The 54,191-nt window shown below is 45.4% G+C and carries 64 protein-coding genes (2 of these 64 cut by a window edge); 32 read left to right on the top strand and 32 right to left on the bottom strand.

Annotated elements, in window-relative coordinates; all coding sequences use genetic code 11:
- The 7 genes in view from THERU_RS00915 to atpB are tightly spaced (at most 40 nt apart) and all read right to left on the bottom strand, a layout consistent with a single transcriptional unit that may run on beyond the window.
- A protein-coding gene (locus THERU_RS00915) for a sensor histidine kinase (RefSeq protein WP_038531958.1) crosses the window boundary here: on the bottom strand, nt 1-250 show its beginning. It extends 731 nt beyond the left edge of the window; the window shows 250 of its 981 coding nt (coding positions 1-250); its start codon is at nt 248-250; its stop codon lies off the left edge, out of view.
- Nucleotides 247-1,161, bottom strand: a complete 915-nt coding sequence (gene rfaD / locus THERU_RS00910) for an ADP-glyceromanno-heptose 6-epimerase (protein ID WP_038531955.1) — start codon at nt 1,159-1,161, stop codon at nt 247-249. Before rfaD ends, THERU_RS00915 begins: the two co-directional genes overlap by 4 nt.
- The gene (gene yidC / locus THERU_RS00905; RefSeq protein WP_025305403.1) at nt 1,158-2,663 is read right to left on the bottom strand and encodes a membrane protein insertase YidC; all 1,506 of its coding nucleotides are present in this window, start codon (nt 2,661-2,663) and stop codon (nt 1,158-1,160) included. Before yidC ends, rfaD begins: the two co-directional genes overlap by 4 nt.
- Nucleotides 2,663-2,869, bottom strand: a complete 207-nt coding sequence (yidD, locus tag THERU_RS00900) for a membrane protein insertion efficiency factor YidD (protein WP_025305402.1) — start codon at nt 2,867-2,869, stop codon at nt 2,663-2,665. The genes yidC and yidD overlap by 1 nt, the downstream gene beginning before the upstream one ends.
- A complete protein-coding gene (gene rpmH / locus THERU_RS00895) occupies nt 2,866-3,012 on the bottom strand; it encodes a 50S ribosomal protein L34 (protein WP_025305401.1) in 147 nt (48 codons plus the stop codon). The genes yidD and rpmH overlap by 4 nt, the downstream gene beginning before the upstream one ends.
- Before the next feature lie 40 nt (nt 3,013-3,052).
- Complete coding sequence (atpE, locus tag THERU_RS00890) at nt 3,053-3,346, bottom strand: ATP synthase F0 subunit C (RefSeq protein ID WP_025305400.1); 294 nt, start codon at nt 3,344-3,346, stop codon at nt 3,053-3,055.
- Between the two features lie 26 nt (nt 3,347-3,372).
- Nucleotides 3,373-4,032: a F0F1 ATP synthase subunit A gene (gene atpB / locus THERU_RS00885; protein WP_025305399.1), complete on the bottom strand. Its 660-nt coding sequence runs from the start codon at nt 4,030-4,032 to the stop codon at nt 3,373-3,375.
- Nucleotides 4,033-4,084: 52 nt separating this feature from the next.
- Between atpB and THERU_RS00880 the strand changes: the two genes are divergently transcribed.
- From THERU_RS00880 to THERU_RS00855, 6 genes are read left to right on the top strand one after another with little or no spacing between them, the layout of a single operon-like run.
- Complete coding sequence (locus THERU_RS00880; RefSeq protein ID WP_025305398.1) at nt 4,085-4,294, top strand: hypothetical protein; 210 nt, start codon at nt 4,085-4,087, stop codon at nt 4,292-4,294.
- Nucleotides 4,284-5,681, top strand: a complete 1,398-nt coding sequence (gene lpdA / locus THERU_RS00875) for a dihydrolipoyl dehydrogenase (protein ID WP_025305397.1) — start codon at nt 4,284-4,286, stop codon at nt 5,679-5,681. Before THERU_RS00880 ends, lpdA begins: the two co-directional genes overlap by 11 nt.
- A 33-nt stretch (nt 5,682-5,714) precedes the next feature.
- On the top strand, nt 5,715-6,710 hold the full coding sequence (locus tag THERU_RS00870; RefSeq protein WP_025305396.1) for a DHH family phosphoesterase: 996 nt from the start codon (nt 5,715-5,717) through the stop codon (nt 6,708-6,710).
- A 59-nt stretch (nt 6,711-6,769) separates the two neighbouring features.
- Nucleotides 6,770-7,033 carry a NifU family protein gene (locus THERU_RS00865; RefSeq protein WP_025305395.1) on the top strand — a complete coding sequence of 88 codons (264 nt, stop codon included), beginning with the start codon at nt 6,770-6,772 and terminating at the stop codon, nt 7,031-7,033.
- An 8-nt stretch (nt 7,034-7,041) separates the two neighbouring features.
- The gene (locus THERU_RS00860; RefSeq protein WP_025305394.1) at nt 7,042-7,299 is read left to right on the top strand and encodes a hypothetical protein; all 258 of its coding nucleotides are present in this window, start codon (nt 7,042-7,044) and stop codon (nt 7,297-7,299) included.
- A 40-nt stretch (nt 7,300-7,339) separates the two neighbouring features.
- The gene (locus tag THERU_RS00855) at nt 7,340-7,651 is read left to right on the top strand and encodes a hypothetical protein (RefSeq protein ID WP_245565828.1); all 312 of its coding nucleotides are present in this window, start codon (nt 7,340-7,342) and stop codon (nt 7,649-7,651) included.
- Here the strand turns inward: THERU_RS00855 and THERU_RS00850 are convergent.
- The 5 genes from THERU_RS00850 to THERU_RS00830 are packed head-to-tail and all read right to left on the bottom strand — an operon-like array spanning nt 7,644 to nt 12,665.
- Nucleotides 7,644-8,903: an NfeD family protein gene (locus tag THERU_RS00850; RefSeq protein WP_025305392.1), complete on the bottom strand. Its 1,260-nt coding sequence runs from the start codon at nt 8,901-8,903 to the stop codon at nt 7,644-7,646. The two genes, THERU_RS00855 and THERU_RS00850, sit on opposite strands and share 8 nt — an antisense overlap.
- 12 nt (nt 8,904-8,915) lie before the next feature.
- The gene (locus THERU_RS00845) at nt 8,916-9,536 is read right to left on the bottom strand and encodes a hypothetical protein (protein ID WP_025305391.1); all 621 of its coding nucleotides are present in this window, start codon (nt 9,534-9,536) and stop codon (nt 8,916-8,918) included.
- Nucleotides 9,533-11,269 carry a pilus assembly protein gene (locus THERU_RS00840; protein WP_025305390.1) on the bottom strand — a complete coding sequence of 579 codons (1,737 nt, stop codon included), beginning with the start codon at nt 11,267-11,269 and terminating at the stop codon, nt 9,533-9,535. Before THERU_RS00840 ends, THERU_RS00845 begins: the two co-directional genes overlap by 4 nt.
- Before the next feature lie 21 nt (nt 11,270-11,290).
- A complete protein-coding gene (locus THERU_RS00835; protein WP_038531952.1) occupies nt 11,291-11,992 on the bottom strand; it encodes a phosphatidate cytidylyltransferase in 702 nt (233 codons plus the stop codon).
- Nucleotides 11,979-12,665, bottom strand: a complete 687-nt coding sequence (locus THERU_RS00830) for an undecaprenyl pyrophosphate synthase (protein ID WP_025305388.1) — start codon at nt 12,663-12,665, stop codon at nt 11,979-11,981. The genes THERU_RS00835 and THERU_RS00830 overlap by 14 nt, the downstream gene beginning before the upstream one ends.
- A gap of 394 nt (nt 12,666-13,059) precedes the next feature.
- Between THERU_RS00830 and THERU_RS00825 the strand changes: the two genes are divergently transcribed.
- The 9 genes from THERU_RS00825 (at nt 13,060) to radC (ending at nt 20,140) form a co-directional block, all read left to right on the top strand.
- A complete protein-coding gene (locus THERU_RS00825; RefSeq protein ID WP_025305387.1) occupies nt 13,060-13,836 on the top strand; it encodes a cytochrome c oxidase subunit 3 in 777 nt (258 codons plus the stop codon).
- Between the two features lie 3 nt (nt 13,837-13,839).
- Nucleotides 13,840-14,616, top strand: a complete 777-nt coding sequence (locus tag THERU_RS00820; protein WP_025305386.1) for an SCO family protein — start codon at nt 13,840-13,842, stop codon at nt 14,614-14,616.
- A 2-nt stretch (nt 14,617-14,618) separates the two neighbouring features.
- Nucleotides 14,619-15,362 (top strand): cytochrome c oxidase subunit II, encoded by a 744-nt coding sequence (gene coxB, locus THERU_RS00815; RefSeq protein WP_025305385.1) that lies wholly within the window; start codon nt 14,619-14,621, stop codon nt 15,360-15,362.
- A gap of 14 nt (nt 15,363-15,376) precedes the next feature.
- Entirely contained in the window at nt 15,377-17,023 is a 1,647-nt protein-coding gene (locus THERU_RS00810; RefSeq protein ID WP_025305384.1) for a cytochrome c oxidase subunit I, read from the top strand.
- Between the two features lie 83 nt (nt 17,024-17,106).
- Nucleotides 17,107-17,298 (top strand): hypothetical protein, encoded by a 192-nt coding sequence (locus THERU_RS00805; RefSeq protein WP_245565827.1) that lies wholly within the window; start codon nt 17,107-17,109, stop codon nt 17,296-17,298.
- A complete protein-coding gene (locus THERU_RS00800; RefSeq protein ID WP_025305382.1) occupies nt 17,291-17,821 on the top strand; it encodes a hypothetical protein in 531 nt (176 codons plus the stop codon). The genes THERU_RS00805 and THERU_RS00800 overlap by 8 nt, the downstream gene beginning before the upstream one ends.
- Before the next feature lie 6 nt (nt 17,822-17,827).
- Nucleotides 17,828-19,210 carry a UDP-N-acetylmuramoyl-L-alanyl-D-glutamate--2,6-diaminopimelate ligase gene (locus THERU_RS00795; protein ID WP_025305381.1) on the top strand — a complete coding sequence of 461 codons (1,383 nt, stop codon included), beginning with the start codon at nt 17,828-17,830 and terminating at the stop codon, nt 19,208-19,210.
- Nucleotides 19,203-19,460 (top strand): hypothetical protein, encoded by a 258-nt coding sequence (locus THERU_RS00790; protein WP_025305380.1) that lies wholly within the window; start codon nt 19,203-19,205, stop codon nt 19,458-19,460. Before THERU_RS00795 ends, THERU_RS00790 begins: the two co-directional genes overlap by 8 nt.
- Nucleotides 19,460-20,140 (top strand): RadC family protein, encoded by a 681-nt coding sequence (gene radC / locus THERU_RS00785; protein ID WP_025305379.1) that lies wholly within the window; start codon nt 19,460-19,462, stop codon nt 20,138-20,140. Before THERU_RS00790 ends, radC begins: the two co-directional genes overlap by 1 nt.
- Here the strand turns inward: radC and mtnP are convergent.
- On the bottom strand, nt 20,137-20,970 hold the full coding sequence (gene mtnP, locus THERU_RS00780; protein WP_025305378.1) for an S-methyl-5'-thioadenosine phosphorylase: 834 nt from the start codon (nt 20,968-20,970) through the stop codon (nt 20,137-20,139). The two genes, radC and mtnP, sit on opposite strands and share 4 nt — an antisense overlap.
- A gap of 14 nt (nt 20,971-20,984) precedes the next feature.
- Here mtnP and THERU_RS00775 point away from each other — a divergent pair, with 14 nt between their 5' ends.
- Both THERU_RS00775 and THERU_RS00770 read left to right on the top strand, forming a co-directional pair.
- Nucleotides 20,985-21,563, top strand: a complete 579-nt coding sequence (locus THERU_RS00775) for a class I SAM-dependent methyltransferase (RefSeq protein ID WP_038531947.1) — start codon at nt 20,985-20,987, stop codon at nt 21,561-21,563.
- On the top strand, nt 21,560-21,808 hold the full coding sequence (locus THERU_RS00770) for a hypothetical protein (RefSeq protein WP_038531945.1): 249 nt from the start codon (nt 21,560-21,562) through the stop codon (nt 21,806-21,808). The genes THERU_RS00775 and THERU_RS00770 overlap by 4 nt, the downstream gene beginning before the upstream one ends.
- A 4-nt stretch (nt 21,809-21,812) precedes the next feature.
- On the opposite strand, the gene THERU_RS00765 is transcribed toward THERU_RS00770, so the two are convergent.
- The gene (locus tag THERU_RS00765; RefSeq protein WP_025305376.1) at nt 21,813-22,871 is read right to left on the bottom strand and encodes an AI-2E family transporter; all 1,059 of its coding nucleotides are present in this window, start codon (nt 22,869-22,871) and stop codon (nt 21,813-21,815) included.
- 23 nt (nt 22,872-22,894) lie between these two features.
- On the opposite strand from THERU_RS00765, the gene smpB reads away from it, so the two are divergent.
- The 4 genes from smpB to hfq are packed head-to-tail and all read left to right on the top strand — an operon-like array spanning nt 22,895 to nt 25,491.
- Nucleotides 22,895-23,359, top strand: coding sequence for an SsrA-binding protein SmpB (gene smpB, locus THERU_RS00760; RefSeq protein WP_025305375.1), 465 nt, complete (start codon nt 22,895-22,897; stop codon nt 23,357-23,359).
- A 41-nt stretch (nt 23,360-23,400) separates the two neighbouring features.
- A complete protein-coding gene (gene htpX, locus THERU_RS00755) occupies nt 23,401-24,267 on the top strand; it encodes a zinc metalloprotease HtpX (protein WP_025305374.1) in 867 nt (288 codons plus the stop codon).
- Complete coding sequence (locus THERU_RS00750; RefSeq protein WP_025305373.1) at nt 24,267-25,259, top strand: ADP-ribosylglycohydrolase family protein; 993 nt, start codon at nt 24,267-24,269, stop codon at nt 25,257-25,259. The genes htpX and THERU_RS00750 overlap by 1 nt, the downstream gene beginning before the upstream one ends.
- On the top strand, nt 25,249-25,491 hold the full coding sequence (gene hfq, locus THERU_RS00745; RefSeq protein WP_025305372.1) for an RNA chaperone Hfq: 243 nt from the start codon (nt 25,249-25,251) through the stop codon (nt 25,489-25,491). The genes THERU_RS00750 and hfq overlap by 11 nt, the downstream gene beginning before the upstream one ends.
- Nucleotides 25,492-25,501: 10 nt before the next feature.
- Here hfq and THERU_RS00740 read toward each other — a convergent pair whose 3' ends face one another.
- Nucleotides 25,502-25,834, bottom strand: coding sequence for a (2Fe-2S) ferredoxin domain-containing protein (locus tag THERU_RS00740; protein ID WP_025305371.1), 333 nt, complete (start codon nt 25,832-25,834; stop codon nt 25,502-25,504).
- A gap of 138 nt (nt 25,835-25,972) precedes the next feature.
- On the opposite strand from THERU_RS00740, the gene THERU_RS00735 reads away from it, so the two are divergent.
- Genes THERU_RS00735 through THERU_RS00715 form a run of 5 tightly spaced genes read left to right on the top strand, consistent with a single transcriptional unit; the run spans nt 25,973 to nt 29,962 of the window.
- Nucleotides 25,973-27,610, top strand: a complete 1,638-nt coding sequence (locus THERU_RS00735; protein ID WP_038531942.1) for a flagellin N-terminal helical domain-containing protein — start codon at nt 25,973-25,975, stop codon at nt 27,608-27,610.
- A 46-nt stretch (nt 27,611-27,656) separates the two neighbouring features.
- Complete coding sequence (locus tag THERU_RS00730) at nt 27,657-28,028, top strand: flagellar protein FlaG (protein ID WP_025305369.1); 372 nt, start codon at nt 27,657-27,659, stop codon at nt 28,026-28,028.
- Nucleotides 28,029-28,030: 2 nt separating this feature from the next.
- Entirely contained in the window at nt 28,031-29,362 is a 1,332-nt protein-coding gene (gene fliD, locus THERU_RS00725; RefSeq protein WP_025305368.1) for a flagellar filament capping protein FliD, read from the top strand.
- Complete coding sequence (fliS, locus tag THERU_RS00720) at nt 29,359-29,763, top strand: flagellar export chaperone FliS (protein WP_025305367.1); 405 nt, start codon at nt 29,359-29,361, stop codon at nt 29,761-29,763. Before fliD ends, fliS begins: the two co-directional genes overlap by 4 nt.
- Entirely contained in the window at nt 29,729-29,962 is a 234-nt protein-coding gene (locus THERU_RS00715; RefSeq protein WP_025305366.1) for a hypothetical protein, read from the top strand. Before fliS ends, THERU_RS00715 begins: the two co-directional genes overlap by 35 nt.
- On the opposite strand, the gene THERU_RS00710 is transcribed toward THERU_RS00715, so the two are convergent.
- Genes THERU_RS00710 through THERU_RS00695 form a run of 4 tightly spaced genes read right to left on the bottom strand, consistent with a single transcriptional unit; the run spans nt 29,949 to nt 34,795 of the window.
- Nucleotides 29,949-31,439: a hypothetical protein gene (locus tag THERU_RS00710; RefSeq protein WP_025305365.1), complete on the bottom strand. Its 1,491-nt coding sequence runs from the start codon at nt 31,437-31,439 to the stop codon at nt 29,949-29,951. The genes THERU_RS00715 and THERU_RS00710 overlap by 14 nt on opposite strands.
- Nucleotides 31,424-32,515, bottom strand: coding sequence for a 3-isopropylmalate dehydrogenase (gene leuB / locus THERU_RS00705; RefSeq protein WP_025305364.1), 1,092 nt, complete (start codon nt 32,513-32,515; stop codon nt 31,424-31,426). Before leuB ends, THERU_RS00710 begins: the two co-directional genes overlap by 16 nt.
- 17 nt (nt 32,516-32,532) lie before the next feature.
- Nucleotides 32,533-33,366 (bottom strand): cytochrome c biogenesis CcdA family protein, encoded by an 834-nt coding sequence (locus THERU_RS00700; RefSeq protein ID WP_025305363.1) that lies wholly within the window; start codon nt 33,364-33,366, stop codon nt 32,533-32,535.
- Nucleotides 33,359-34,795 carry an aldehyde dehydrogenase family protein gene (locus tag THERU_RS00695; protein WP_025305362.1) on the bottom strand — a complete coding sequence of 479 codons (1,437 nt, stop codon included), beginning with the start codon at nt 34,793-34,795 and terminating at the stop codon, nt 33,359-33,361. The genes THERU_RS00700 and THERU_RS00695 overlap by 8 nt, the downstream gene beginning before the upstream one ends.
- Nucleotides 34,796-34,845: 50 nt before the next feature.
- On the opposite strand from THERU_RS00695, the gene THERU_RS00690 reads away from it, so the two are divergent.
- Complete coding sequence (locus THERU_RS00690; RefSeq protein WP_025305361.1) at nt 34,846-35,604, top strand: ribonuclease H family protein; 759 nt, start codon at nt 34,846-34,848, stop codon at nt 35,602-35,604.
- Here the strand turns inward: THERU_RS00690 and THERU_RS00685 are convergent.
- Genes THERU_RS00685 through THERU_RS00675 form a run of 3 tightly spaced genes read right to left on the bottom strand, consistent with a single transcriptional unit; the run spans nt 35,581 to nt 41,314 of the window.
- Nucleotides 35,581-38,610, bottom strand: a complete 3,030-nt coding sequence (locus THERU_RS00685) for an efflux RND transporter permease subunit (protein ID WP_025305360.1) — start codon at nt 38,608-38,610, stop codon at nt 35,581-35,583. The genes THERU_RS00690 and THERU_RS00685 overlap by 24 nt on opposite strands.
- A gap of 33 nt (nt 38,611-38,643) precedes the next feature.
- Nucleotides 38,644-39,702, bottom strand: coding sequence for a threonine synthase (thrC, locus tag THERU_RS00680; protein ID WP_025305359.1), 1,059 nt, complete (start codon nt 39,700-39,702; stop codon nt 38,644-38,646).
- Nucleotides 39,703-39,739: 37 nt separating this feature from the next.
- Nucleotides 39,740-41,314, bottom strand: a complete 1,575-nt coding sequence (locus tag THERU_RS00675; RefSeq protein WP_025305358.1) for an IS200/IS605 family accessory protein TnpB-related protein — start codon at nt 41,312-41,314, stop codon at nt 39,740-39,742.
- Nucleotides 41,315-41,377: 63 nt separating this feature from the next.
- On the opposite strand from THERU_RS00675, the gene lipA reads away from it, so the two are divergent.
- From lipA to pheA, 3 genes are read left to right on the top strand one after another with little or no spacing between them, the layout of a single operon-like run.
- Nucleotides 41,378-42,211: a lipoyl synthase gene (lipA, locus tag THERU_RS00670; protein ID WP_025305357.1), complete on the top strand. Its 834-nt coding sequence runs from the start codon at nt 41,378-41,380 to the stop codon at nt 42,209-42,211.
- Nucleotides 42,211-42,636: a hypothetical protein gene (locus tag THERU_RS00665; protein ID WP_025305356.1), complete on the top strand. Its 426-nt coding sequence runs from the start codon at nt 42,211-42,213 to the stop codon at nt 42,634-42,636. The genes lipA and THERU_RS00665 overlap by 1 nt, the downstream gene beginning before the upstream one ends.
- Nucleotides 42,624-43,715 (top strand): prephenate dehydratase, encoded by a 1,092-nt coding sequence (pheA, locus tag THERU_RS00660; protein WP_025305355.1) that lies wholly within the window; start codon nt 42,624-42,626, stop codon nt 43,713-43,715. Before THERU_RS00665 ends, pheA begins: the two co-directional genes overlap by 13 nt.
- Here pheA and THERU_RS00655 read toward each other — a convergent pair.
- The 9 genes from THERU_RS00655 to THERU_RS00615 all read right to left on the bottom strand — a co-directional run bounded on the left by THERU_RS00655 (nt 43,677) and on the right by THERU_RS00615 (nt 52,208).
- Nucleotides 43,677-44,561, bottom strand: coding sequence for a DUF58 domain-containing protein (locus tag THERU_RS00655; RefSeq protein ID WP_025305354.1), 885 nt, complete (start codon nt 44,559-44,561; stop codon nt 43,677-43,679). The two genes, pheA and THERU_RS00655, sit on opposite strands and share 39 nt — an antisense overlap.
- Nucleotides 44,530-45,300: a slipin family protein gene (locus THERU_RS00650; protein WP_156916215.1), complete on the bottom strand. Its 771-nt coding sequence runs from the start codon at nt 45,298-45,300 to the stop codon at nt 44,530-44,532. Before THERU_RS00650 ends, THERU_RS00655 begins: the two co-directional genes overlap by 32 nt.
- A 103-nt stretch (nt 45,301-45,403) precedes the next feature.
- A complete protein-coding gene (locus THERU_RS00645) occupies nt 45,404-46,789 on the bottom strand; it encodes a TldD/PmbA family protein (RefSeq protein ID WP_025305352.1) in 1,386 nt (461 codons plus the stop codon).
- Nucleotides 46,786-47,790 (bottom strand): tRNA (adenosine(37)-N6)-threonylcarbamoyltransferase complex transferase subunit TsaD, encoded by a 1,005-nt coding sequence (gene tsaD, locus THERU_RS00640; protein WP_025305351.1) that lies wholly within the window; start codon nt 47,788-47,790, stop codon nt 46,786-46,788. The genes THERU_RS00645 and tsaD overlap by 4 nt, the downstream gene beginning before the upstream one ends.
- On the bottom strand, nt 47,787-49,028 hold the full coding sequence (locus THERU_RS00635; protein ID WP_038531934.1) for a S41 family peptidase: 1,242 nt from the start codon (nt 49,026-49,028) through the stop codon (nt 47,787-47,789). The genes tsaD and THERU_RS00635 overlap by 4 nt, the downstream gene beginning before the upstream one ends.
- Nucleotides 49,029-49,065: 37 nt before the next feature.
- Nucleotides 49,066-50,997, bottom strand: a complete 1,932-nt coding sequence (locus THERU_RS00630) for a tetratricopeptide repeat protein (RefSeq protein ID WP_025305349.1) — start codon at nt 50,995-50,997, stop codon at nt 49,066-49,068.
- Nucleotides 50,998-51,011: 14 nt separating this feature from the next.
- Complete coding sequence (locus THERU_RS00625; RefSeq protein WP_025305348.1) at nt 51,012-51,572, bottom strand: hypothetical protein; 561 nt, start codon at nt 51,570-51,572, stop codon at nt 51,012-51,014.
- Nucleotides 51,569-51,769, bottom strand: coding sequence for a PLDc N-terminal domain-containing protein (locus tag THERU_RS00620; RefSeq protein ID WP_025305347.1), 201 nt, complete (start codon nt 51,767-51,769; stop codon nt 51,569-51,571). Before THERU_RS00620 ends, THERU_RS00625 begins: the two co-directional genes overlap by 4 nt.
- 85 nt (nt 51,770-51,854) lie before the next feature.
- Nucleotides 51,855-52,208 carry a hypothetical protein gene (locus THERU_RS00615; RefSeq protein ID WP_025305346.1) on the bottom strand — a complete coding sequence of 118 codons (354 nt, stop codon included), beginning with the start codon at nt 52,206-52,208 and terminating at the stop codon, nt 51,855-51,857.
- 106 nt (nt 52,209-52,314) lie between these two features.
- Between THERU_RS00615 and THERU_RS00610 the strand changes: the two genes are divergently transcribed.
- Both THERU_RS00610 and THERU_RS00605 read left to right on the top strand, forming a co-directional pair.
- Complete coding sequence (locus THERU_RS00610; protein ID WP_038532317.1) at nt 52,315-52,887, top strand: TlpA disulfide reductase family protein; 573 nt, start codon at nt 52,315-52,317, stop codon at nt 52,885-52,887.
- Nucleotides 52,884-53,612, top strand: coding sequence for a PP2C family protein-serine/threonine phosphatase (locus tag THERU_RS00605; RefSeq protein ID WP_025305344.1), 729 nt, complete (start codon nt 52,884-52,886; stop codon nt 53,610-53,612). Before THERU_RS00610 ends, THERU_RS00605 begins: the two co-directional genes overlap by 4 nt.
- Here THERU_RS00605 and dnaE read toward each other — a convergent pair.
- Nucleotides 53,601-54,191, bottom strand: partial view of a DNA polymerase III subunit alpha gene (gene dnaE / locus THERU_RS00600; protein WP_025305343.1) — the 3' portion only. The gene runs 2,859 nt beyond the window's last position; only the last 591 of its 3,450 coding nucleotides appear in the window; its start codon lies beyond the right edge, outside the window — the gene reads right to left on this strand; it ends in the stop codon at nt 53,601-53,603. The genes THERU_RS00605 and dnaE overlap by 12 nt on opposite strands.

Raw genomic sequence — 54,191 nt, 5'->3', positions numbered from 1 at the left:
TCCTCTTTGAAACTACTCTGTAGAACCTTTCTAGATATTGAAATTCCTCAGAAAGAGAGTCTTTACCAAGAGCTCTTCCTACGATGGATATAAAGGGTAGGCTTTTTATTGCCTCGTAGTAGTGTTTTCCTTTCCAGTCTTCTCTAACAAGCTGGTTTTCTACCAAAAAACGGTTGACAAAGGTTACCTCTGAACCTTTTAAAACCAAAACCCCCTCTCCAAGGGCGTTGAGGACCTCTTCCCAGTTCACAGATGTTTAAGATAATCCTTTATGCCTTCTTCTAAGCTATATTGAGGTTCGTAGCCCAAAAGCTCCCTTGCCTTGGTTATGTCCGCCTGGGTGTAGTTCTGATAAAAGTCGTAGGGGCAATCAAAGTAATCGGGTTCTAAGTTGGTGCCCAAAAGCTGGTTTAGAATGGAAACTATCTCATTAAAGCTTCTTGCAACGCCAGTAGCTATGTTGAAAATACCAGAAACATCCCTCTCCATTGCCAGCAGGTTTGCCCTTATCACATCCTTTACATAAACAAAATCTCTCCTCTGCTCTCCCCACTTGAAAAGCCTCGGTCTTTTCCCTTCCTTCATCTGTCTGTATAGCTGATAGACCATGCTGGCAGTCTTTCCCTTATAGCTTTCCCCTGGTCCATACACGTTGAAGTATCTCAGACCCACAACTTTTATATGTGGGTTCTCCTCTATGAAGTTCAGGGCTATTCGGTCCATCATCAACTTAGAAAAGCCGTAAGGGTTTTCTGGAAATTCTCCTTCTCCTTCTTTCATGGGTGATGGGCTGTTTCCATAGACGCCGGCGGAGGAGGCATATATGAGCTTTGCATTCCATGCAAGGACCGCATCCAGTATAAACCTCATGCTGTCTGCATTAACCCTTAGCATCTTAAACTGGTCCATTACAGTGGTGTCTGTTATTGCACCCTGATGGAAAACCACATCAAAGTGGAAGTTTCTTTTTAGCCACTCCCAGAGGGATGGCTCCGATAGGTCTGCGGTGATCACCTCCCCTTTAAAGCCCAGCAGGTTTTTAAAGTGCCCAGAGGAAAAATTGTCCAAAACCCAAATCTTTGCCTTGGGATAGGTGTTTTGCAGTTCCTTTGCCAGGTTGGAGCCAATAAAACCCGCACCACCGGTGATAAGAACCCTCATTTTTTCTTGCCCTTTTTCCCTTCCTTTACCTTTGGCTTTGTGGTTAGCTTCTTTATAATGTAGCTCTGAGCCAAGCTTATGATGTTGTTAAAGGTCCAATAGAGTACCAAACCGGAAGGAAAGTTGGCAAAGAGGAAGGTGAACACAACCGACGATATATACATCATAAAGTTTTGAGATTTTTCAGGGGATGGGCTTATGAACTGTTGGGCGATCATGGTTATTCCCATGAGCACGGGTAAGATATAAAAGGGATCCTTTTCTGCCAAGCTACCTATCCATAAAAACTTAGCAAGCTGTAGGTCTGCGGTTATGGTTAGAACCTTATAGAGGGCAAAGAAAACGGGTATTTGTAAGAGTATAGGCAGACAACCCGAAGCAGGGTTGAAGCCCACCTCCGAGTAGAGCTTGATCATTTCCTCCTGAAACTTTACAGGGTCGTCTTTGTATTTTTCTTTAAGCTGTTGCATCTTTGGTGCAAGCTCCGAAAGCTTCATCATAGAAATGGTGCTCTTGTAGGTAAGGGGAAACATCAAAAGTCTGACAATAAGGGTAAGGGCAAGGATGGAAAAGACCCAAGAGTTAAGATGTTCATAGATCCAATACATAAACAGGAAGAGGGGTTTTACCAAAAGCTTGAGGCTACCATAGTCTATAACATCCGAAAGACCCAAGGGCTTTAGACGGCTGTATTCCTTGGCACCCATGTAGAGGTTTAGAGGTTTTTCTGCCCTAACAAGAACTAGGCTATCCTTTTCGCCCACTCTGTACACTGCAGAGGCGGATATATCACCCTGAAAACCCTTAAAGTAGTATCTACTTTCCACACCCGCAAACTTTATATCTCCAACTATAAGCTCTTTAGATTGGATGTCCTTTATCTCCAACCTTAAAACCCTCTCTCCCACCTTTAGTACAGGACCCGAGTGGGTGTAGAAGTCCTCTTCCCTTACCTGAAGACCGGAGGATACAAACAGAGGTGGGAGGTTTTTGCCAACCACAGAGAGCACAAAGTAATTTCCCTTGTCCTCCAAAATCTTTTCTATGCTCCAGTTTTCTTTTTTGAGGCTTAGCCTTATTCTGTTGCCCTCTACCTTTACCTCATAGCCCTCTGAGTTCAGCGCAAGGTCAATGTTTGGATCCCCAGTGAATACCTCAAGGGGAAACAGGTTTAGCCTTTTTTCTTCCTCTGTAATAAGCTCTCTGTTGTATTTTAGGTCCCTGAATCCAACCAGTCTTCCACCTTCTTGGGCAAAGACAAGCTCAAAGTTCTCAGATTTGTAGCTCACAAGGTTTGTGGGCTTTAACTTTTCCCTTGTAGTTCCCAGCAAGAGCTGAGGTACCTCTTGGGGCGCCTTCTCTTCTTTTATGGTCTGGTTTCCTTGACTTTTGGTACTCTGCGGAGGGAAAAGGATAAGGTAAGCCTGGTAAGCAAATATGAAAAGAGTTGCCAAAACAACGATCGCAAACAGCTTTTTAGGGTCAATATCCTGCCTTTGCATCAGGGATAATCAACGCCTCCTTTGGAAAAGGGATTGCACCTCACTATGCGCCATAGGGCTTTAGCGATCCCTTTTATCACACCGTATTTCTCTACCGCCATTATAGCATATTCAGAGCACGTGGGGTAATACCGGCAAGAGGGCGGATACAGAGGAGAGATAAACCTCTGCCAAAGCCTTATAAGAAGGATGGCAAGCCTCTTCACCTAGGTGCAAGCACCTTTCTGCCTTTCTTGCGCCTTCTTGCTATTATCTTTCTCCCGCTTTTGGAGGACATCCGTGCCAAAAATCCGCTTTTACGCCTCCTCTTCCTGTTTGAAAGGTGTGTAATATTCCTTTTAGTCGCCATGTTCTTTTACCTCCAAAAGGGGGGAGCAAGCCCCCACCTCTTATTTCACAAACAGGAGTATTATAGCTACCAGCAGACCATAAAGGGCGAGAGTTTCTATGAAAGCCAATCCTATGAACATTGTAGTTTGAAGCCTACCACCTATGGTGGGGTTCCTTGCCAACCCTTCTTGAGTCCCCCTAAGCAAGTGACCCATACCTATCCCAGCCCCAAAAGCTGCCAAGCCTATTGCAAGGCCTGCTCCCAAATACATGAGTCCTTGCTTTAGGGGTTCTCCCTCAGCTGCCAATGCCAGCGCAGGGATTAGCATGCTCATAAGAAGCGCCTTTCTCATTGCATTACCTCCTTATTATGAAATTTTCAATGTTCTTCATGGGCTACCGCACCAGCCAAATAAACGGTGGAAAGGATCATAAATATGTATGCCTGTATGAAAACCGCCAAAAACTTTATAGCGATTATAAACAGCAGGGCTATAGGAGAGAGGGCCATTATAAGGTAGTTTTGCACCACAAGGCCCACCAAAACTGCCAGAATCATAGCTCCTCCCTTCATGTTGGCAAAAAGCCTGAGTGTTAGGGTTATGGGTCTTGCCAAATGGGAAATGACCTCTATGGGAAAGAAAACGGGAGCCAAGTAAGGACTGGGTCCCATAAAGTGCTTTAGATATCCCACACCGTGTAGTCTAAAGCCTTCTATGTTGTAGAAGAGAAACACAATTAGGGCAAGGGCTAAGTTGGTGTTTACGTTAGCGGTGGGTGCCTCCAGCCCAGGCACCATTCCCAAAAGGTTGGAAAAAAACACAAAAAGACCAATAGCGGATATTAGAGGCACATACCTTAAACCCTCATGTCCCATGTTTTCTATAACCATACCCCTAACAAACCTTATGTATCCCTCCCAAAGGGCTTGGAATTTGGTAGGTCTTATGGAGGGTTTGCCTGCAAGTAAAACTAAAACCACAGAAATCGCCATCGCCAAAAGTCCCGTATATACATGACTTACGCTCAAACCTTCCATGTTGATAATCATTATAACACAAACTTAGGTTTGGTATATACTTAATTCCCAGATGAAAGAGACTCGTATAGTTAAATACATAAAGGGGCTAATAAGGAACCATAAATACTTGACCACCGAAGACATTATGCTACTTCTGGAAAAGTATTACAAGCTACCCATCAAAGAGCCATCTGTGTATTACAAATACAGAACCATAATAAGGCAGTGTAGGCAGGCGGTCTATAAGGAAAGAAGGAGGAACAAAAAGAATGGAGTTTGACTTGGTTATAGTGGGTGCAGGCAGTGGTGGTTATGAGGCGGGACTTTACGCCTACCGCCGGGGTATGAAGGTTGCCTTTGTGGAACTTTCTCCAGAGACGGTGGGAGGTTCTTGTCTGAACAGGGGCTGTATTCCATCCAAGTATATGAGACACGGCGCTTACTTGTTGGAAAAGTTATCAAAGGCACAGAACTATGGCATAAAGGTAGAAAAGCTAAGCCTTGACCTTCGAACGTTGGCAGAGGGTAGAGACCAAGTGGTGCTTACCATAAGAGAGAACTTCAAAAAGTTTGCCCAAAAGCTGGGTATTCCCATATTCTACGGAAGGGGTATTCTCAAGGACAAAAACACTGTCTACGTGGAAGGTTCGGACATTACCTTAAAGACCCGCTACATTCTTTTGGCTACCGGTTCATCCTGTGCAGACTTGAAGGATTTACCCGCAGACGGCAAAAGGATTTTCAACACAGACCAAATTTGGAGTTTGAGAGAATTTCCAAGGCGTATGCTGATAGTGGGTGGTGGTGCGGTGGGTGTGGAGTTTGCCTACATATTCAGAATGTACGGTGTGGATGTGGTTTTAGTGGAGCTTTTAGACAGGCTCTTGCCCTCTCCAGACATACCCGAGGAATCCTCCAGATATCTTGCAAGGAAGCTAAAAAGGCTTGGAGTAGATGTTAGGTTGAAAGCTAAGGTAACTGGGTACTCTGAAGAAGACGGTAGATTAAAGGTCAGCATCTCGGATGGTTCCGTTGTAGAGGTAGATTGTATCTTGTTGGGCGTTGGTAGAAAGCCAAACACGGAGGGCATAGGTTTGGAGGAAGTTGGTGTGGAAAAGGATAGCAGGGGCTTTGTAAAAGTTAATGAATACTGCCAAACTTCCGTAGAGAACATATACGCCTGTGGGGATATTACATCACCCTTGATGCTTGCCCACAAGTCTATGTATGAGGGCAAGGTAGCTGTTAGCCACATGCTCGAAGATAGGGATAACGTCAGAAACGACAAACTCATGCCCAAGATCATATACAGCGCCTACGAGGTTGCCTCTGTAGGGCTAACGGAGGATCAGGCAGAAGACGAAGGTTATGACTGTGCGGTGGGTGTGGTTTCCTTTATGTCTAACCCAAAGGCTATGGATGACGGAGAGGATGAGGGCTTTGTTAGGCTCGTGGTGGATAAACAGACAGGAAATATACTCGGGTGCCACATAGTTGGTCCCCATGCAGGAGAGTTGATCCACCAAGTGGTGCATCTTATGAAGGCAAATATTAGGGTAGACTTCCTTGCCAGCTCAATATTTTCCCATCCTTCCCTTTCTGAGTCTATAGTTCAATGTGCTATGGAAGTCCATTACGGACCAATAAGCTGGGTAAAAAGGGGTTGAACGATTTATATTTAAATAACTTGGAGGTGCATTATGAAGGTGGAGACGATACCACTGATTGAACTTCTAAAAGAAGAAAAAGGTTCTATACTCATAGCAAGCCACGAAAGCCCCGATGCGGACACCCTTGGCTCAGCCCTTGCCTTATATCTATTTTTGAAAAAGAAGGGCAAAAGGGTCAGTGTGGGTTGTAGAGACAAGGTGCCCCACTTTCTTGACTTCCTTCCCCATGTGGAAGAGGTGATAAAGCTTCCCACCCAAGAGGTTTATGACCTTGCCATCGTGGTGGACGCTTCCGGTTTTTACCGAATAGGTGCGGAAGTAAAGGCTATTAAAAGGGCACGCATAGACCACCACATAGGTGGTGAATTTTACGGGGAGTGGGATTACATAGACTACTCTGAACCGGCAACCGCAAGCATAGTATACAAGCTCTTAAAGAGCTGGGACAAAGATTGCATAGACCAAGATATAGCCCAATGCTTGTATTCCGGTTTGGCAACGGATACGGGCTTTTTCAGATACTCCAACACCACCGCGGAAGTCTTTGAGATGGCAAAGGAATTGGTCCAGCTTGGAGCTGACCCTTACAAGACTTATGTGATGTTTAGCGAAAGGGAATCTTTGAATAAAATGAAGCTCATTTCCAAGGTTCTTGAAACTCTAGCTTGCTATGAAGATGGTCTTATTGCTGGTGTAGTCATCCTTGATAGGTTCTTTAAGGAAACAGGTACAGAATACTCAGACAGCGAGGGTTTGGTAAATTATCCGAGGTCCATAGAGGGCGTGGAGGTTGCCTTTGCTCTAATAGAAAAACCCGATGAGGGAGTTTTTAAAGTTTCCCTTAGATCTAAAGGAAAGGTGGACGTAGCAAAAATTGCGGAAAGGCTCGGTGGAGGCGGGCACAAGTATGCAAGCGGTTGCAAAATAAAAGCCCAAGATTATCAATCTGCCCTTGAAATGCTCTTATCCGCCATAAAGGAGGAGCTGTATTCCACACCTGGATTGGAAAGAACTGCTAAAGTATGATCTTTGTTATTGAAGATAAGCCTTTGGTTGATTATATTCTTTTCTAAAGGAGGTTAAACATGGCTATGCCAACAAGGGAAGAGATAGAGGCAGTTTTGGATGAGATCAGGCCAGCCCTCAGGTTTGACGGTGGAGATGTAGAGCTTGTGGATGTGCAGGAAGATGGCGTAGTCTTGGTTAGAATGTTGGGAGCCTGTTCAGGCTGTGGAATGTCTGTGCTTACCCTAAAGGCAGGCATTGAAAGGGCTCTAAAGAGTAGATTCCCCGAGATAAAAGAAGTAAGAGACGTCAACTTGGATATACCAACCACCTTTGGCTTTTAAAGGCTTGAATGCTTGAATTTTTCGTGGGGGATGGTCTGGGTGCCCTCTATGTGGAGGTACTTTATAGACTTTTTAAAAAAGGTACGTCTTTAGCACTTTTTACTTATCCGCTAAGGATTTTCATTTTTGCTATAATAATAGCAGTGTTCCTTATGGAAGGAAGTTTGATCAAAACTATCCCTTTAATGGGCGGTTTTCTTATTGGTTTTTTACTGAATACCTTCCTGAGGGGGTTTGGAAAGCTTGGAGCTTCTAAACTTTCTTGAACCTCTTTTCCGCAATCCACTTTTTCAGTTTTTTGTTTACATGGCACTAATTCAAATCCTCGTTCAGGTATTTTTAGATAGAAAGCCCGCCTTTTGGATAGCGTCTATAGCCACCACATACTTTTGGGTCAAAAGCTTTGAACCGATTACTCCCTTAAAAGGTTGGACTATAATCTTTGGCTTTTTAATAGTTTACTTCCTGATAAAGCAAATCTTTCATATAAATCTGTTTTTGCTTTTGAAAGGCAAAAAGAGATGTTCAGTGTGCTATTCAGAAGTGCATAGAAAGGCTCTGGTATGTCCATTTTGCCATCATAGATTTACAAAAGAAGAGCTGGAAGAGACTACTTAGCCTTTTTAACATACAGAGTAAGCCCCTTCACTTGTTCCACTATCACAATATCATCCTTCTTAATATCATCCTCACTTACTGCGTTCCATATTTCACCTTTAATAAAAACTTTGCCTTTACCTTTCTCAAAATCTACCATGGCTACCCCCTCTTCTCCTATCAGTTCCTCATAACCGGTCATTTTCTTTCTCTTTTGGGCTTTTAGGCCCAGCCTACCTACCACTAAAAAGAAGAAAACAGTGGTAAGCACCATAGTGGCTATTATGGATATGGGTATATCTCCGTAAGGAGAGTCTGGGCTTATGAGCACCAAGGAACCTATGGCCAACGCTATAGCACCGGCTATCGCTAATCCACCAAAGGTTGGCGTAACAAGCTCCAAAGCCAAAAGTAGTATGCCCGCCAATATCAGCAAAAGTCCCAACCAATTTATACCTATGATCCCAAGACCATAAAGACCCAGCAATAAGCTAACAACACCCACCGCTCCGGGCACCACCGCACCCGGATTGTAAAGCTCAAAGAATATGCCATAAAAACCTATAAGCAGTAGCATATAGGCTATGGTGGGATTAGTTATAACCTTCAGAAAGGATTCCCTCAAGCTCTCCTCTACCTCGACCACAGGCACACCCAGAGTTTTTATGGTTATTTCTTTTCCGTGTTTCTTTACCTTTCTACCGTTTAGCTTTTCTAAAAGTTCTTGTCTATTACTTGCGATAAAGTCTATTACACCCTCTTTTAGGGCTTCGTCAGGTGTTAAGGATATGCTTTCCTTTACCATCTTTTCAAGAATGCTTGGATTTCTACCCTTCTCCTTTGCTATAGACCTAACAAAGGCAAGCATATCTTGTACAACCTTTTCTTTCATTGTTTCCTCCATCCTCTCCCCAGTAGCCTGTACCGGATGCGCCGCACCTATGTTGGTACCCGGAGCCATCACTGCAATGTCTGCGGAGGCAGTAATTATAGCACCCGCAGAAGCTGCCCTTCCTCCCGGTGGATACACATAAACCACAACGGGAATAGGAGTTCTTTGAAACTCCTGAACCACCTGCCTCATGGAGGTTTCCAAACCGCCAGGTGTGTTCAGTTCAAGGATAAAAACACCAGCCCCTTCTTTTTCTGCCTTTGCTAAGCTCCTTTTTATGTATTCCACCATTATAGGGCTTACCGCATCCTCCCACTTGGCATAATAGACCTTGGCAAAGGAGAGGGTGAGAAAGGTAAGCAAAATAAGCAGGACGACCATAACAATGAAATTTTAACCCCTAACGGAGTCCTTTAGGTAGAAGGGCATTACCACACATAAACTCAAAGCAAAGAGCCCTAAGATTTTTATAAAGGTTTGATTAAACTGAAGAAGGTAAAAGGCAATCAATGGTAAGCTGAAGAGAACTACTGCGTAAACATGGTCCCTTTCTATCTTCAAACCAAAGAACTTACCTACTGGTGTGGTCCCTCTGGCAAAAATAAATCCCAAATAATAAACTAAGATAGCCAAAAGGCTAACCAAACCCTTCACAAAAGCCACCAGTTTGTTTGAGCCAAAGATTTGGCTTAAAAAGTAGTTGAAATCTTCAGAGAGAAAAGATAGCTTTAAGAGAACATAAAGAAGGGCACTGTCTAGCCAAAGAGTTCCAAGCAAAAGAAAGGGAATCCATTTGTTCTCTTGCACTTCATAAACAACTTCAAATTGGCAAAACTCCTTTATAGCAGAGCTTACCGCTTGAACCTTGTCCTTTTCTACGTAGAATTCTATATTCTTTTCTTTCTCCTCCGCAAGCTGGCGGTATATATCGGCCACGCTCACACCGACCTCGGAAAGCTTGTAGATTAACCCCTCTAAATCCTTTACATCTGAAAGCCTGAACTTAGCCCTCATTGTCTCACAAGCAATGGAGTTATGAATATGAGTAGTTCGCTATTCCGGGTATTTACCCTCTCTTGCCCGAAAAGATATTTAAGAAGGGGCACTCTAACCAACCTGGGAATTCCCTCATTGGTTGTGTTGTTCTGTTCATCTATAACTCCGCCTATAACGATAGTTTGTCCGTCTTCCACGATAACTTTAGTCTTAACCTCCTTTGTGTTTATGGCAGGTCCAACAGGAGTTTGTATGCCAAGCGTATCTCTCTTTAGCTCAATTTCCATCATTATCCTTCCATCTGGAGAGACTATAGGAGTTACATCAAGCTGTAATACTACGTCTTTAAATTGAATGTTTGGAACAGCAGTTCCACCCGCACCCACCGCTGCAGTTTGATAAGGCACCTGGATGCCTTGCTTTATAGTAGCCTTCTGTCCGTTGATGGTTAAAACTGAGGGCTTTGCAATGTTTTTTATGGCTGCTATTCTCTCTAGGGCGGATATCCTTAAATTGAGGGCGTTTAGCATACCTTTATGATAAGTAAATATGGCTATTCCGCCCGGCTCAGGAGAAAGACCAGGGATCGGCCACCATGGTGGTGGAGGAGATTCCGCTCTTACGTTTGAACCTACCCCACCAAACCAAGCCTGTGGAACTGGTGCATTAGAAAACAAAGCGTTCCAATTTATTCCCAACTCCCTAAGGGCTTCCTCGCTTACTTCTGTTATCCTCGCCTCAATTCTAATTCTTACAGGCTCCTCGCTTATGTATTCTTTGAACCTATCCATTATGTTTTCTATTACCTCTGGGTAGTCTGTGATCATTACTGCGTTGAACTCTTTTAGGATAGGGGTAGGTGCTGTTTGCACTTGGGCTTGTGCCTGTTGTCCTGCAACTGCTTGGGGTTGTTGGGGTGCAGTTTCCACTTTAAATCCTCCCCCACTCAATATTACACCCGCCTCAGACCTGAGAGGTTCTATCATCCTTATAAACTCTTCGGGGGATATGTATTTAAGGTAGAAGATTTTAGTTATTGGTCTTCTTTCCCTTGGAGTTTCAGTTAGAAAACTTTTAAGTGTTTTGGTGTATTCTTCAATTTGAGAGGGTGTGTCGGTTATTACCAAGGCGTTAAAGGTTGGTACCTTGGTTATAACTGTGTCCTTTTTAATTTTCGGTAAAATCAACCTGTACGCCTCTTCCACGTCTATATTTTTCAGATAAAAGACCCTTGTTATTCTCTCTTCTACGGGGGCTATCCTTTCAGCTACTCTTTGAAAATCCCTTAGGGCTGGCTCCAACCTTTTAATCCTTGCCTCCTCGTCCCTTATGTAAATAGTCCCAAGGGTTCTATCTATTACGATCTCCGCAGAAGGACTTACCCTCTCCTTTAGAAAACTCACTATTTTTCTAACCTGGTCTTCTCCAAGGGCTCCCACACTTAGCGTCAGTTCTCCAGCCTTTGTGATCCTATAAACCTTAGTATCCACAGGAACTGCTATAAGGCCGTACTCTTTGAGAATAAGGTTAATAGCCTCCCCAATGGGCATAGGCTTAAAAACAGATACGCTAACAGGCTTTTGCAGGTCTGCGCTTATGTTTGGGTCAAAGATCACATTTAACTCTGCCACCTGAAACAGGGCTTTGAGAACAGTCTCAAGCTTAGTGTTTTCGAACCTCATCTCCCGGAGTGTAGTGGCATAGGCAAGATTTACAAGCGCACATAAAATAATTAACAACAATTTTTTCATCTCAACCCCTCCTATTCAATATTATAGGAATTTCCAAAAAATCGCAACAAAGAGCACCGAATCAAATCTATCCACTAAACCACCATGTTCTCCAAGCAGGTTAGAAAAGTCTTTAATTCCCACCTGTCTTTTAATAAAGCTTTTGAAGAGGTCTCCCGCTAAGGCGATAAGAACAAAAGGCACTGCAAGGAGTACGGGCTTATTAATAAAGTAAAAAAAGAGCATACCACCAAGCATACCGCCCGCCAAACCTTCCCAGGTCTTTTTAGGGGATAACCTAACCGCCAAAGGTCTTTTACCAAAAAGCTTACCCGCATAATAAGAGGCAGTATCCACCGTGTATGCAAAAAAGACTAACTTAATAAGTTCCCACGAACTTTGGCTCTTGACCATATACAAATATATCGGTAAAAAACCAGCGTAAATAAGTACAAAAACCGCCTTCAAAAGACAGTCCAAGGACCACCTAAGGTATGCAAACAAGAAAGCAAGCAGTAGAACTCCAGCGATTCCAAGCTCAAAACTAAAAACAGATAAAACAAGTACTAAAGGGGCAAGATAAGAAACCTCTGAAGCTCCCAAAGCCTTTCCCAATTCCCTTGCCATACCAAAGGCTAAGAGACACAGAAAGAGTAAAAACATAGAATTCGGAAGAAAGGCAGATAGAAAAGTTGCTACGCCTATGAGAAGACCTACACCTTCCCTCCCTTTAGAGAACCGCACCGAATTTTCTCTCCCTGCAGGAAAAGTCTTCCAAGGCCTTTATGAGCTCTTCCTTTGTAAAATCGGGCCAATAAACCGGTGAAAAGTAAAATTCAGTATAGGCAATATGCCAAAGTAGAAAGTTGGATACTCTCTCTTCTCCGGCGGTTCTAATAAGCAAATCAGGTTCTGGAATACCCACAAGGTCTAGAAATTGGGCAAATTGTTCTTCAGTTATACTCTTTATGCCAGAGTTTAACAGTTTGTTTACTGCCCTAATTATCTCATCCCTACCTCCGTAATCCACTGCCAAAATAACCGTAAGGGATGTACAGTTCTTTGTTTCTTTTTCCGCGTAATCCATAACCTTCAGAGTGCTTTTAGGAAGTCTGTCTCTCCTTCCTATAAACTTCAGCTTTATGTCTCTCTTTTTTAACTCTGGAACTTTTTTGGTTAAATAGTTCTCAAAAAGCTCAAAGAGGGCTTTTATTTCTTCCTTGGGTCTTTTCCAGTTTTCTGTGGAAAAGGTGTACAGTGTCAAAAACTCCACGCCTAGCTCCTGACATGCATAGACTACTTCTTCTGCCCTTTTTACGCCTTCATAATGTCCTGCTATCCTTGGCAGACCTCTTTCCTTTGCCCACCTCCCATTACCGTCCATTATGACCGCTATGTGCCTAGGTATTTTCAGCATTGTTGTTAATTATAACCAAACTGATCCTTTTCAGACAGCTTTGCGAGAGGGACCGTAGCATGTGAGTTGGGAAGAGGAATGTGGTAGGAAGGTTCTACAGGAGGTTTCTTTGGAATGCTAAGTATGAAATCGTCTATAGATAATTTGTCTCCTTTATTGTCATTTATACCATCGTGGAGCTAAAAAAATTAACATTTTCTCGTTTTGTCCATCTTAGAGAGTTTTTCCGATAAGCTTTGTTCAAGCATTTCATTAACTTTTATATTTTTAACACAATTTAACACAAATTTAACATCATAAAACGACAAAAAAGTTAAAAAATCATATAGTTTAGACTTGACAAAAGAGGAAAGATGATTTATATCAATAATTAAAACCATAAGGAGGTGCAAAAATGGCGCATGAAGAAACACATGTAGCACATCACGAAACAAGCCCATGGGGCTTACCAGTAGGTTTGGTGCCTTTAGTTCTCTCTTTAGCGGCGGTTGCGTATTTTGGATGGGGATGGAGTCTCGTGGGTCTAATACTTGCAGGCGTAGCCCTTGTGCTTTTGGTAATAGGTGTAATAGGTTGGGCTAATGAGCACTTCTCAAAGGAGCCGGACCAAGGGCTTGGCTTTCAGGGTATAGTTTGGTTTGTCTTTGCGGAAGTCGTAATATTCGGCTCAATCTTTGCGGGCTTTTGGATGGCAAGGGTTACACACGCCACTGAGTGGGTTACTAAATGGATTCCAGAGGGTGGAATGAACTTGCCCCTCGTAGGTCTTCTGACCCTTATCCTTTGGGCTTCAAGCTTTACCATATGGAAGGCGGAGAAGGCTTTGGAGCATAATGATCTTGGTGGATACCGGATGTGGCTTATAGCAACTATGGTGCTTGGCACTCTGTTCATAGCTTTGCACGCTTGGGAGTGGATGCACCTTTGGGAAAAGGGCTTCACAATAAGCTCAAACATGTATGGTACTGGTTTTTACATGCTAACCGGTGTGCACGCCTCCCACGTTATCGTAGGAATAGGTATGCAGTTGGTGCTTTTGCTAACAAGCGGTAAAGCCCTTGGAAAGATCACCCCAATAAAGGCTGCAAGCTTTTACTGGCACTTTGTGGATCTAGCTTGGCTTTTGGTAGCCGGCACTGCCTATATAGTAGGTTCTTACGGAACCTTTTAAGCCATGAGGTGGGTGTTAGTCCTGCTTACCGTGTTTGGGGTCTTAACCCTTAGCTGGGCTGTACCAATGCCCAAAGACCATGAAGGCTTTTTTGACCCAACAATCTTGAAAATTGAAGAGGAGAAGTATTTGGGTAAACAGGTTGCAGATGTGGAATTTACCGACGAACACGGAAGAACCCACAAACTTCTGGACTACATAAAGGGACATCCTACCGCCCTGATCCTCGGCTACTACACCTGCGACTCCGCGTGCCCTCTCATAATCAAAAACGCCATAGAGGCATCCAAAAACATAAGCAAAGACTTTAGGGGAATTGTTCTTTCCTTTGACAAGGAGGATACCCTAAGAGATTTGCAGGAGTTCAAGAAAAAGCTGGGTATCTCTCCCTCCTCCCGCTGGACCTTTGGCATTATGAAGGAAGAGGATATAAAGAAGTTATCTCAGTCTTTGGGCTATAGGTTCTTCTACTCAAGGCAGGACAGGGTTTTTGTCCATCCCAACGTGGTGATATTTATAGACCCAGAGGGTAAGGTATCAAGATACCTGTATGGTATATCTCCGAGGGAAACGGATTTTAGGATCGCTTTAGCGGAGGCGGAGACCTTCAGGATCACCAAAAACACCATAGTGGATATAGCCTTCATGGTCTGCTACAAGTACGACCCCAACACAGGCAAGTATGGACTAAACCCTGTGGTACTCTTTGCTATAGCCGGCTTTACTTTGGGTAGTTTTACCCTTGCTTACGCCTTTATTAAAAGAGCAAAGGAGGTGTAGCCATGAAGTACCTATTAACACTGCTTGCCCTCACTGGGTCAGTTTTTGCAGAGGAGGTGCTTGCCTACCCGAGGGTTTACTGGGAGAACTCAGTAAAGGTATGGTTCTGGGTAGCGGTCATAATTTACCTCATAGTAGCCATTCCCTCCATTTACTTTGCCATCAAGTATCGCTACAAAAAGGGAGAGCGTGAGGAAGGAGAGCACATTGAAGGAAACACTGCCCTTGAGGTTGTCTGGACTGTCATACCCACCATCATCGTGCTGTTTTTGGGCACCTACTCCTTCGCAAACTTTGTAAAGCAGAGGAACGCCCCAGAGGGTGCCTTGGAGCTCAAAGTGGTTGCCTTCATGTGGGGTTGGGAGTTTGAGTATCCCAACGGAAAGAAGGTTTATGCCTTCTTTAACCCGGAAGGATTCACAGCCCCAGAAGAACAAAAGGCATACATACCTGCTGGCAAACCCGTTAAGGTCTATCTAACCTCAAGGGATGTGATCCACTCCTTCTTTGTGCATCCTGCAAAGATCACCGAGGATGCGGTGCCCGGTAGGATCACAAAGCTTTGGTTCCAAATCAACAAGCCCGGTGAATACTTTGTCTTTTGCAGGGAATACTGCGGAACCTGGCACGCAAGGATGTTTGCGATCTTAAAGGTTGTTCCCGAGGAAGAGTTCAACAAGTGGCTTGGTGGAGCCGAGCCAGCCCAACAAACTTCAAGCATTGAAGCTAATATTACAACCCAATAAAAGGAGGTAAAGCCATGGCGGTAGCAAAAGCTCCTTCAATTCCATGGTACGGAGCCACCTTAAAAGAATGGCTCTTTACCACAGACCACAAAAAGGTAGGTATGCTCTACCTTGTAACAGTGCTCCTATACTTTGCGGTAGCAGGTCTCTTTGGTATGCTGATAAGATTTGAGCAGACTGTACCCGGTATTCAACTACCCTCCCTCTTTGGTAAAACTGGGGCAGACCTTTACAACTATCTGCTTACTGGACACGGTGCGGTTATCCTGCTCTGGTGGGCGGTCAATGTTTGGGTAGGTGGCTTTGCCAACATACTTGTTCCCCTGATGATAGGGGCGAAGGATGTTGCCTTCCCGAGGCTAAACGCCTTTGGATACTGGGCTTTCTTTGGTGCCAGCGTGCTGGTGCTTCTTACCCTCATTCCCCAAAACTGGATCATGATGCTATGGACTGGATACCCTCCCTATTCTATAAACGAGAACGCAGGTTCTACCATCCTATACGTTGCCATAGTCACCCTTTATGGAGTATCATCCACCGCAGGTTCTGTGAACATGATCACTACCATTGTTAGCCTTAGGGCAAAGGGTCTTGGATGGACAAAGTTAAACCTCTTTGTGCACTCCATAATGGCAGCGAGCCTTATAAACCTCTTTGGTGTGCCAGCCCTTCTGGGAGCAGTAGCCCTTCTCTTCACTGACAAATATCTTGGAACAAACTTTTACAACCCAGCCTTGGGTGGAGACCCACTGTTTTACCAACACCTTCTCTGGTTCTACTCTCACCCAGTTGTTTATATCATGATCCTTCCAGCCTTCGGTGTGTTCTCTGAGGTAATATCCACCATGTCCAGAAAGCCCATATTTGGATACATATCCATGATGCTCGCTATTTACGCCATAGCGTCGGTTGGTTTCTTTACTTGGGTCCATCACATGTTCGTCTCCGGTGTGCCAGACTGGGCAAGGGTGATCTTTTCTTATACAACCCTCTTTGTGGCAGTGCCGACGGGTATAAAGATCTTCAACTGGGTGGCAACCTTGCACAAGGGTGCCATAAGGTTCAATGCGCCCATGCTCTTTACGTTGGGTGGAATTCTCATGTTCCTGATAGGAGGTCTTACGGGCATTCCAAACGCCATGGTGTCCATAGACCTTGGTGTATCTGACTCTCTATTCGTAGTAGGACACTTCCACTATGTGCTTGGTATGGCACTTACCTTTGGAGCCTTCAGCGGTATGTATTATTGGTATCCAAAGATTATAGGCAAGATGTATTCGGAAGGGCTTGCAAAGCTAAGCTTTTGGTTGATGCTGATCGGCTCCAACATCTTCTACTTCTTCCAAATGTATATGGGAATGGTTCACGGTATGCCAAGAAGGTACGCAGACTATCCACCTATTCCCGAATGGGTTAGCTTGATGCAGATCCAAACTGTTGGTGCGGTAATACTCGGAATAGGAATCTTGCTTAGCTTTATCAACTGGATCAAGAGCCTCTGGGGTCCAAAGGCACCCGACAATCCATGGGGTTCTCCATCCCTCGAATGGACCATGACAGACACCCCCGTTGGACCTCACAACTTCAAAAAGTACCCCGTAGAGGTGCCCGAAGACTGGCATCCCTACGCATACTATAAGGGTTATCACACCCACATATAAGCTTATGGTGCGCCTCGTGCTGTGGCCAAAACTCCCCGCCCCCTTGGGCGGGGCTTTGTAAAAAGGGAGAGTTTAAGATGGATATGGAGAGAAGAAAAAGGGTAAGGCTTGTGGGTATAATTTTGGGCATGTTTGTTTTGGCAAGTTTTATGACGGGTCTTTTGGGTATGGCACTCTCCGAAAAAAACAGGGAATACTTCGTGTATAGACTAAAGAACATAAGAAAGCTTCCTCTTTTTAAACCCACAAAGTTGCCGGAAAAAACCAATGAGTGACGCAGGATACCTTCTGATCTTTGCTTCAAGGCTCCTTGAGGTTTTTGGCTTTCTTATGACGCTACTCTTCATATTCAAAGGGGTCGCCCTCAAGCATGTTTTTATCACTGCGGGGCTCACCGCCTCGGGTATTCTTATATCCCTCTTTGGTTTTGTTAGTGGGAAGATTTCGGCTATCCAGTCCTTTGCTATAGAATCTGTTTTTGCGGGTTTTATACTTGCCTTGGGCTTTTATGCTTTTAAGGAAAAGCGGGAAGAAAAGCTCAGGCCTCCAAAGCCACCACCAAAGGGCACCAGATGTCCAGTATGCATGGGCTTTGTCAAAGAGGACTATTACTGCGTGGCGCGGGAGGGAAAGGACCTGTACTATTTTGACGAAGAAGAACAATTAAAGAGGTTTTTGGAGGACCTAAGCGAATACAAGAGGCTCAGGAAACTTAACATAAAAAGCATAGAGGATGTGTTTGTGAAAGGCTGGGATGGTTGGAAGAGGGCGGAAATATACCTTTCTGAGTTAAAATAGTCTAAGGTGGAGCCTTCCAAGATAAAGGGCATCACCCAAAATTCAAAGGAAGTTCAGGAAGGTTGGGTTTTTGTGGCCATAAAGGGTTCCTCCACAGATGGACACAACTTTGTTCAAGAAGCCCTAAGTAGAGGTGCCAGTTTGGTATTTGTGGAGAGGGACGTAGGAATAAAAGACGAGAGGATCATCAAGGTTGAAGACACCAGAAAATTTCTTGGAGAGTTGGCTAATGAGTTCTTTGGCAGACCTTCCGAAAGGCTAAAAGTAGTGGGTATAACGGGCACCAACGGAAAGACCACAAGTAGCCATATAGTGGAAGCTGTTCTCAACGCAGGGGGTATTCCCACCGGTCTTATAGGCACCATATACTACCGCTTTAAAAACAAAATATACGAGTATGAAGGAAGAACGACGCCGGACCCTATCCAGTGGCACCGTACATTAAAGCAGATGTTGGAGGATGGGGCAGAGGTGGTAGCCTGCGAGGTTTCTTCCCATGCCTTAGACCAAAGGCGTGTTTGGGGCACAAAGTTTTTTATAACTGCCTTTACCAACCTCTCTCAGGATCATCTGGACTATCATGGCTCTATGGAAAACTACTTTCGGGCAAAGCTGAGGCTCTTTGTAGAGTACCCGCAGGAGTATTCTTTAATAAACATAGACGATGAATACGGTAGGCGAATCTTAGAAGAGCTCAAAGGAAAAGCTATAACTTACGGAAGGAATGGAAATCTTAGAATAATAGACTTTGAGACATCTATTGAGGGTAGCAAGCTTACTCTTGAGTGGGAAGGTAGGACCTACAAATTTTCCTCCAACCTAAGGGGTGAATTTCAGGCTTACAATCTCAGTTTGGGCATCCTTGTGGGCTTTCTCTTTGGCTTGGATGCGGAGACAATACAACACGGTGTAGAAAGGGTAATCGTTCCCGGCAGGTTTGAGACCTTTTTCAAGGAAGGGAAGTTGGCAATAGTAGATTATGCCCACACGCCAGATGCCTTGGAGAAGGTTTTGATCACTGCCAGAAGACTGACAAAGGGCAAGTTATGGGTGGTCTTTGGTGCTGGTGGCAACAGGGATAAGACCAAAAGACCTTTGATGGGAAAGGTTGCGGGAAAGTGGGCAGACTTTGTGGTTATAACCTCCGACAACCCAAGGTGGGAAGAACCCGAAGCTATAATAGAGGACATTTTGAAGGGCATAGAGCAAAAGCAAAAGGTCTTTGTGCAAAAGGACAGAAAGGAAGCAATAAAGTTCGCTTTGCAGAACGCCAAAGAGGGAGATGTAGTCCTCATAGCAGGCAAAGGACATGAAGACTACCAAGAAATAAAAGGAGTAAAATATCCCTTTAAAGACCAAGATGTTGTGAAGGAGGTATTGAATGTGTGATCTGGAGAACCTGTATTACCATCTGAGAGATGAACTTTTGAGGATTTACAAGGAGGCAGAAACACCCTTTCCAAAGGTAAAGCTCACAAATCTTCAGTCCGCCAGGCTTTGCGGTCTTGCCAACTTAGCCAAGCTGATCCTCTATCTGGAAAGGGATGGGTACCTGCAAATAAGCAATAAAGATCAAAGCTTTCAGGACTGGGAAGTGCAGATAGAGGCGTCCATCCTGGATTTTATGCTGGGCTCCTGATGTATCCAAAGAAGTCCATAAGGGAACTACCCAAGGACCTGCGCCCTCGGGAAAAGCTCGCCAAGTTTGGTGCATCCAACTTATCGGATGAGGAACTTTTGGCGGTTATCTTCGGCTCTGGCACAAAAGGTGAGGATGTTATAAGCTTAGCAAGCAAGGTAGTTAGCTTAGGATGGGAAACGCTTATGTCTATGGATGTGGAGGAGCTAACTAAGAAGATCAAAGGTTTGGGCTTTGCTAAAGCTTGCCAACTCAAAGCAGTCATAGAACTTGCCAAAAGGATAAACGACCCCTATGGAGACTTTAAAATCTCCAACCCGCAAGATGCCTACAATTTTGTCAAAAAAAAGGTGCTCTTTGATGAAAGGAGGGAACATCTCATTGCCCTTTATCTTACACCAACCAACAAGGTGGTAGATTACGAAGTGGTTGCCATAGGTAAAATGAACTCCCTTTACGCAGAACCAAAGGATATACTCTACACCGCCGTAAAAAAAGCATGCAGTTCTTTGATCGTCCTGCACAACCATCCAAAGGGAGACGCAAGACCATCAAAGGAAGACATAGAGTTCACCAAAAGACTAAAGCAAGCCTGCGAGCTGTTGGGTTTTGAACTTTTAGACCACATTATCATTAACCAAAAGGAGTTTTTCTCGTTCAGAAGTAACGGACTTCTTTAAACCTCCGCCCCTTCCAAAGATTCTTCACATTTGCATAATCTCTCCTCTGGGAGATTTGCTACAAATAACCTTAACACTTTCTTTATCTCTTCTTCCTTGTTTTTCATCATTAAAATAACCTCCTCGCTGGTTAGACGATAGCCTGCAATGCCCGCCGCTGGGTTTGCCACTACACAAAGGCTCGCACAGCACATGCCGAGCTCCCTCGCCAAGGCAACCTCCGGATAGCCGGTCATACCTACCACATCTCCACCCAATAGCTTTATAGCCCTTATTTCTGCGGGTGTTTCAAACCTTGGGCCCTCCGTGCAGGCATAGACGCCCGCGGGATGATAGCTGAGCTTTAACTCTTCCAAAGTTTCAATCAAAACCTTTCTCATATGAGGGCAATAAGCCTGCGTCATATCCACATGAACTACCTTTTTTTCTCTCAGGAGCTTGGAGGGTTTGTCCTCTCCTTGTACTTCCACTGAGTAGGCACCCTTATAAAAGGTGTCTTCCCGCCTTTTGGTTAAATCTATGAGGTCATCCACCACCACAAAGTCCCCCGGCTTAAACCTCTCATTGATAGCCCCCACCGCAGAAATAGCCAAGACCCTTTTTACTCCAAGTTCCTTAAAAGCCCAAAGGTTTGCCCTGTATGGCACAAGGGAGGGAGGATACTGATGGTTTAGCCCATGCCTTGATATGAAGGCAACTTGCTTCCCGCTTAGCTCACCTAAGATCACAGGAGAAGAAGGCTCTCCGAAGGGTGTGTTTAGGGACACCTCTCTGAGATTTTTTAACCCATCCATTCTATAAAGCCCGCTTCCACCTATAATACCGAGCATGATAAAATCTTAACATGCATAAGTTTGACCCAGAAAAACTGAAGAAGTTGGACGATCCAGAAAGGCTTAGCCTTTTTGACCCGGAGGCAGTTCTCAAATCCTTTGGGTTAAAGCCCGGTATGACAGTTCTTGATGTGGGCACAGGTGCAGGCTTTTATTTACCTTACCTTTCCAAAATGGTCTCAGATAGCGGAAAGGTCTATGCCATAGATATAAGCCCAGAGGCGGTGGAGTATGCAAGGAACAAAGTTAGCCAGCTTGGGCTCAAAAATGTGGAGGTTCTGCTGTCCCAAGAGAACCAAATTCCACTCCCAGACAACACGGTAGATTTCACATACATGGCTTTTGTATTTCATGAATTAGAGGACCCAGTGAAGTTTTTAAAAGAGCTTGAAAGGGTAAGCAAACCCATTAGCTACCTTGCCCTCATAGACTGGAAGAAGGAGGAAAGGGACAAAGGACCACCACCCGAGGAGGTTTATTCTGAGTGGGAGGTGGGAATGATCCTAGAAGAGGCGGGTTTAAGGGTAGGAAGGGTGGTGGAGGTGGGACCCTACGCCTACGGCTTTTATGCGATGTTTGTAAAGCAATGAAAAGAAGTGAAAGGTATCTAAAGTATGGAGTGAAGCTTGAGGATAGGTATCTAATCTACGAGGAGGAAAACCGTAGGGTAGCTGTGCCATACTCTCACATAGCTTTTTTGTATGTATCGAAAAATAACTTAGTGATCCAAACGGACAGCGTAGAAAGGGTTGTAATAAAACTTGACACAGAGGATACCGCCAATGAGCTCTTTGAAGATATCCTAGTTTCCATAGAAAGGCTATACATTAGATGAACCTTTACTTCAAAATTCTTCTCTCGTAAATCACAAAAAGGCTAAACAGCGTAGTAAAGATTATAGGTCCCAGGAATATCCCCACAAAGCCAAAGGCGATGATCCCTCCCAAGATGGAAAAGAACAGCACAATGTATGGCATTTGCACGCCAATTTTCATAATGAGAGGGCGGATGATGTTGTCAACGGTGGAAATTATGAACATTCCCCAGATCAGTAAAAAAATGGCAGACTTTATGCTCTGGGTGATAAACAGATAAGCCACCAGCGGTGCCCAAACCGCACCTGCACCAAAGGGTGGGACAAAAGAAGCAAAAAAGGTGGCAAGACCAAAAAGAGGATAGTATTTAATGCCCGCTATAGCATAACCAATAGCGCCGAGCAATCCTTGAACAAAGCCTACAACCACTGAACCGTAGGCAGTAGCCAGAACAGTTTTATAGACGGTGCCAAAAATTTCCCTAACATCCTCCTCGTGCATAGGTATAAATCTTTCAATAAAGCTTGCGAACTTTTCGCCATCCCTCAAAATAAAAAAGAGGGTAAGCAAGAAGATAAAGCTTTTAAAGAGAAAGGAGAGGGCAAAGGTGAATAGGTTTGTGGAAAGTTGAAGTAGCTGTTGGCTTGTGCCCTTGAGCATTCCCACCACCAAAGACCTAAACTCTTCGGATTTTATATAGTTCAAAAAGACCTCCACCTGCTCTTGGCGGAGGAATTTTTTCAACAGGGCTTCCAAATAGCTCAGATACTGCTGGTAGGTATGATTTTGAATAAAGTTCAAAAGATAGACAGAGAGCTCTATGGCTTGGTTTAGGATTATGGCACCCAAAACTCCGAAGGGTATCACTATAACGAGCAAGGTAAGCAGAGTGAGAATTAAAGCGGAAAGAGTTGCCCCTGGGAGGAGCTTTTTTAGTTTTTGATGAACTGGATAGAGCACAAAGGAGAAAATCAGAGCCCAGAGGATGGGTGTAATAAAAGGCAAGAGTATATACAAAACTACCATCAAAAGCCCAATGGTGCTAGTCAGAACGGAGTACTTAAAAAACTTCTCCCTTTCCATCCAGCCTGTATAATATTAACACCTTGAAGAAGACTGAAGAATTTACAGTAGCTTTCAATAAAGAGGCAAAGGCAGAGTATGAGATCATTGAAACCTACGAGGCGGGCATAGTGCTTGAGGGCTCCGAAGTTAAAGCCCTCAGAAACAAACAAACTGTTTCTTTTAAGGACAGCTTTGTGCGTATAGAAAACGGAGAGGCTTGGCTCTATAACCTCTACATAGCCCCATACAGGTATGCCACACTGAAGCCACCCGACCCCCTCAGAAAGAGAAAATTGCTCTTGCACAAAAGGGAGATCCTCAGGCTCTTGGGCAAGGTCCAGCAGAAAGGATTTACCATAATCCCCCTCAGAGTTTACTTCAAAAACGGAAAGGTAAAGGTAGAAATTGCTTTGGCAAAGGGTAAAAAAATCCACGACCGCCGGGAGGAACTCAGAGAGAGGGACATAAAGAGGCAGATGGAAAGGGACTTGAAAAACTGGCGGTAAATATTAGAATATATTTAAAAAAATTCTCCGGAGGTCTCTCCATGGGATACATGATTAGAAGCGTGCTGTTGCTTGGTGTTCTGACGGGTCTTTTCCTCTTTGTAGGGAATTTGATAGGTGGTAAAACGGGTATGACCATTGCCCTGATACTGGCGGGTATTATGAACTTTATAGCCTACTGGTTCTCAGACAAGATTGTGCTGGCAATGTATGGCGCGCGGGAAATAACGGAAGAAGAGGCTCCTTGGCTACATCGGATGGTGGAAGAGCTTGCCCAAAGGGCAAACATACCAAAGCCCAAAATATACCTTGTTCCCATGGAACAGCCCAACGCCTTTGCTACCGGTAGGGGTCCCGGCCACTCTGCGGTGGCAGTGACTGCGGGCATCCTCCAGCTCCTTGATAGGGATGAACTAAGAGGAGTTTTGGCGCACGAAATAGGACATATAAAAAACCGGGATGTGCTGGTGGCAACCATGGCGGCAACCATTGCGGGAGCCATATCCTACCTCGTTAATATGCTCCAGTGGGCGCTTATCTTTGGACACTCAAGGGATGAAGAAAACAAGAACCCACTTTCCCTAATAGGAAGCATAGCCCTCATCGTACTCACACCCATAATAGCTACGATCATTCAGATGGCGATCTCTCGTTCAAGGGAGTATTTGGCGGATGAAACCGGGGCTAAAATCAGTGGAGACCCATTAGCATTGGCTAGGGCTCTGGAAAAAATACACAACTATGTGTATCAAATTCCCGCAGAGGTCAATCAAGGTACTGCCCATCTCTTTATTGAAAACCCTCTCAAGGGCGGAGGAATTTGGGAGCTCTTTTCCACCCACCCATCCACCGAAAAAAGGATAGAGAGATTGAAGGAGCTTGCAAGAAAAATGGGTAGGCTCTACTAATGGGAGATAAGTTCAGTGCAGTTATTGTGGGCTCCGCCCTTGGGGATGCCATAGGTAAATGCGTGGAGGACCTAACGGAGGAGGAGGTTTATAGCTTTTATGGTGGTCCGGTGGAGGGCTTTGTGGAGCCACATCCCAAAAGCCCTGCCTTTGGCTTTGAACCATGGGAAGTCTCTGACGAGACCACCATAAGCATCCTTTTGCTCGAGAGCATTTTGGAAAGAAAGTCCATAGATCCCTATCACTTTTTTGAAAAGCTCCTCAAATGGCGTAAAGACGAAAAGAGCCATCGCTACCCAGACCCTACCCTTTTGACCGCTATAGACCTTTTATCCTCCGGCATTAGCTTAGAGTCTGCAGGTTTTTACTCTTCCTCCATAGAGGGTGCTCTAAGGAGTGTGGTAGTAGGGCTATTTCACTTTTACAATCCTTACCTTTCTGCAGAGGGTGGAAGGCTTGTGAGCCTGATAACCCACAGAAGTAAAGAGATTTACGATGTCTCTGGTATGCTCTCTGCTCTTATTTCCCATTTGGTAAGTGGAGAATGGAATCTGGAAGATACTTCAGAAAGACTTGAACTCTTATCTCACCTGCAGGAATTTGCAAAGTATGACGCAAACAAAAGGGCTATAAAAAAGGTCCAAGAACTTTTGGAAGAAGGAAGCGGTTTAGAGGAAGCAATATTCCAGCTTGGAAACTCTTCCTACGCCCTGGAAGCTTTCCCTTTGTCCCTTTTTATTTTCCTTAAGAACATAGAAAATCCTCAGAGGGCATTCTTTGAAGCGGTGAATTCTTATGGTAAGTTTGGTGGAGATACGGACGCTATAGGTTATCTTGTTGGTGCCTACTTGGGTGCTTACTTTGGAATGTCTGCCTTTGATACAGAGCTTGTTGAAAAATTGGAAAAGGTAGATTATTATATTTCTCTATCTGAAAGGCTTTGGGAAATAACGATGGAAAACATCCCCAGGAGGCAGGACCATGTCCTATAGGTTACAGGAAGCTTTTTTGAACACTGCGAGGAAGAGAAAGGTAAAGGTGACAATCTTTCTAATCAACGGAGTGCGGATTCAAGGCAAGATCAGGTCCTTTGACACCTTTACCATTCTTGTAGAAGATGGAAGACAACAAACTTTAGTCTATAAACACGCCATAAGCACCATAGTGCCCGCAGAAAAGCTCCAAATTGAGTTTGAAGAGGAAGGGGTGCCCGGTGCGGGCTAAAGCCCCTCATTTAGAACATACCCGGTGGTTTTCCTTTAGATACTACCAACCTCTCCACAACCTCTCCTCCCTTTAGGTGTTTTTCCACGATCTCATCCACATCCTGCGGTCTAACTCCTCCATACCAAACTCCCTCCGGATAGACCACCACTACCGGACCTACCCCGCAGGCGTTTAAACATCCGGTAGGCGTGATCATACAGCTCATAAAGAGTTCTGGGTCCATCTGCTGCTTTTCCATAAACCTCTGAAAGACTTCCCTGCTCTGCCTGTCTGAGCAGGAACCCATAGGGTGCCCTGGCGGTCTTTGCTGAACGCAAACAAAAACATGCCTAAAGTCCATGCTATACCTCCTTCTTGAGTTTGGCTATATATTGTAAGCGGTAGGTCTTAGGCTCTCCTATGATTAACGTCAAGCTTAAAAATTTTTCCTTAAATCCGATTTCTAAAAAATGGAAGACCTTATAAGGAGGTGCAAGCTATGAGAGTAAACTTTAACTACGAAGCAGCATCCACACACACAGCCTATCTCGTCAATCAGAGGGAGATGGGCAAATCTCTGCTTAGGCTTTCTACTGGCATGAGGATTTTGGAGGCGTCCGACGACGCCGCAGGTCTGTTTATAGCAGACCAGCTTTCACTGGTTGCCACCGGTTTGCAAGAGGGCAACAGGAACATATCTACAGGTATATCTGCCCTACGGATCGCAGAAAATGCGTCCGGACAGATCTTTGACAGGCTAAAAGGCATCTACTCAAGGGCGGTAAGGGCAGCAAACGACATCAACGACCCCAACGCAAGGGCTGCCCTGCAGAGGGAAGTTGCCAACCTAATAGACGCCATCCAAAAGATCGGAACAGACACCGAATACAACGGCATCAAACTCCTTGATGGAACATTCCGGGACAAATACATCCACTACGGCGCAAGAATGGATCAGGTGGTGAATGTTTCCATAGCGGATGTGAGGGCTCAGAGCCTCGGTGCCCATATAGCGCAAGGTCTGGGTGCAACTTATACTTCTGGCGTAGCAGATTACGGTGGCACTTTGACTAACCTGCTCAATACAACACCTGGTAATGAAGGTGCTTTAGGCATTGCAGGTGCAGCAAATTTCAGGTTGGACAGTGGAGATTATGTAAGAATAAACGGCACAACGGTGTATCAGTATAGCGGAACACCCGAGCTTGTGGACGCCGCAAAGTTAGCAAAGAATATAAACGAAAATTCAAACCTAAAAGCAATAGGTATAGAGGCAAAGGCGGTTAATACAAGTGTGGCAAACGCTTACACCAGCCCTGTTACTGTTACTGGCACTCCAACAATTGGAGAAGCTAGAGTACACCTGAACTTCTACGTTGGCGATGGGACAAAGAATTTCACCATTAGTAATTTTGCAAGTGTGGATGTTTCAAGTGTAAATACCATGGGCTTGGACGAGCTCGTTTCCCAGATCAACTCCCAAGCCTCTGCCAATGGTGTGCCCATAGTCGCCATGAACGACGGCGGAAGACTAAAACTCGTCACCACCAACGGTGAAACCATTGCCATTGAGGCAGAAGTAGAGATAATTAACCCTGCTGACGATGGTGATATTGTAATTGATTATCGTCAGCTTTTGGAGGGTGCAAACATAATGTCAGTATCTCACGACTATACGGGCGCCACCAGCTATTCCGCAGCAGTGAAAGTGGGAAGGATCACCATAGCTGCCAACGAAACCTTCACCCTTGCTTACAGTGGTGTTTCAGGTACAGGCGAAGGCTTGAACTTTGATATAACTACCGGATCTTCCGCGATCTTCTCCAACCTCTACACCATAGACCTGTCTACTAACGCAGGAGCGGAACGTGCTCTGATGATCGTTTCCAAGGCACTGCAAAAGGTGGATACCGTCAGGTCTCAGATTGGTGCTGTTATGAACAATCTCCAATCTATATTTGATGCCCAAAAAGTGGCCTACGACAACACCAAGCAGGCGGAAAACGTAATAAGGAACACGGACTATGCAGAAGAAATGTCCAACTTCACATCACTACAGATAAAGATGCAATCCACAATAGCTATGTTGGCACAGGCGAACGCACTTCCTCAGCTGGTGCTCCAATTGCTCAGATAATGAACCTCCGGGGAGGTCTTTTCCCTCCCCCTTTGGAGAATAAACCATGAGGGTTGGAAGAGTAGACCAAAGCTTTGAATACGTGGATGTGAAATTAAACCAACAGCAAGTCCAGCCTATGGATGGGGCTTTGAGAAAGCTCCAAAAGGAGGTGGACCAGCAGGTTCAAGATGCACAGGAAAAAAGGGATATAAAGCCTGAAGAGTTGCAAAAGCTTATTGAGGAGGTAAAGAGGAAATTTGACATGCTCAGCAAATACCTTAAAATAGACATAGACCAAGAGCTTGAAATACCCGTGGTAAAGATCATGGAAAAGGATACCAACAGAGTTATAAGGCAGATCCCTCCTGAGTATCTTTTGGAGCTAATGAAACGCATAGATCAGCTTTTGGGTCTGCTGATGGAAAGGAAGGTTTAAAAATGGCTGGGGAAATATACTTTAGCAACTTGACTGGTAAGCTTGACTGGGGCTATATAGTGGACCAGCTTCTTCGCTTGAAGTCTTTGCCCCTTGAGAGAATGGCTAATGAGGCAAATCAGCTAAAGGCTAAGCAGGAGAGCCTTTCAAAGCTTGCAAACTCCATAGACGCCTTCAACAATCTCTTTTCAAACCTTTCGGTGGATGACTTTTTTAAATCAAAATCTGCAAACTCTTCCAACACCAATGTCCTGACAGCCACAGCCACTGCGGAAACACCAAACGTTACCCTTAACTTAAGCGTAATTCAGCTCTCTTCAAAGGAAGTTAGACTTTCCAAAGGGGGTGTTTCTGACCTTGGTTCCAACATAAGTTGGTCTGCTTTTACCATAACCTACAAAAAAGGTCCAAACCCAGAGGATGTGGAGACCTTTACCGTAGAGGGAGGGTCGGGCACCCTCAAAGACCTAGTGGATAAGATTAACAAATCTGCAGAAAGCAAAATAATAGCAAGCGTTTTTTACGATGGGAGCCAGTATAAGCTCATGCTTTCGGAAAAGGGCGAGGCTTTGTCTACCGTAGAAACGGATGCGAATGCAGGTACTTATGTTATCTCCACCTCCGGTTTGGTTATAAACGGTCAATCTGACCTTGACGATACACCTCTCCAACAGGCTAAAAACGCAAAGGTCCAAGTTGGGACCACAATCGTCCAAAGCCCCACCAACAGGATAGAAAACCTCTTGCCCGGTTTAACCCTTGAACTAAAAGCCACAGGAGATGCAACTGTGTCCATTGTAGATGACTATTCAAGGGTCAGGAACTTTTTTGCAGACTTTGTTGCCAAATACAACGCGGTGATTAAGCAGGTAAATGAGATGACAGACAAAGACAAGGGGCTATTTCAGGGAGACCAGATTATTACAGGTGTTAAAAACTCCCTTGCGGGCATGCTTGACCCCTTGTTTAAGTATGGCATAGTTAGCTACAACGAAGATGGAACCCTAACTTTCAACAGCTCTGCAATAGATGAACTGGCAAATAAAGACCCTCAGGAGTTAAGACGCTTGGTGGAGACCGTAAAAACCAACTATGGATCCTACTTGGAAAGGGCAAGGATAGACTTTCAGTCTTTCATAAGCGATTATCAATCCCGGATAGATAGATTGACCCAGAATATGGCAAAGTTTCGAGAACAACTCCTACAGGAAGAACAAAGGTTAAAGCTTGAGTTTTCAAAGGTAGAAATGTTCATGAACCAAGCCCAAGAAACGATGGACCGTATAAAGAACTTTATAGTATCCCTGTCGGAAATGCAAGGAGGTAGAAGATGATAAACAATCCCTATCTTGAAAACATGGTGGCAAACGCAAACCCAGTAAGGCTCGTTATAATGCTCTACGAAAAGGCTATAAACTGCCTTGAGAACGCCCTTGAGATAGGAGACACAGAAGACTTTGACATGCAAAAAAGCAAGTATGAGGAGATAGGAAGGGCTTTGGAAATAATAAGTGTGTTGGATGCAGTCCTTGATATGGAAAAGGGTGGAGAGATCGCAAAAAACCTAAGGGAAATATACAGATCTCTTACGGACGAACTGACCTACCAGATGCTAAAGGAAGACAAGGAAAGGTTGGAAAAGGTGATAAAAATTCTCAAAAACTTAAAGTCCGCTTGGGAGGAGGTGGAAAGGATCCATTATGGAAAAGCTCAAAAGGTTGCTCCTGGAGTGTGAGTTAGCCCTGAAGGAAAGGCAGATAGACATAGCCCTTGAAAAATTGCAGGAATTCTCTGAACTTTCCCTCGAAGGGCTAAAAAAGGAAGAACTAGAGGAAATTCTAAGATTGGTGGAGCATCTGATAGCCCTTGCAGAGGATTACAAAAACGCCTTGGCTCAGAGCCTTATAAACCTTAGAAAGTTCAAAGGAGTCTGAACTCAAGCTCGTACAACTCTCCTTTGTTCTGAACTGGTATGGTGCCAACCCTTCCTGTGATCACAAAAACCCTTCCGTCCCTTGTGCTTACCACCGATTGGATAGCCTCCACAAACTCACTTCCCCTCACCGTTTTGGAAAAGATCAAACTCTTCTTCTGTTCTCCCAACATCACCAGCTCACCACGGGAGAACTTAAGCACGTCGAGGAACTTGAGTATGGACCCCGCAGTGTTTTTGGGCACCAGGGCAAAGTTAAAGTTCAACACGCTTACCACGCCCGCCTTTGGATAAAAGACGAAGTTTCCCCTCCCTTCTACTGTCAACTCTACGCTGGCATAAGAACCATCAAAGCCCACCTCTGAAGAATAAACCTCTGAATCCCCTTCAAAAACTTTTAGCCTACCAGAGCTATCCACAAAAACCAGATAGTTTTTGTAATAGAAGGCAGAATCAATACGAAATCCCCGTGGCGCTAAAAAGGCGCCCGTCTCTCTTAGCTTATCTCCCTCCAAACTGAGCCTTACCACGTTGCCAAAACCTTTGCCAGTTTCAAACCTCTGCCCCAAAAAGGTCTCCTTTGGTCTTGACTTATCCAAGACACCAAAAAGATAGGGAACGTCCTTTACCACGGGCACAAAGACGCCACCCACCACCTTTAAAATCACCGAGCTTGCCTTGCCACCAGAAATCATGCTTACAAGTATGTAATCCCTCTTTTCCTCGCCCACCTTTGCGGTCGTGAGAGACACCGCCACACCGGCGGGCAGAGGATAGGAAGCCTTTAAAAGTATGTCCCTGGTTAAAATTTCATAGACCTCTACCCTGTTGGAGTAAAGAACCACCAAATATTCCCTTCCATCCCCAAAAACATCTCCCACATCCGCAGAGATGGGCAGTCCTGAAAATTGCTTAACAAACTTACCTCTAACCAGCAAGTTAAGGTCTTCTAAGCTTGCTCTTGGCATACTAAAGGTCTGTTTTTCAAAGAAGGCTACTGCAGAACCGTTAAACTCAACGCCGTAGCCCCTTTCAAACTCTTTTATCACATATTGGCAGTTTTTCCCCTTTTCCACCTTGGGAAAGGCTGAGCTAACCAAAAAGAAGCCCTCCTCGGAACCTTCAAAGCATACGCTCTTTATATCTACCCTTGCCCTGTCTCCAACCTTGACGTCCTTACCCTCTACCAGCCTTGCCACCGAAAAGTTCTGTCCCACTTCCTCCACCACTGCCCTTCCAACCTTCTCTAACTCTTTACCTAAAGATTGCTTGGTTACTGGGTGGATAATCTCCTTGCCCTCCCTAAAAAGCACGAGCTCCTCTCCCTTTTTTAGGTCCTTTACATCCACCAAAATCTTGTTTCCCTCTACCTTTAGCACATAGCCTTCCCTTCCAAAGAAGGCTTTTAAACTTTCCTTTAAGTCTTGGGAGAGGGCAATGGCGGAAAAGAGCATAAAAAGAACTATAAGCCTTCCCATATCTCCTCCAGTGAGTTTATTATAGCATCTGTCATCTGCTCAGTTCCCACCTTTATGCAACCCTCTGAGTATATGTCGGGAGTTCGGTAGCCCTTCTGTAGGGTAAGTTCCACTGCCCTCTCTATGGCACTCGCCAGCCTTTCCAAGTTAAAAGAATATCTCAGCATCATGGCGGTGGAGAGGATGGTTGCTATTGGGTTGGCTATGCCTTTGCCTGCAATGTCTGGAGCGGAGCCGTGCACTGGCTCATAAAGGGCGTATTTTTCCCCAAGGCTTGCGGAAGGTAGCATACCCAAACTGCCCGTTATAACTGCCGCCTCGTCGGAGAGGATGTCTCCAAAGATATTGCCCGTAACGATCACGTCAAAGGAGGATGGTCTTCTGACGATCTGCATGGCACAGTTATCCACGTAAAGGTGTTCCACCTCTACGTCCGGGTAGTTCTTTTTCTCCTCCTCTACAATGTCCCTCCAGAGACCGCTAACCTCAAGCACATTGGATTTATCCACGCTGGTTAGTTTTTTCCTCCTCTTGAGGGCAACCTCAAAAGCCTTTTTAACCACCCTTCTTATTTCGTCCTCTGTATATTTCATGGTGTTTATTCCCACCCTCTTTCCGTTCTCAATAAAGATGCCCCTTGGCTCTCCGTAATACACATCCCCCGTTAGTTCCCTTATTACTATGAAGTCTGTGCCTCTGGCTACTTCCTCTTTCAACGGTGATGCGGAGATGAGCGGTTCATAAACCTTGGCTGGTCTGAGGTTTGCATAGAGGTCCAAAGCCTTCCTTATTTGCAAAAGTCCCTTCTCGGGTCTTTTGGATGTGGGCAGGTTATCCCACTTGGGTCCACCCACCGCACCCAAAAGGACTGCGTCTGCCTTTAGGCAAAGTTCCAAGGTCTCCTGAGGTAATGGCTCGCCCTTTTGGTCTATGGCTATGCCACCGATCAAGCCCTCCTCAAACTCAAAGCTAACACCGGAGAGCTCTCCCAACCTTTTCAGAACCCTAAGGGCTGAATTTACGATCTCTGGACCTATTCCATCTCCCTTTAAAACTGCTATCTTGTAGACTGCCATTTAAAGAATTTTAGCATCTAAAAACTGAGGTTTGCAAGCATTGAAAGGTACCCAGTGGTCAAAAGCACACCCAGAATTATCAAGGCTAAGCCACCTACAAGTTCTACCACACCAAAGAACCTTCCAAAGCTCCTCACAAATCCCAAAAACAAGGAGAGTAAGCCTCCAGCCACCACAAAGGGAATACCCAAGCCCATGGAGTAAGAAAACAAAAGCATGGCACCCTGCGTGGCAGTCTCCTGTTGGGATGCATAAAGTAGAATGCTTCCAAGAACTGGTCCAATGCAGGGAGACCAACCAAAGGCAAAGAAAGTGCCTACTAAAAAGGCACCAAAGATGGGAATACCTCCGGCTTTTACCTCAAGCCTTTTTTGGGCGTATAGCTTTTCATGAACACCAAAGGCATACAAAAACAAAACTATCAGTACTATGCCAAGCAGGTCAAAGAGCAGTTTTTGGCTTACGGCGGAAAAAAGGTAAAGGGCTATTAAAAAGGCAGAAAAGCCAAGAATTTCCCTTAAAAAGTTCGGTCTCAAAAAGGCTCCCGCAAAGTGAAGACCAAAGAAAACCACCACACCGCCACCCACCTTGGCTATGAGGTCCTGGTAGCTTCTAAGAAACTGCCCCACAGTGGTGGCGGATGCCCCAAGGAGGGTAAAGACCAAGGAAAAACCAAGAACAAAGAGGATGGAAGCAAGAAATACCTTGAAGTTAAAGCCCTTGGGTTGTTCCTGCGCACCTACCACACCAGAAAGGTAAGAAAGATAGCCCGGGACAATAGGCAAAACGCATGGAGACAAAAAGGACAAAACGCCCGCAGTAAAGGCTATAAATAAAGAAACTTCACCCATTGAGGTTAAATATAACCATCTTGATTTCCGTATAGTCCTCTATGGCGTACTTTGGACCTTCCCTTCCTACACCCGAGAACTTGACGCCACCGTAGGGCATATGGTCTGCCCGGAAGTTGGGACCCTCGTTTATGAGTACTCCGCCCGCCTTTATGCCCTTTATAAAAGCCCAAGCGGTGTCTATACTTTGAGTAAACACACCCACCTGTAAGCCGTAGTCGGAGTCATTGACCAAGTTGATGGCTTCCTCCACATCTCTGTAAGGATTGACTACCACCACCGGTGCAAAGGCTTCCTCTCTAAAAAGCTTGGCATTTGGTGGAACAAGGCTAACCACCGTAGGTGCCAGAACACTAGAAACCTTATCACCGCAAGCAACACCCCCAGTTATGAGCTTTGAGCCCATCTGCAATGCCTCGTCTATCCAGCTTTGAATTCTTTCCACTTCAGCGGGAGAGATCATGGGACCCACATCGGTCCTCTCGTCCATAGGGTCTCCCACCCGGAGCTTTTCCACCTCGGAGGAGAGCTTTTGCAGAAACTCTTCAAACAGGTCTTCGTGGACAAAAACCCTCTGAACGGAGATGCAAACTTGCCCCGCTATGGCGTATCCACCAAGGACAGTTTTCTGGACAGCCTTTTGGAGGTCTCCATCCTTGTGCAAAACTATGGCGGAGTTGGAGCCAAGCTCAAGGACAAGCTTTTTTATTCCGCACTGTCTGGCTATTATTTCACCCACCTTCCTGCTACCCGTAAAGGAAACAACCCTCACATCCGGATGGGTGGTTATAACCTTGCCTACCTCTCCAAAGCCCGGTAGCACAGAAATGGCGGATGGTGGAAAGCCCGCCTCAAGGAGTATTTCTCCCAGCATCAGAGGGGTCAAAGGTGTCCTCTCGGATGGCTTTAGGATAACCGCATTACCCGCCGCCAGGGCAGGAGCAACCTTGTGCATAGAAAGGTTCAACGGAAAGTTAAAGGGTGTGATGGCACTTACTATGCCCACCGGCTCCCTTACATAAAAACCAAACTTTCCTCTTCCGTTGGGATGTGCATCTATGGGAATGACCTCGCCACCTATTCTTCTGGCTTCCTCCGCAGAAAAGAGGAGGGTCTGGATAGCCCTCTGAACTTCCGTCCTTGCCTCTCTTATGGTCTTTCCCACTTCCAAGACCAAGGTCCTTGCAAACTCTTCAGCCCTCTCCTCCAAGAGCTTGGCAGCTTTCATAAGCAAGTTGTACCTTTCGTAGGGTGTAAGCTTTGCCATCTCTTTTGCACCCTCTTTGGCAATTTCCACCGCCCTGAGGGCTTCCTCCTCCGTAGCAAAGCACACCTTGGCAACAGTCTCCTGAGTGTAGGGATACTTTATCTCCACTAGGTTATCTGTTTTTACAAACTCTCCACCCAAAATAAGCCTTTTCTCAATCATAGTGCTAAATTTTAATCCACACGAGGCTAGAAAGTGGCTATAATTTTTGAATGCCCTCTATAAAGCTTCCCAAAGAGTATCTACAAAAAGCGGTGGAGCTTTTGCTCAAAAAGGGCTTTCAAAAAAGGGATGTCCCAAACGCCTACGCCAGCTTTACCGATGGCAAGGCTTACATTACCCTTTATCCTTCGGGCAGTGTGCTACTTCAGGGGGATTATCCCGAAAGCTTGAAGGATGAGATTTTGGCTTTGGTGCGAGCGGAGGGTATTCTGGTGGGTTGCGACGAGGCGGGCAAGGGGGATGTTTTTGGTCCCTTGGTGGTCTGCTGTGCCCTAATTAGACCGGAGAACTTTCACAAGGTCCTTGAGTTAGCACCAAAGGATTCAAAAAAGATCCAAGACGGAGAGCTTTTCAAAAAACTTCCCATGTTAGAAAGGTACGTAGAGTTTTACTGCAAGGTTTTGGAACCTCTGGAGCTAAACCGCCTCCACAGCGAGGGAAAAAACCTAAACAGGATTTTAGATTGGGCATACAGGGAGCTGATAAAAGAAATACTTTCCAAGGAGCCCTCCGCCAAGATCACGGTGGATGCTTATTCCCACCGAAGTCCCTTTGGCAGTTTGGTATCCTTTGAACACAAAGCGGAGGAAAAGGTGGAGGTTGCCTGTGCCAGCATGAAGGCAAGGGCTGAGTTTTTAAGGTGGCTGGAAAAACACAATCTACCAAAGGGGGCAAGCAAAGAGGCAATGGAGCTTGCAAGAAAAATAAAGGATAAGGAAAGGTATCTAAAGGTTTTCTTTCTTTCTTAGCTTAATTCTGTCAAAGGTCTCGTAAAGAACGGGCAGTAGGAACAAGCTGAGTGGAAGACCGGTAAAGATACCACCTATAACCACCAAAGCTAAGGGCTTTCTTAACTCTGCACCGGCGGTAAGCCCCAGGGCTACGGGCAACAGTGCGGAAACTATGGTTACGGTGGTCATCAGAATGGGTCTTAGCCTTTCCCTTCTTGCCTGAAGGATGGCTTCCCTTGTTTGGAGTCCTTCCTTCCTAAGCTGGATTATTCTCTCAATGAACAGCACCGCGTCCCTGACTATGATCCCAACCAACAGTATCACGCCAAAGTAGGAGGGAACGCTCAAAGAGGTATTTGTAAGTATCAAGAGACCAAAGGCACCCATAACCGCCAAGGGCACCATCACGAGCACCGTAAAGGGATGCCTGTAGCTCTCAAAGAGGGATGCCAAAACCATATAAACGCCCACCAGAGCAAAGATGAGGGCAAAGCCTAGCCCTTGGAAGGAACGGGCAAACTCCTTTGCCTGACCGGTTGCCTCAAAGGTATAACCGGGAGGAAGGTTAGCCCTGAGCCATCCTTCAAGCTCCGCCACCGCATCCGCCAAAGACTTTTCGCCAGAAAGGTTGGCAAAGAAGGAAAAAGAATACTGCCTGTTGTATCTGTTTAGCACCTGATAGCCGGTGGTTTCTTGTATCTCCACCACCTCCGTTAAGGGCACCAGCTCACCTCTGAAGTTCTTCAAATAGACCTTTTTTAGGTTTTCTATGTTTTGAACAAACTCGGGGACCGCCTTTACGTAAAGTTTGTAACTCTCAGAACCCAGCTCGTAGGTACCCAGCTGGAATTTACCGAAGAGGACATTAAGGGTGTTGGAAATCTGCTCCACGCTCAGCCCAAGGTCTGCCAGTTTTTCCCTCTTTACCTTCACATGCACTTGAGGTTCGTTTAGTCTCAGGTCCGTGTCTACGTCCCTGTAGCCTTGCCTTCCTCTGAATTCTGCTATTAATCTTTCCGAGATCCTTTGAAGTTCCTCTATGTCCGGACCCTTTATTACATACTGCAGGTCCACCTGCCTACCGCCCGCAGGACCTATAATGCCCGCAGACTCCACACTTACCCTGATGTCCCTTATCTTTGCCAGCTCCCTCCTCATCATCTCCATCACTTCCCTCTGGTGGGGTCTTTTACTCCTATCCACTAGATAGACAAAGGCTAAACCACCATTGAGGGTGGGCCTGCCAGCTACACCCTGTCCCATAGCCAAGCCAAAACGATCCACATAATGATTTTTCCTGATAACTTCCTCTACCTCCCTGGTTTTTTGCTCCGTATATTCAAAGGAGGAACCTACGGGCGTTTCAAACCTTACCAAAAACCTCCCCTCATCCACAAGAGGAAAGAACTCCTTTTTTACCATTCTCAAAAACTGAAAACCAACTAACACGCTTACAAGAGAAAGACCCACCACCACCAACTTGTGCTCCAAGGACCACCTCAAAAGCTTGTCAAAGAAAGCCTCAAAGCGGGCGTAAGCCCTCGTAAATGGGTTTTCTTCTCCTACCTTGTCCACCAGACGGGCAACAGCCATAGGCGTAAAGCTTATGGCCACCAAGTAGGAGAGGGCTATGGCTACGATCAAGGTTAAAGCAAAGCTCCCAAAGAGTTTGCCCACCACTCCCTTCAGGAACACTATAGGAATGAACACGATCACCAAAGAGGCGGTGGATGCAAGGAGGGCAAACACCACCACACGGGTCCCTTTTATTGCGGACTCCATGGGCGATAGCCCTTCTTCCTTTCTCCTTCTGTATATGCTCTCTAACACCACTATGGCGTCGTCTATGACTATACCCACAGCCACCGCAAGGGCAAGCAACGTAAAGGTGTTCAAAGACTGCCCCGTTTGGTACAGGAAAAAGACCGTTCCCAAAAGGGTTATTGGTATGGCAAATATGGGCACGAGGGTTAGCCTTAAGCTTCCGAGGAAGAAATAGACTACCACCGCAGTTAAAAGGCTTCCTATGATGATCTCCTCTATGGCTGCCTTGACGCTGTCCTTGACGAAAACGCTTGAGTCAAAGGTAATGTCCATACGCATGCCGGGGGGAAGTTGCCTGTTCCAATACTCCATTCTTTGCTTAACCTTTTCTGCGGTCGCCACCGTGTTGGTTTTTGACTGCTTGTATATGATGAGGGCAACCGCCTGCTCTCCCATGAACCTTGCCATTCCTCTCTTTTCATCCTCTCCGAACTCCGCATAGCCCACATCCCTGAGTTTCAGGTTTGGAGTGATGGCGATTTCTTCAAGCTCCTTTGCATCCTTTGCCTTGCCGTAAAGCCTTATTATGTATTCTCTCTCTTTGCCGTAGATGGCGCCCGCGGGTGCGTCCAGATGGTTTTTGGCGATAGCTTCTATTACATCCTGGATGGAGAGATTCCTTGAGTATAGTTTCTGTGGGTCTATCCTAACCCACATTACATTGTCCCTAAAGCCCCCCAAATCCACCTGCCCTACGCCATCTATCCGTTCAAAATCCCTTTTTATGACCTTGTCCGCCCAGTAGGCTAAGGTCTGATAGTCTGCAGTTTTTGAGTGAAGTAGAATGGCTAATATTGGCGCCAAGGATGTATCCACCTTTCTGACCACGGGCGGGTCCACACCCTCCGGGAGCCTTCTCATAGCCCTTTGAACCGCATCCCTAACCTCCTGCGCTGCCACGTCTATATCCTTCTCAAGGGAGAAGGTAATGATGATCCGAGATATACCGGAAAAACTCTGAGAAGTTATGGCTTCTATACCGCTTATGGTGGATATTTGGTCCTCTATTACCCTCGTTACGTTCACATCCACCACGCTTGGGTCTGCCCCCGGGTAGGTGGTTACTATTGAAACAGTAGGAAAATCCACATCGGGCAATCTGTCTATGGGAATGTTTCGCAGTGAATAAAGACCCAAGAGGATAAAGGAGATCATAAACATCCAGGAGGTGACGGGTCTAGTTATGAAAAATTTATACATAGGGCTATTATAACCAACCGACCAGTCGGTATATTAGATTTCTATGAGCTTTAACACCTCCTCCAAAACCGGTGGTAAGCTTATGGGCTGTTGGCATACCTTCATGGCGGTGTCTGGGTCCTTTAGTCCATTGCCCGTCAGGGTGCATACCACCACCTCACCCCCTTTAAAGAACCCTTCCCTGCAGAGCTTTATTAACCCCGCCACCGATGCGGCGGAGGCAGGCTCGCAGAAGATCCCCTCCTTTGAAGCCACCAACTTGTAGGCGTAGAGTATTTCGTCGTCGCTAACCGCATCAATGAGCCCTCCCGATTCCCTTGCAGCTTGCAGGGCGGATTGCCAGCTGTAGGGATTTCCGATCTTTATGGCGGTGGCTATGGTTTGTGGGTTTTTTATTGGGTAGCCCTTCACTATGGGCGCAGCACCCTCCGCTTGCCATCCCATCATCTTGGGCAGTTTTTCAATTTTTCCCCTTTGGTAATACTCCTTGTAGCCCTTCCAGTAGGCGGTGATGTTGCCCGCGTTGCCAACGGGTATAAAGTGATAATCGGGTGTAAAGCCAAGGGCATCGCAGACCTCAAAGGCTCCCGTCTTTTGTCCCTCAATACGGTAGGGATTTACAGAATTTACCACCTCCACCGGCAAAATCTCCCCAAGCTTCCGGACAATCTCCAAAGCGTCGTCAAAGGTACCCTGAATGGCAATCACCTGTGCTCCATAGATCACCGCCTGGGAGAGCTTTCCCAACGCTACCGCACCCTTCGGCAAAAGCACATAAGCCTTAAGACCAGCCTTTGCAGCGTACGCAGCGGCAGAAGCGGAAGTGTTCCCCGTAGATGCGCAAATAACTGCCTTCTTTCCTGCCTCCACCGCCTTGGAAATAGCCAAGGTCATGCCCCTGTCCTTAAAGGAACCTGTAGGGTTTAGCCCCTCGTACTTTAAAAATATCTCCCCTTTAAAGCCAATCTCCCTTGCCAAGTTTTGGGCGTGCACCAGGGGAGTGTTTCCCTCATAGAGGGTGATGATGGGAGTGTTCTCATTCACTGGCAGGTATTCTCTGTAATGGTGTATGATACCTTTCCAATAATCCATGAGCAAGCTACACAATAATTATAACCCGGAGGCTGTTCTAAAAATCCCTTGTTGGGACCGTCCCCCCAGCCTCTAAGGGAACTAACCTACTCCTCACCCTATCCCACAACCCTTCCACCAACACTGGCTTCAGAGGGGAAAGGTCCCTTGGTAAGACCTTTCCAAGAATAGGGAAGAGGAGGGCTACCTTCAGAACTTGCCAAGCACTTTGAAGGGTAGTTTTTGCCACCCTTCCCTGCTTGGGATTCCTTCCATTGGCTCCCTCACAGGAGCTTGGCTCACTCTGAAGGCTTTGTATGAGATTGATTAATAGCTTTCTTGCATTCTCTACACTCCTTAGTTCGCTTTTTAGTGCGTTTTTCTTGTATTCGTTGCTTTCCTTCTCTGTAAGTTCTCTAAGTTCCTCTTCCCTTTTTTCATACCTCTTTAGGGCAAACTCTAAATATGCTTTGTCTTTTAGCAGCCTTTCGTAATTCTCAGGCATGTCCTCTTTAAAGCCCAGTGCCCTTCTTCCTATCACATAAGCACCCGCTACGTCTTTGTCTATGTGCAACTGTGGTGCATACTTTAGCATGCCTATGATTGATGTATAGGCAGGATTGACCTCTATCACTTCCACTCCCTTTAACATTGCTACCCTTTTTAGCTTTTGCAAAAACTTTTTGGCGTTCCACTGATGAAGTCTTTTTCTTAACTCAGCTTTCCCATCTCCACGCATTCCTTTTTTGAGTTTCTTTAGGTTTTCTATTGCTATTGCTTTACCTTTCTGAATGGCTAAATCTACTATCCGATGGGCTAATATCCACTCCTGATGGTCTTTGCTGTTTTGAGAAAGTCCTAAAAGGTGGTGTAAGCTGATTGTTTGATAGCTTAGTAGTTCTCCAGTTTTTGACACTTCCGCTATGGCTAAGTGTATGGGTGATGCGTTTATGTCTATGGCTATTACTCCGTTCTCTTTTGTGTGTTTCACTTTAGGCATTGGGATTTCAAAGGATACACTCCCATAAATCTCTCCATCTCTTAGCTTTAACTCCACTGTATAGGCAAAGTAGTTTTTTGTTTGCCAGCTTTCTAAAAGCATAGCCATAAAGGTGAGCCACTTGTCTTTGCTGTTGCTGGGTTCTCTTAACACTTTGGCGTAGATAAACTCTCTGCTTCCTGTGGTAATTCTTAGATGCAGTTTTCCATTCAGTTCCGTAAACCTGAGTAGTAGATTACCCTGTGCGGTTTTATGTTTTGAACCTATGGCAATCAATGTTCCCTGTCTTAATTCTCTCCATTGTTTTTTAAGTTTTTCCCTTGCTTTCCCTGTAAGGTGGTTTTTACAGAGTTTTTCAAAAAGTCTTTTGCTTCCAAACACCACTGGTTTATCGGTGGGATATTGTTTAGCTTTGTAAATGGCTGAGTCAATGTATCTTGTTGGCAACTCAGGAAATAGCTGTCTTAGTCTGTGGTATATTTGGGCGTGTGGATTTTTTGTTTTCTCTTTTTCCAACTCCTTTAGCATGTTGTATGCAACTCGGATGGCGGAGGATTGCTTGCGCATTAGCTTTATGAGTTTTTCTTTGTCTTCCTTTTTCATTTCAAGCTTGAACTGTAAGCTAACAAACATTAAGCTTAGATTTTAGCCTTAAAACTCTTGTGTGTCAATGGGTTCTGTGATAATATTGTCCTAATGGCTAAGCCCCTTTTGGTTTTGAGCAAAACCCACCAACTGAAGGCCCTTTTAAGAAGGACAAGCCTACATACCGTCTGCGAAGAATCCCGATGTCCCAACATCTCTCAATGCTTTGGCTCCGGCACTGCCACCTTTATGATCCTTGGAAATCAATGCACGAGGGCTTGCAGTTTTTGCAACTTAAAGAGGGGAAATCCGGAACCCCTGGACCCAGAGGAGCCCTACCGCCTTTTGGAAGCGGTTAAGACTTTAAACCTCAGGTATGTGGTAATCACCTCCCCCACCAGGGATGACCTGGAGGATGGTGGAGCAGGACAGTTTGCCAAATGCATAAGGGTCTTAAAGGAAAACATCCAGAACATCAAGGTGGAGGTTCTTGTGCCCGATTTTGGTGGCTCTCACCAAGCTTTAAAAACTGTCCTCTTGGCGGAGCCCGATGTGTTAGCCCACAATGTGGAAACGGTACCAAGACTATATCAGAGGGTCAGAAAGGGTGCGGATTATCAAAGAAGCTTAGAACTTTTAAAAAGGGCAAAGGAACTCAACCCAAACATCATAACCAAGTCTGCCCTCATCCTGGGCTTTGGAGAAAGGGAGGAAGAGATCGTGGAAGTTATGAAAGATCTAAGAAGGGTAGGGTGTGATGTGTTAACCATTGGGCAGTATTACCAACCTTCCAAGAGGCATCACCCAGTGGTTAAGCTTTACACCCAAGAGGAGTTTGAAAGGTTAAAAGAGATTGCCCTCAGCCTGGGCTTTAGCCATGTCTTCAGTGGTCCCAATGTTAGAAGCTCCTATATGGCAGAGAGAGTGTTTTATAATTATCTCTAATGGTAAGCTTAGAGATTGATTACATCTACTTCGCAGAGTTAGAAATGCTTCTGAACTATGGAGTGGGCTATCCCAACTTTATAATTTCCCTGAGGGAGAGGATCCATCAGGAGGGTTTGGAAGAAAGCCCATACGTGATCAAGGCAGACAGAAAGCTATTTCAAAACGTACACAGGTTCATAGAGCTCATGGAATCCAGCGATGAGCCCTTGGAGGACGATGAAAGCCAGCCCATAGAAAAGTGGTGGTGGCATTTGCACAAGGTTGCCAAGGGCAAATATCCGAGCCTAAAACTAAAGGAATATCTAAGGGAAATTTATAGAAAAAGGAGAAAGCACTGGAGACAAAAAAGCAGAGAAAACCACCTTCTGCTGGAGCATCTAAAGAGCAAGCCCAAGTATCTTTCCTTCCTATGGAAGAGATAAAAAGGCTCAGGGCTGAAATTGATGTTATAGATGAAGAAATACTAAAGCTACTCAATAAAAGGGCTAAGCTTGCCAAGTCCATTGGAGAAATAAAAAAACAGCTCAACTTGGAGATCCATTCACCCGAAAGGGAGAGGGAGGTTATAGATAGGCTGGTAAAACTGAACAAGGAGCTCTATGGAGAAGAGTTTCCTTCAGAAGCGGTAAAGCATGTCTTTAGGGAGATTATGTCCGCGTGCCTCTCTTTGGAAAAAGAGCTAAGGGTTGCATACCTTGGACCAAAGGCAACCTTTACCCATCAAGCGAGCTTGGAACACTTTGGACTTTCTGCCTATTATATACCCGTTCCCACTATAAGGGATGTCTTTGTGGAGGTTGAAACGGAAAGGGTAGATTACGGCGTGGTTCCGGTGGAAAACACCACAGAAGGAGTAGTCAATTACACCTTGGACATGTTCTTAGAATTTAGCGTAAAGATCGTAGGGGAGGTGGTAATACCCATAAAACTGCACCTTCTTTCAACGAGCAGAAGCTTGGAGGAGATAAAGGAGGTCTATTCCCATAGACAGGCACTTGCCCAGTGCAGAAACTGGCTTGAAAAGAACCTACCTCATGCCAAGCTAATAGAGACCGACAGCACCGCAAGGGCTTGCGAGATCGTTCTGGAAAGGGAAGGAAGCGCTGCAATAGCCAGCGAGGTTGCCTCCTACACCTATCACCTAAACATACTGGCGGAAAACATTCAAGATAACCTCAGCAACTACACACGCTTTTTGGTGCTTGGCAAAAGGGATATGAAAAGAACGGGCAAAGATAAAACCAGCATTCTCTTTGCGGTCAGGGATGAGGTAGGAGCCCTTTATAAAGCCCTGGAGAGTTTTTACAAATACGGAGTAAATCTTACAAAGATTGAATCAAGACCATCAAAGAAAAAGGCTTGGGATTATGTCTTTTTTGCGGACGTGGAGGGACACATTGAGGACGAGAATGTGAGGTTAGCCCTTGAGATGCTAAAAGAGAGAACCCAGATGGTAAAGGTATTAGGCTCTTACCCTAGGGCTATCACCGAAGAGGGCTAACTCTCTGAGCATCCTTCTTTTGTGCTCTTCACCCAAGGCAGGCTCAAGGTAAACACCATCCAGCCTTAAGCCCACTGGCGTGCCCTTTTTTGAATACTCCAAGACCAGATAGGTTAACTTTGAAAGCTTATCCTCTAAGCCACCATCCACCATATCCAAGCTTAGAACCACCGGCGGGCTCTCCTCCGCCAAAAAGTCCTTAACGTAGAGCTTTCCAACCTTTGCGGACAACTTCCAGTGGATAAGCTTTACGGGTTCCCCCATATACTCCCTGACGGAATGAAGATGCTCATAACCCCTTCTTCTTCCAACGGTTAGCCATTCTCCCCTTTGCAAACCCTCCACCCTTATATTCTTTGAAACAGCTATAGGGTAAGGATAGACCATCAAGTTTACGGGAACATCCATGTAGAAGAACCTCTCAAAGAGCCCCACGGGAAAGGAGGAGGAAACCTTAACGGATATTTTGTCATAGTAGCCCCTTCTTGGAAACTTTAAGGTTATAAAGCCCACCTCCTCCTTTTTCAGAATGGGAAAGAAAGCCCTTGAGCCCTGTGCCTCCACCGAAAGGCTAAAGGAGGGAAATCTCTTTTGATTTTTTAGGATGAGTTTAAAGTTCTCAGCCCTTTGGGCAAAAACCTCCTTGGGTGGTATGAGCTCAAGGCTCAAACCCTTCAGGTTGTAAAGGGAAAGCATGCCCGAGAGTAGCATAAAGGAGAGCAAAAAGGAGACCACCAAATAGAGCAGATTGTTGGAGGTATTTACCGCGGATACGCCAAGGAATATGGTCACCCCTGTGAAAAAGACGCCCGCCCTATTGACCTTGACCCTGTACCTTTGAACCATCCTTAGCAAAATAGGAGAGCATCTCTATGGGCAATGGTATAAGAACCGTGTTTCCGGGCTTTGAGACCACGTTCTGTATGGTTTCTAAGTATCTTAGCTGGAGGGCTAAAGGCTGAGATGCAAGGATTTGGGCTGCGTCTGCCAATTTCTGCGCTGCTTGGTATTCTGCCTCTGCGGTTATGATCTTTGCCCTCCTTTCCCTTTCTGCCTCCGCCTGCCTTGCCATAGCACGCCTTAGCTCCTCCGGAAGGTCAATCCTTTTGAGCTCCACCGCTACAACCTTTACACCCCAAGGGTCCGTTTGCCTGTCTATGATCTCCTGAAGCTGTAAGTTTAGCTTTTCCCTCTCCGAGAGAAGTTCATCCAGCTCCACCGCACCGCAGACGCTCCTGAGGGTAGTTTGGGCTATCTGGGAGGTGGCATAAAGATAATTTTCCACCTCTACGATTGCCCTTACCGGGTCCACTACCCTAAAATAAACCACCGCATCCACGCTAACAGACACATTGTCCTTTGTGATGATATCCTGGGTGGGCACATCCAAAGTGACAGTCCGGAGGTCCACCTTTACCATTCGGTCTATTATGGGAATCAGTATAAAGAGACCCGGTCCCTTGGCACCTATTACCCTTCCCAAACGGAATATAACCGCCCTTTGATACTCGGGCACTATCCTTAGGGAAGCAGCCAAAAAGATAACCACCAGTATGGCTATTACTATGAGTGGTGAAAAATCCATGACTAAACCTCCCAAAATTTTTAAAGCCTCTCCCCCAAAGATGGAAAGGAGGACAATAACTATAAAAATTATAAAAGGTATAAGATCAAGGATGCCCTTCATTTCAAACCTCCGTTCCGCCCAAGGTTAAGGACTTGACCCTTATGGTAGGTTGGGCATCTGATACGGGTACCCCCTGTCCGTCTTTACCGCAGGTGCCAATGCTCCAGCCCAAGTCCCATCCTACTCCGTCCACATCCTGAAGAACCTTTGGACCATTGCCGATCAACGTAGCAGACCTTATGGGATAGGTGATCTCTCCGTTCTCTATCATATACCCCTCCATGATCTCAAAGACAAAGTCTCCGGTCACCGTATTCACTTCCCCTCCACCCATCTTAACCACATAAACACCTTTCTTTGTATCCCTTATTATATCCTCCGGGTTGTCCTTACCGGCAGCTATGTAGGTGTTGGTCATACGCACCATGGGTATGTGGGCGTAGCTTTGCCTTCTGCCGTTTCCTGTGGAGCTTTTACCCTCCTTCATAGCGCTTAGCCGATCATACATATATCCCACCAAGTAGCCCTTATCTATAAGAACTGTCCTTTGGGAAGGCACCCCTTCGTCATCCACCACAAAGTGTCCATTCTTTCCTACGAGAGAGCCATCGTCTATGACTGTGATCAACTCACTGGCCACCTTCTGCCCCAGCTTTCCCTTATACACAGAGAGCCCCTTTTGTACAAGGTCTGCCTCTAAGCCATGTCCAACAGCCTCGTGGATCATGGTTCCTCCCGCCTCTCCAGAGAGCACCACGGTAAATTGCCCCGCAGGGGCAGGCTTCGCAGAGAGCATCAAAAGGGCCCTCTTGGCGGACTTTTCCGCCACCAGCTCTGGGGGTGTTTCCTCAAAAATTTCAAAACCCTTTGTGCCACCTACAGACTCATAACCCCTCTGCAAGGTGTTTCCGTCGCTCGCCACCACCTCCACAAAAAAGACTACCCTCTTTTGTAGGTCCTCCGCCCACTCACCAAAGGAGTTTATTATCATTATGTCCCGGGTTTTGTCCATAAGGACTGCGAGCACTTGCTTTATCTTATCTCCGTAGCTCCTTGCCTTCTGGTTAGCCCTGTGCAAAAGCTCCGCCCTGTAGCTAAGGCTCATTTCATCCGGGTCTATAAGAGTTAAAGTCCAGCCCTTTATGTGCCTTTTACCTATGGCTACGGGTCCATGCCCCTGCCCCCTTGCCAAGGTCTTTGCAATCTCCAAAAGGTTTTCGTAGGTGATCTCCGTGGTGTAGCCATAATAGGTTTTCCCTCCCTTTATTAGCCTTATACCAACACCCTCTTCTTCTCCCCACTGAACCTTGTCAATCTTGTTGTCTTCTAATTGCATCCGGCAGGTGCGGGACCGCTCATAGAAGATCTCTCCATACTCTCCACCCTGGGAAAGTAGGTTAGAAAGTATATAGCCCGCCTTTTCCTTTATAAGTTCCTTTGCGCTCACGACCAATACCTCCCAAAGGTTTCTAAGGGTATGTTGGGCTCTGGGTTTATATCCTCTGGAGCGGTAATACCCCTTTTGAACCTCTCTATGCCCGCATAGGCAATCATCACCGCGTTATCGGTGGATAGCCTTGGATGGGGTATGTATGCGGAGATTATGCCCTTTTCTGTGAGCTTTTGAAATCTTTCCCTGAGCTCACTGTTAGCAGAGACGCCCCCTACCACAGCAACCCTCTTTACACCCGTGAGTTCTACTGCCTTCAGGAGCTTTGCCTCTAAAACGTCCAAAACCGCCCGCTGAAAGGATGCAGAAAGGTCCTCTTTGGAATAGTTCCCACCTTCTACGATCTTTCGTACTGCAGTCTTTAGCCCACTGAAGGACATGTTCAGGCTAGGATCATCAATCATCGGCCTGGGCAGTGGATACTTGGGCTCTCCCTGCCTTGCCAGACGGTCAATTATGGGACCTCCCGGGTATCCAAGTCCCATGAGCCTTGCCACCTTGTCATAACTTTCACCCACTGCGTCGTCCAAGGTGCCACCCAAGAACCTGTATTTACCAAATCCTTCCACCAGGTAAAGGTCCGTGTGCCCTCCAGAAACCACCAAAGCCAAAAAGGGCTCTTCAATGGGTCTTTCCACAAAGACAGAGTATATGTGTCCTTCTAAGTGATGGACGGGCACTAAGGGCTTTTTCAGGGTATACGCCAAAGCCTTTGCAAAGGACACACCCACCACCAAAGACAGGATCAGTCCAGGGGTAAGGGTAAAGGATATGAAATCTACCCTCTTTAGGTCAAAGCCAGTTCTGTCTAAAAGAACCTTAAGCAAGGGTAAAAGGTTCTTGGTGTGCTCTCTTGCGGAGAGTTCTGGGACCACTCCCCCGAACTGCTCGTGCACCTTTGCCTGAGATAGCAGAACCTCCCCTATAATACCTTCCTTATCTGAGTATATGGCCAGTGCAGTCTCGTCGCAGGAGGTTTCCACCGCCAAGGTAATCATAGGTTAGCCACCCTTTTGAGGGCTTGCCCGGACCTTATAAGTTCTATTGCCTTGCTCAGCTGGGGATCCTTCTCGGGAAGAAGTATCAATCCACTCTTGCCCTCCAATTTTTTCTGCCTTATGGCTTCTTGTAGTGCCTCTTCCTGCTTTTCGTCCATCGCTACCTGAACATCTGGAACTATGCCCCTGTTGTGGATGAGCCTACCCAAGGGTGTGTAGTAATAGGCTACTGTTAGCTTCAAGGCAGAGCCATCCTCCAAGGGTATTATGTTCTGAACAGAAGCCTTGCCAAAGGACTTTTCACCCAGTATGATCGCCCTTTTGTAGTCTTGGAGGGCACCCGCCACGATCTCGGAGGCACTGGCAGAACCCTTGTTTATGAGAACTATTACCGGAAGATTGTCGGGCACCACAGGCTTCCTTCTGGCAAAGTATTTTTGAGTTTCTCCGTTCCTGCCTCTTGTATAAACCACCAACTTACCCTCGGGGAGGAAAAGGCTTGCCACATTAACCGCCTCGCTGAGAAGCCCACCCGGGTCGTTCCTCAGGTCAAGGATAATACCTTTAACCCTTTTGGAGGTCAGTTCTTTAAGGGCCTTTTCCACCTGAACGCCAACATTTTCGTTAAACTGGGATAGCTTTATGTAACCCACATCTCCCAAGGTGGTCCACCTTACGCTCTCAATCTTTATAAGAGCCCTCTCAAGCTCTATCTTCATAGGTTTTTCCATTCCCTTCCTGTGTATGGTCAGCTGAACCTTTGTACCCACCTTTCCCCTTATCCTTTGCACCACATCTATAAGGCTCATGTTGGAGGTGTCCTCACCATCTATCTCAAGGATCACATCTCCGGGCTTTATGCCTGCTTTGAAGGCGGGCGTTCCCTCAATGGGCGATATTACAACAGGCCTTCCCTTTTCCATGCCGATCTCAATGCCCACACCACCAAACTCACCCTCCGTCTCCTGCCTGAAGCTCTCGTACTGTTTAGGAGTGAAAAAGGTGGAGAAGGGGTCCAGGGATTTGGTCATTCCGTTCAAGGCACCATATATGAGATCCTTTGTACTTACCGGTTCCACATAGTTTTCCTTTATGATTCGGAGAACATCGGTGAACATTCTTAGGTATTTGTATTCGTCCTCAGACTGCTTACCCTGGGAGGCAAAGCCAACTATAAAGCCAAGGGCAAAGGTAATTAAGGCTACACCAAAGATCTTAAATCTGTTCAGAGTACCCATGCTTTATAAAATATAACACCTACATCACCCCTGTATATTACTTTTTCACCGCCTCCGTTTCTTCAAGGTATCCCCTCAACACCACATAGCCCACCAGCCAATTGCCGTACCTCGGGAATATCAAATTCCTTTTTTCAAAGTTAAGGGTTCTGCCAATGCTGTCCAAAAGCATGCCACCCGCATAAAGATTATCCACACTGAAAACATCCTTTACTTTTTCTATCTGCTTTTTAGCCTTGTCCCTGAGCTCAGGCTTTAGCTTTGAAAGGTCAGGATTTAAAACTCTGTCTGTATTTTTAGGAATCGTCAGCGTGAAGTTTCTTATATCCGAACTGCTAAGCTTAACATAAGCCTCTTCAACCTGCCCCGGCTTTTGAAGAGTAGTTATAGCCCAAACTATGCCACCCACCAAGAAAACGTTCTGCCTGTTTAGATAAGCAGGGTTCTTTTGGGCTTCCCTTTTGAGCACAGGCTCCACCTCTTTACTCAAAACCTCCACCAACTCCGTTCTGAAATCTTTACCCTTGCTTGCCCTCTCCGTCAGGCTCACAGTCCCATAAGGAATTTCAAAGCTCCTCACGTTTATGGAGCCTCCCACATTTTCAAGGTATCCTATCTTTGTGTTTCCACTGCCTACATCCACAAAGATGGAGTTATAAAAATACTTGGGCGGAACAGCCCCCGCAATACCAAAAAGCACCTCATCCTTAACCGTCAAAAACTCCAACTTATAACCCGTGAGTTCCTCCACCCTTTTTGCCAACTCATCCCTGTTTTTCACCGAGGATATAGCACTACTTGCCACCACAAAAATGTTATCCCCGGGCACACCCCTTTCCTTTAGCTTTTCTATCAAAGTCTTAACCGCCTGTGCAGTTTCCTCTATACCATCCTTAGAAAAAGCTCCCGTCTCTTTTACCCCAGCTATTATGGTGGTGTTTATGCTTTCCCTAAAGACCTCCTGCAGGTCATAAAACTCATCCCCCTTAAGACCAATCCTGTAAGCCTGAGCCTTCACACCCTTTGACCCAATCTCCACACCACCGTATACAGCCACCCTTTGCTTTTCAAGTTCTTGTATATCAGAGAGGACTTCCTTAGCCTTCCCTTCCGCACCGATGGATTTATACAGATTATAGGCACGAGTGAGGTAATCTTTGGCAGTCTTTTTGTTTCCCTTGTCTTTGTATAGCCAACCAAGATAGTGATATGCCACAGCCTCCCAGTATTTATCACCAACCTTTTTTACACCCTCAAGACCTTCCAGAATATATTTTTCCGCCTTTTCGTAATCTTTCATTCTTCTGTATAACTCCCCAAGGTTAAGTTTCCACATAGAAGCTCTGTGATAATTCCCATACCTTTCTTCTACTTCTATCGCCTTTTGGAAGTATTCCACAGCCTTTTGATAGTTGCCTTTATTGCCATAGATAATAGCAATATTGTTGTAAGTGGTAGCTTTTTCTTTTTCGTCTGTTTTCAACCTTAAAGATTCTTCATAAAAGTCTAAAGCTTTATCTAATTCACCTTTTCTATCGTATATCACAGCGATGTTATTCAGGACTGACGCTTGCATGCTTTTGTTTCCCAAATCTCTTGCCAGACTTAGGCTTCTACTATAGTAAAGAAGTGCATCGTCCAAGTAGCCCATTCTATCGTAAATCAATCCAATTTGATTGTAGATATACATCAAGTCTTCTTTGTTTGAAGTTAAGCTTTCTGCCCTTTTCATATGCTCTAAAGCAAGTTTAAACTCTCCCACCATTCTATAGCTTATTCCCAAGCAATAATGTGCGTCTATGTTGTTTGGATACTTTTGAATAGCCCTCTTTCCAGCCTCTATAGCCCTTCTGTAGTCTCCAGCTTTATGGAAGTTATAGCACGCATCCACTTCTGGCTGGGCAAAGGCAAAGTTTTCAAAGGCAAAAAGGCTGAGGATGATGAAAAGAAGGCTTATTGCTCTTTTCATTGTTTAACCTCCTTTTATAGTCCTCTTTTTGGTTTTGCGGTTTCTTTGTCAAAGACCTCTTGGTCGCTCCTTTCTACTTCCCTTGCGGTGGGCGTGTGCTCGTAGATCAGATACATGCTCCGAGATACCCAAGGTGCTATTAAGCTCATTCTTACATCTCCAAAGTTCCACTCCGCTATACCATCTGCAAGATAAGGTCTTACATACCTTCTGGGATTGCCATACTTCTTCTTAAGTTGTTCGTAAACCATATAAAACTCTTCCTTTTCCATAGAAAGCGGAAAGAGGTATTCTATCTTGTATAGTTTTCCCTTGAAAAACCAAAAAGTAGCAGATACCAGATTATCTACGGGAAGTCTTCTAACAACCACTCCTTCTACATTGGGATTTACCACATCTCCCTTTATTACCTTATACCCTGAATCTACTACCCTTCCACCTTCCTTTGCTATAACGTTCATAGTCTCTTCCTTTGTGCTAATTCCCAACTTCAGACCAAAGGGCTCGGGCTTTTGCTGGGCAAAGGCAAAAAGGCTAAGGAAAACAAGCAGGGTAAAGGTCAGTAGTCTTTTCATGCCTCACCTCCTTCCTTTTTTATATACTTGCCACTGAATACAAACCACAGTATAAGCCCTACTATAGGCACAAAATACACTACTAAAAACCAAAAGACCCTATCACAGCTGTTTTTAAACTCCACATTGGCTATACGCACTATGGCATAAATCACAAGGGCTAAGTAGGCTAAGAATATAAGAGTTGCTAAGTCCATGGCTTCACCTCCTTATAGTTTTTATGAAACCAACTTTTGTTTAAAAATCTGACAAACACGCCATTTTTCCTTGATAAGCATTCTATCACTTTCCACCTTCCTGTTGATTTTGCTGTTGATTTTTCTTAGATAGTTCTACAAACCTTTGCCACTTTGCCTTATCAAACTTACATATAACTCCTCCTCTTGTATGGACAATTGTCTTATCAAGGTCGCAGAAGAGAAGGACTGCATAAAGTGGGTACTGTTCATTTCCCCAGCTTGGTGGAAAGAAGGCTAAGGTTTCTCCGTTATCACACTTGCTAAGGTCGTCATCCAAATCCTCAACCAAGCAGTAAATACGGTCTTTCTTTTCCTTGCTGGCGGTATCTGTCTTACCACAGGAAACCGCAAGGCTTAGGGCTATTGGCAAAGACATAAAAAGCAGGGTTCTTTTCATTTTACCACCTCCCTTGTGTGATTTTACATCTATTATAAAACCGCTCAACTTTGGATTTTCTGACAGGGTTTATAAAAACTTTCGTGATGTGCTAAACTTATCCTTTATGGATAGGAATTTTAAGCTTGTTGCCTTTGGTTTGCTGGCTTTTCTTTTGATCCTTTTGCTCTACATATCCTTTATGGATAAGAGAGAAGAAAGAGGGCATTTGTCCTCGGTGGTGGAAGAGGGTCTCAAAGGGAAAGCTCCAGGTGAAGAGAACAAAAAACTTCTTGAGGACGCCACAAAAAAGCTCTTTGAGTTAAACTTCTTAACCCTTGATGGTAAAGAGGTAAAGCTGTCTGATTACAAAGGTAAGGTTGTTTTGGTAAATTTTTGGGCTTCTTGGTGTCCTCCTTGCAAGGAGGAGATGCCCATCTTTGAAAAGGTCTATCAGAAATACAGCGACAAAAACTTTGTGATCCTTGCGGTGAATATGGACACATCCGAGGGTGCTATGAAAGAATTTTTGGAGAAAAACCGTTATAGTTTTCCCATAGTTAGGATAAAGGGAGAGGCAGGGCTGAACATTCCCGGGCTTCCTACCTCATACTTGGTGGATAAAGACGGTTCGGTGAAGAAGATAAGGCTCGGAGTTTACAGGGAGTTAGAAGAAGACCTCTCTAAGCTACTACAATGAAGGTTTGGTATTTTACCCATAGAGGAAAGGTAAGACAGAATAACGAGGATGCCCTGCTGGTGGGAAAAGAGGTTATAAGGAGGGAGGTTATGGAAGAACCTGCCTTTAAAGAGATGGAGGGAAGGCTCTTTGTGGTGGCGGATGGCTTGGGAGGGCATGCCAAGGGAGAGATCGCTTCTTATGAGGTTTTGAGGGTTCTTTCTGAGCTTGAGCCCTTTGATGAGAAAAGTTTGCACGATGCCCTTTGGAAGGCTAAGGAAACCCTTCTGGATTATGTTAAGAAGGAACCTTCTGCCTTTGGGCTTGGCACTGCCCTTGCGGGCGTGATCCTGGGAGATAAAGACATCATCGTCTTTAATGTGGGAGACTGCAGGGTCTATTTAAAGAAAGATGGAGATTTTGTAAAGGTATCAAGGGATCACACCCTGGTGGAGGACCTGATCATTGCGGGAAAGATAAGCGAAGAGGATGCCCGGTTTCATCCACAAAGGCACATTTTAACTTCGGCCATACTCGGAGACTACTCGGACTTTGAACTTTACACGAAGAGAATTCCTAAAAAGGAAACGGCCCTGTTAATATGCTCAGACGGCTTTTGGGAGGAGTTCAGCAAAGAGGAGATGAGATTTTTTGCAAGCCTTGAAGAGCCCGTTGATGCAATTTTTCAAGCCTTAAAGGAAAAACCCCAGAGGGACAACGTCAGCTTTATATACCTAAAGCTCTAAGCTAACTTCCACCGGCAAGTCCCGCAGGAGATTATACAGTTCCGTCTTTGGTTCTAACTTATACCTTGGGTCCGCTTGCATGAGCACGGTTTTACCGTTTAATCTGCACTCTATTAAAAGCTCCGCTCCCTTTTCAGAAAGGCATTGGCTAACCGCCCTGTGGAGGCTTTCCAACTCTTTGTCCGTCAGCTCCCTTTGAATCTTTATACGCACGTACTTTATCTTGCTTGAGAGAAACTCTTCTATGGAATAAATTTCCTTTGCGACGATCTTTAGGGTTTCTGTCTCTTGGTCTTCTACCAAGGTTCCATGTACCACCACAAGCTCATCATCCTTTAGCCTTTCTTTGTTTTCTTCGTAGATTTCAGGCCAAAGGACTACCTCACCAATGCCTGTTTTATCAATGAGATTAAAGACCGCATACAAGCTTCCCTTTGAGTTCTTCTTTACCTTCAGCTCCGATATTACGCCCGCAAAGGTATATTCGCCCTCCTCCAAGTCCTCTATATTTTCCAAAGGCACTACTTTTCCGTTAAGTAGCCTTTCGTATGGGTCCAGAGGATGCTGGGCAAGGTAAAA

The organism is Thermocrinis ruber, from assembly GCF_000512735.1.
GTDB lineage: Bacteria > Aquificota > Aquificia > Aquificales > Aquificaceae > Thermocrinis > Thermocrinis ruber.
Note: the sequence above shows the minus strand (reverse complement) of the source record. Positions and strands in the feature narration are given on the sequence as shown.

What these genes read in the sequence shown, in the direction of transcription:
- THERU_RS00860 (WP_025305394.1), top strand. Translation starts at nt 7,042, where the DNA reads ATGCTTGAATTTTTCGTGGGGGATGGTCTGGGTGCCCTCTATGTGGAG.
- THERU_RS00840 (WP_025305390.1), bottom strand. Translation starts at nt 11,269, where the DNA reads ATGAAAAAATTGTTGTTAATTATTTTATGTGCGCTTGTAAATCTTGCC.
- THERU_RS00605 (WP_025305344.1), top strand. Translation starts at nt 52,884, where the DNA reads ATGAAGGTTTGGTATTTTACCCATAGAGGAAAGGTAAGACAGAATAAC.
- THERU_RS00615 (WP_025305346.1), bottom strand. Translation starts at nt 52,208, where the DNA reads ATGAAAAGAACCCTGCTTTTTATGTCTTTGCCAATAGCCCTAAGCCTT.
- yidC (WP_025305403.1), bottom strand. Translation starts at nt 2,663, where the DNA reads ATGCAAAGGCAGGATATTGACCCTAAAAAGCTGTTTGCGATCGTTGTT.
- THERU_RS00775 (WP_038531947.1), top strand. Translation starts at nt 20,985, where the DNA reads ATGCATAAGTTTGACCCAGAAAAACTGAAGAAGTTGGACGATCCAGAA.
- THERU_RS00735 (WP_038531942.1), top strand. Translation starts at nt 25,973, where the DNA reads ATGAGAGTAAACTTTAACTACGAAGCAGCATCCACACACACAGCCTAT.
- THERU_RS00845 (WP_025305391.1), bottom strand. Translation starts at nt 9,536, where the DNA reads ATGAGGGCTAAGTTCAGGCTTTCAGATGTAAAGGATTTAGAGGGGTTA.
- mtnP (WP_025305378.1), bottom strand. Translation starts at nt 20,970, where the DNA reads ATGCTCGGTATTATAGGTGGAAGCGGGCTTTATAGAATGGATGGGTTA.
- THERU_RS00685 (WP_025305360.1), bottom strand. Translation starts at nt 38,610, where the DNA reads ATGTATAAATTTTTCATAACTAGACCCGTCACCTCCTGGATGTTTATG.
- THERU_RS00730 (WP_025305369.1), top strand. Translation starts at nt 27,657, where the DNA reads ATGAGGGTTGGAAGAGTAGACCAAAGCTTTGAATACGTGGATGTGAAA.
- radC (WP_025305379.1), top strand. Translation starts at nt 19,460, where the DNA reads ATGTATCCAAAGAAGTCCATAAGGGAACTACCCAAGGACCTGCGCCCT.
- THERU_RS00820 (WP_025305386.1), top strand. Translation starts at nt 13,840, where the DNA reads ATGAGGTGGGTGTTAGTCCTGCTTACCGTGTTTGGGGTCTTAACCCTT.
- THERU_RS00810 (WP_025305384.1), top strand. Translation starts at nt 15,377, where the DNA reads ATGGCGGTAGCAAAAGCTCCTTCAATTCCATGGTACGGAGCCACCTTA.
- THERU_RS00855 (WP_245565828.1), top strand. Translation starts at nt 7,340, where the DNA reads ATGGCACTAATTCAAATCCTCGTTCAGGTATTTTTAGATAGAAAGCCC.
- THERU_RS00765 (WP_025305376.1), bottom strand. Translation starts at nt 22,871, where the DNA reads ATGGAAAGGGAGAAGTTTTTTAAGTACTCCGTTCTGACTAGCACCATT.
- THERU_RS00805 (WP_245565827.1), top strand. Translation starts at nt 17,107, where the DNA reads ATGGAGAGAAGAAAAAGGGTAAGGCTTGTGGGTATAATTTTGGGCATG.
- THERU_RS00650 (WP_156916215.1), bottom strand. Translation starts at nt 45,300, where the DNA reads ATGGATTTTTCACCACTCATAGTAATAGCCATACTGGTGGTTATCTTT.
- THERU_RS00630 (WP_025305349.1), bottom strand. Translation starts at nt 50,997, where the DNA reads ATGAAAAGAGCAATAAGCCTTCTTTTCATCATCCTCAGCCTTTTTGCC.
- THERU_RS00850 (WP_025305392.1), bottom strand. Translation starts at nt 8,903, where the DNA reads ATGGTCGTCCTGCTTATTTTGCTTACCTTTCTCACCCTCTCCTTTGCC.
- htpX (WP_025305374.1), top strand. Translation starts at nt 23,401, where the DNA reads ATGGGATACATGATTAGAAGCGTGCTGTTGCTTGGTGTTCTGACGGGT.
- leuB (WP_025305364.1), bottom strand. Translation starts at nt 32,515, where the DNA reads ATGGCAGTCTACAAGATAGCAGTTTTAAAGGGAGATGGAATAGGTCCA.
- hfq (WP_025305372.1), top strand. Translation starts at nt 25,249, where the DNA reads ATGTCCTATAGGTTACAGGAAGCTTTTTTGAACACTGCGAGGAAGAGA.
- THERU_RS00625 (WP_025305348.1), bottom strand. Translation starts at nt 51,572, where the DNA reads ATGAAAAGACTACTGACCTTTACCCTGCTTGTTTTCCTTAGCCTTTTT.
- coxB (WP_025305385.1), top strand. Translation starts at nt 14,619, where the DNA reads ATGAAGTACCTATTAACACTGCTTGCCCTCACTGGGTCAGTTTTTGCA.
- fliD (WP_025305368.1), top strand. Translation starts at nt 28,031, where the DNA reads ATGGCTGGGGAAATATACTTTAGCAACTTGACTGGTAAGCTTGACTGG.
- atpB (WP_025305399.1), bottom strand. Translation starts at nt 4,032, where the DNA reads ATGGAAGGTTTGAGCGTAAGTCATGTATATACGGGACTTTTGGCGATG.
- THERU_RS00870 (WP_025305396.1), top strand. Translation starts at nt 5,715, where the DNA reads ATGAAGGTGGAGACGATACCACTGATTGAACTTCTAAAAGAAGAAAAA.
- THERU_RS00710 (WP_025305365.1), bottom strand. Translation starts at nt 31,439, where the DNA reads ATGGGAAGGCTTATAGTTCTTTTTATGCTCTTTTCCGCCATTGCCCTC.
- THERU_RS00750 (WP_025305373.1), top strand. Translation starts at nt 24,267, where the DNA reads ATGGGAGATAAGTTCAGTGCAGTTATTGTGGGCTCCGCCCTTGGGGAT.
- rfaD (WP_038531955.1), bottom strand. Translation starts at nt 1,161, where the DNA reads ATGAGGGTTCTTATCACCGGTGGTGCGGGTTTTATTGGCTCCAACCTG.
- pheA (WP_025305355.1), top strand. Translation starts at nt 42,624, where the DNA reads ATGGAAGAGATAAAAAGGCTCAGGGCTGAAATTGATGTTATAGATGAA.
- fliS (WP_025305367.1), top strand. Translation starts at nt 29,359, where the DNA reads ATGATAAACAATCCCTATCTTGAAAACATGGTGGCAAACGCAAACCCA.
- THERU_RS00610 (WP_038532317.1), top strand. Translation starts at nt 52,315, where the DNA reads ATGGATAGGAATTTTAAGCTTGTTGCCTTTGGTTTGCTGGCTTTTCTT.
- thrC (WP_025305359.1), bottom strand. Translation starts at nt 39,702, where the DNA reads ATGGATTATTGGAAAGGTATCATACACCATTACAGAGAATACCTGCCA.
- lipA (WP_025305357.1), top strand. Translation starts at nt 41,378, where the DNA reads ATGGCTAAGCCCCTTTTGGTTTTGAGCAAAACCCACCAACTGAAGGCC.
- THERU_RS00715 (WP_025305366.1), top strand. Translation starts at nt 29,729, where the DNA reads ATGGAAAAGCTCAAAAGGTTGCTCCTGGAGTGTGAGTTAGCCCTGAAG.
- THERU_RS00770 (WP_038531945.1), top strand. Translation starts at nt 21,560, where the DNA reads ATGAAAAGAAGTGAAAGGTATCTAAAGTATGGAGTGAAGCTTGAGGAT.
- rpmH (WP_025305401.1), bottom strand. Translation starts at nt 3,012, where the DNA reads ATGGCGACTAAAAGGAATATTACACACCTTTCAAACAGGAAGAGGAGG.
- THERU_RS00880 (WP_025305398.1), top strand. Translation starts at nt 4,085, where the DNA reads ATGAAAGAGACTCGTATAGTTAAATACATAAAGGGGCTAATAAGGAAC.
- THERU_RS00800 (WP_025305382.1), top strand. Translation starts at nt 17,291, where the DNA reads ATGAGTGACGCAGGATACCTTCTGATCTTTGCTTCAAGGCTCCTTGAG.
- THERU_RS00865 (WP_025305395.1), top strand. Translation starts at nt 6,770, where the DNA reads ATGGCTATGCCAACAAGGGAAGAGATAGAGGCAGTTTTGGATGAGATC.
- THERU_RS00740 (WP_025305371.1), bottom strand. Translation starts at nt 25,834, where the DNA reads ATGGACTTTAGGCATGTTTTTGTTTGCGTTCAGCAAAGACCGCCAGGG.
- THERU_RS00825 (WP_025305387.1), top strand. Translation starts at nt 13,060, where the DNA reads ATGGCGCATGAAGAAACACATGTAGCACATCACGAAACAAGCCCATGG.
- THERU_RS00665 (WP_025305356.1), top strand. Translation starts at nt 42,211, where the DNA reads ATGGTAAGCTTAGAGATTGATTACATCTACTTCGCAGAGTTAGAAATG.
- tsaD (WP_025305351.1), bottom strand. Translation starts at nt 47,790, where the DNA reads ATGATTACCTTGGCGGTGGAAACCTCCTGCGACGAGACTGCACTGGCC.
- THERU_RS00790 (WP_025305380.1), top strand. Translation starts at nt 19,203, where the DNA reads ATGTGTGATCTGGAGAACCTGTATTACCATCTGAGAGATGAACTTTTG.
- THERU_RS00620 (WP_025305347.1), bottom strand. Translation starts at nt 51,769, where the DNA reads ATGGACTTAGCAACTCTTATATTCTTAGCCTACTTAGCCCTTGTGATT.
- THERU_RS00635 (WP_038531934.1), bottom strand. Translation starts at nt 49,028, where the DNA reads ATGGGTACTCTGAACAGATTTAAGATCTTTGGTGTAGCCTTAATTACC.
- THERU_RS00690 (WP_025305361.1), top strand. Translation starts at nt 34,846, where the DNA reads ATGCCCTCTATAAAGCTTCCCAAAGAGTATCTACAAAAAGCGGTGGAG.
- THERU_RS00830 (WP_025305388.1), bottom strand. Translation starts at nt 12,665, where the DNA reads ATGCTGAAAATACCTAGGCACATAGCGGTCATAATGGACGGTAATGGG.
- THERU_RS00655 (WP_025305354.1), bottom strand. Translation starts at nt 44,561, where the DNA reads ATGGTTCAAAGGTACAGGGTCAAGGTCAATAGGGCGGGCGTCTTTTTC.
- lpdA (WP_025305397.1), top strand. Translation starts at nt 4,284, where the DNA reads ATGGAGTTTGACTTGGTTATAGTGGGTGCAGGCAGTGGTGGTTATGAG.
- atpE (WP_025305400.1), bottom strand. Translation starts at nt 3,346, where the DNA reads ATGAGAAAGGCGCTTCTTATGAGCATGCTAATCCCTGCGCTGGCATTG.
- THERU_RS00700 (WP_025305363.1), bottom strand. Translation starts at nt 33,366, where the DNA reads ATGGGTGAAGTTTCTTTATTTATAGCCTTTACTGCGGGCGTTTTGTCC.
- THERU_RS00675 (WP_025305358.1), bottom strand. Translation starts at nt 41,314, where the DNA reads ATGTTTGTTAGCTTACAGTTCAAGCTTGAAATGAAAAAGGAAGACAAA.
- THERU_RS00695 (WP_025305362.1), bottom strand. Translation starts at nt 34,795, where the DNA reads ATGATTGAGAAAAGGCTTATTTTGGGTGGAGAGTTTGTAAAAACAGAT.